Origin of the sequence: Streptomyces sp. NPDC026589 (assembly GCF_040638385.1) — a bacterium.
GTDB lineage: Bacteria > Actinomycetota > Actinomycetes > Streptomycetales > Streptomycetaceae > Streptomyces.
Genome location: NZ_JBEZYG010000024.1, coordinates 1 through 54734 on the forward strand (window position 1 = coordinate 1; position 54734 = coordinate 54734).

General features: G+C 70.7%; 53 protein-coding genes and 2 pseudogenes (1 of these 55 running past the window's edge). 26 read left to right on the plus strand and 29 right to left on the minus strand.

From position 1 onward, the window contains the following. Window positions 1-451: 451 nt before the first annotated feature. The 3 genes from AB0F29_RS32050 to AB0F29_RS32060 form a co-directional block, all read right to left on the minus strand. On the minus strand, window positions 452-2260 hold the full coding sequence (locus AB0F29_RS32050) for an ATP-binding protein (protein WP_361879495.1): 1809 nt from the start codon (window positions 2258-2260) through the stop codon (window positions 452-454). Window positions 2261-2636: 376 nt separating this feature from the next. Next, window positions 2637-3245: a hypothetical protein gene (locus AB0F29_RS32055; protein WP_361879497.1), complete on the minus strand. Its 609-nt coding sequence runs from the start codon at window positions 3243-3245 to the stop codon at window positions 2637-2639. A 229-nt stretch (window positions 3246-3474) separates the two neighbouring features. After that, complete coding sequence (locus AB0F29_RS32060) at window positions 3475-4839, minus strand: MFS transporter (RefSeq protein ID WP_361879500.1); 1365 nt, start codon at window positions 4837-4839, stop codon at window positions 3475-3477. A gap of 461 nt (window positions 4840-5300) precedes the next feature. Here AB0F29_RS32060 and AB0F29_RS32065 point away from each other — a divergent pair, with 461 nt between their 5' ends. Then, window positions 5301-6134, plus strand: coding sequence for a M23 family metallopeptidase (locus AB0F29_RS32065; protein WP_361879503.1), 834 nt, complete (start codon window positions 5301-5303; stop codon window positions 6132-6134). A gap of 15 nt (window positions 6135-6149) precedes the next feature. Here AB0F29_RS32065 and AB0F29_RS32070 read toward each other — a convergent pair whose 3' ends face one another. Beyond that, the gene (locus AB0F29_RS32070) at window positions 6150-6671 is read right to left on the minus strand and encodes a hypothetical protein (protein WP_361879506.1); all 522 of its coding nucleotides are present in this window, start codon (window positions 6669-6671) and stop codon (window positions 6150-6152) included. A gap of 43 nt (window positions 6672-6714) precedes the next feature. After that, window positions 6715-7137, minus strand: coding sequence for an ATP-binding protein (locus tag AB0F29_RS32075; protein WP_361879509.1), 423 nt, complete (start codon window positions 7135-7137; stop codon window positions 6715-6717). Between the two features lie 196 nt (window positions 7138-7333). On the opposite strand from AB0F29_RS32075, the gene AB0F29_RS32080 reads away from it, so the two are divergent. Then, window positions 7334-8188, plus strand: coding sequence for a helix-turn-helix transcriptional regulator (locus AB0F29_RS32080; protein WP_361879512.1), 855 nt, complete (start codon window positions 7334-7336; stop codon window positions 8186-8188). Next, the gene (locus AB0F29_RS32085; RefSeq protein ID WP_361879515.1) at window positions 8185-8409 is read left to right on the plus strand and encodes a DUF397 domain-containing protein; all 225 of its coding nucleotides are present in this window, start codon (window positions 8185-8187) and stop codon (window positions 8407-8409) included. Before AB0F29_RS32080 ends, AB0F29_RS32085 begins: the two co-directional genes overlap by 4 nt. Before the next feature lie 29 nt (window positions 8410-8438). On the opposite strand, the gene AB0F29_RS32090 is transcribed toward AB0F29_RS32085, so the two are convergent. The 6 genes and pseudogenes from AB0F29_RS32090 to AB0F29_RS32115 form a co-directional block, all read right to left on the minus strand. Further along, the gene (locus tag AB0F29_RS32090; protein WP_361879518.1) at window positions 8439-8822 is read right to left on the minus strand and encodes a DUF6087 family protein; all 384 of its coding nucleotides are present in this window, start codon (window positions 8820-8822) and stop codon (window positions 8439-8441) included. A 36-nt stretch (window positions 8823-8858) separates the two neighbouring features. Next, window positions 8859-10043 (minus strand): MFS transporter, encoded by a 1185-nt coding sequence (locus AB0F29_RS32095; RefSeq protein ID WP_361879521.1) that lies wholly within the window; start codon window positions 10041-10043, stop codon window positions 8859-8861. Beyond that, on the minus strand, window positions 10040-10327 hold the full coding sequence (locus tag AB0F29_RS32100) for a hypothetical protein (RefSeq protein WP_361879524.1): 288 nt from the start codon (window positions 10325-10327) through the stop codon (window positions 10040-10042). The genes AB0F29_RS32095 and AB0F29_RS32100 overlap by 4 nt, the downstream gene beginning before the upstream one ends. A gap of 390 nt (window positions 10328-10717) precedes the next feature. Continuing rightward, window positions 10718-10873: pseudogene (locus AB0F29_RS32105) on the minus strand (type II toxin-antitoxin system VapB family antitoxin); the annotation flags it as partial. Between the two features lie 13 nt (window positions 10874-10886). Further along, a complete protein-coding gene (locus AB0F29_RS32110; RefSeq protein WP_361879527.1) occupies window positions 10887-11747 on the minus strand; it encodes an aldo/keto reductase in 861 nt (286 codons plus the stop codon). 77 nt (window positions 11748-11824) lie between these two features. Beyond that, window positions 11825-12256, minus strand: a complete 432-nt coding sequence (locus AB0F29_RS32115) for a VOC family protein (RefSeq protein ID WP_361879530.1) — start codon at window positions 12254-12256, stop codon at window positions 11825-11827. 248 nt (window positions 12257-12504) lie between these two features. Here AB0F29_RS32115 and AB0F29_RS32120 point away from each other — a divergent pair, with 248 nt between their 5' ends. From AB0F29_RS32120 to AB0F29_RS32150, 7 genes are all read left to right on the plus strand, one after another. Further along, window positions 12505-13449, plus strand: a complete 945-nt coding sequence (locus tag AB0F29_RS32120; RefSeq protein ID WP_361879533.1) for a TIGR03619 family F420-dependent LLM class oxidoreductase — start codon at window positions 12505-12507, stop codon at window positions 13447-13449. An 11-nt stretch (window positions 13450-13460) separates the two neighbouring features. Continuing rightward, complete coding sequence (locus AB0F29_RS32125; protein WP_361879536.1) at window positions 13461-14258, plus strand: SDR family NAD(P)-dependent oxidoreductase; 798 nt, start codon at window positions 13461-13463, stop codon at window positions 14256-14258. Window positions 14259-14367: 109 nt separating this feature from the next. After that, window positions 14368-15492: an LLM class flavin-dependent oxidoreductase gene (locus tag AB0F29_RS32130; RefSeq protein WP_361879539.1), complete on the plus strand. Its 1125-nt coding sequence runs from the start codon at window positions 14368-14370 to the stop codon at window positions 15490-15492. Window positions 15493-15801: 309 nt separating this feature from the next. Then, window positions 15802-17541, plus strand: a complete 1740-nt coding sequence (locus tag AB0F29_RS32135) for a D-aminoacylase (protein ID WP_361879542.1) — start codon at window positions 15802-15804, stop codon at window positions 17539-17541. After that, window positions 17538-19004, plus strand: coding sequence for an aldehyde dehydrogenase family protein (locus AB0F29_RS32140; protein ID WP_361879545.1), 1467 nt, complete (start codon window positions 17538-17540; stop codon window positions 19002-19004). Before AB0F29_RS32135 ends, AB0F29_RS32140 begins: the two co-directional genes overlap by 4 nt. A 227-nt stretch (window positions 19005-19231) precedes the next feature. Next, complete coding sequence (locus AB0F29_RS32145) at window positions 19232-20818, plus strand: APC family permease (protein WP_361879548.1); 1587 nt, start codon at window positions 19232-19234, stop codon at window positions 20816-20818. A 36-nt stretch (window positions 20819-20854) separates the two neighbouring features. Then, complete coding sequence (locus AB0F29_RS32150; RefSeq protein WP_361879551.1) at window positions 20855-21220, plus strand: DUF6463 family protein; 366 nt, start codon at window positions 20855-20857, stop codon at window positions 21218-21220. Window positions 21221-21279: 59 nt separating this feature from the next. On the opposite strand, the gene AB0F29_RS32155 is transcribed toward AB0F29_RS32150, so the two are convergent. Then, window positions 21280-22008, minus strand: a complete 729-nt coding sequence (locus tag AB0F29_RS32155; RefSeq protein WP_361879553.1) for a siderophore-interacting protein — start codon at window positions 22006-22008, stop codon at window positions 21280-21282. Window positions 22009-22172: 164 nt separating this feature from the next. Beyond that, window positions 22173-22649: a sel1 repeat family protein gene (locus AB0F29_RS32160; RefSeq protein ID WP_361879556.1), complete on the minus strand. Its 477-nt coding sequence runs from the start codon at window positions 22647-22649 to the stop codon at window positions 22173-22175. A 120-nt stretch (window positions 22650-22769) separates the two neighbouring features. Here AB0F29_RS32160 and AB0F29_RS32165 point away from each other — a divergent pair, with 120 nt between their 5' ends. The 3 genes from AB0F29_RS32165 to AB0F29_RS32175 all read left to right on the plus strand — a co-directional run bounded on the left by AB0F29_RS32165 (window position 22770) and on the right by AB0F29_RS32175 (window position 29038). Next, a complete protein-coding gene (locus AB0F29_RS32165; RefSeq protein WP_361879559.1) occupies window positions 22770-23615 on the plus strand; it encodes an LLM class F420-dependent oxidoreductase in 846 nt (281 codons plus the stop codon). A gap of 246 nt (window positions 23616-23861) precedes the next feature. Next, a complete protein-coding gene (locus AB0F29_RS32170) occupies window positions 23862-25346 on the plus strand; it encodes a penicillin-binding protein 2 (RefSeq protein ID WP_361879562.1) in 1485 nt (494 codons plus the stop codon). Between the two features lie 209 nt (window positions 25347-25555). Beyond that, on the plus strand, window positions 25556-29038 hold the full coding sequence (locus AB0F29_RS32175; protein ID WP_361879565.1) for a hypothetical protein: 3483 nt from the start codon (window positions 25556-25558) through the stop codon (window positions 29036-29038). Between the two features lie 230 nt (window positions 29039-29268). On the opposite strand, the gene AB0F29_RS32180 is transcribed toward AB0F29_RS32175, so the two are convergent. Next, window positions 29269-29970, minus strand: coding sequence for an HAD family hydrolase (locus AB0F29_RS32180; RefSeq protein ID WP_361879810.1), 702 nt, complete (start codon window positions 29968-29970; stop codon window positions 29269-29271). A gap of 195 nt (window positions 29971-30165) precedes the next feature. Between AB0F29_RS32180 and AB0F29_RS32185 the strand changes: the two genes are divergently transcribed. Next, complete coding sequence (locus AB0F29_RS32185; RefSeq protein WP_361879568.1) at window positions 30166-32748, plus strand: bifunctional FO biosynthesis protein CofGH; 2583 nt, start codon at window positions 30166-30168, stop codon at window positions 32746-32748. A gap of 533 nt (window positions 32749-33281) precedes the next feature. Here the strand turns inward: AB0F29_RS32185 and AB0F29_RS32190 are convergent. The 4 genes from AB0F29_RS32190 to AB0F29_RS32205 are packed head-to-tail and all read right to left on the minus strand — an operon-like array spanning window position 33282 to window position 35850. Then, entirely contained in the window at window positions 33282-33833 is a 552-nt protein-coding gene (locus AB0F29_RS32190) for a hypothetical protein (protein ID WP_361879571.1), read from the minus strand. Then, window positions 33833-34792, minus strand: coding sequence for a hypothetical protein (locus tag AB0F29_RS32195; protein ID WP_361879574.1), 960 nt, complete (start codon window positions 34790-34792; stop codon window positions 33833-33835). Before AB0F29_RS32195 ends, AB0F29_RS32190 begins: the two co-directional genes overlap by 1 nt. Beyond that, entirely contained in the window at window positions 34755-35354 is a 600-nt protein-coding gene (locus AB0F29_RS32200) for a hypothetical protein (protein ID WP_361879577.1), read from the minus strand. Before AB0F29_RS32200 ends, AB0F29_RS32195 begins: the two co-directional genes overlap by 38 nt. 46 nt (window positions 35355-35400) lie before the next feature. Further along, window positions 35401-35850, minus strand: coding sequence for a hypothetical protein (locus AB0F29_RS32205; RefSeq protein WP_361879580.1), 450 nt, complete (start codon window positions 35848-35850; stop codon window positions 35401-35403). A gap of 227 nt (window positions 35851-36077) precedes the next feature. Between AB0F29_RS32205 and AB0F29_RS32210 the strand changes: the two genes are divergently transcribed. Beyond that, window positions 36078-36965: an NPP1 family protein gene (locus AB0F29_RS32210; RefSeq protein WP_361879583.1), complete on the plus strand. Its 888-nt coding sequence runs from the start codon at window positions 36078-36080 to the stop codon at window positions 36963-36965. Between the two features lie 48 nt (window positions 36966-37013). Here AB0F29_RS32210 and AB0F29_RS32215 read toward each other — a convergent pair whose 3' ends face one another. Further along, window positions 37014-38003 (minus strand): helix-turn-helix domain-containing protein, encoded by a 990-nt coding sequence (locus AB0F29_RS32215; protein ID WP_361879586.1) that lies wholly within the window; start codon window positions 38001-38003, stop codon window positions 37014-37016. A 136-nt stretch (window positions 38004-38139) separates the two neighbouring features. Here AB0F29_RS32215 and AB0F29_RS32220 point away from each other — a divergent pair, with 136 nt between their 5' ends. Both AB0F29_RS32220 and AB0F29_RS32225 read left to right on the plus strand, forming a co-directional pair. Continuing rightward, a complete protein-coding gene (locus AB0F29_RS32220) occupies window positions 38140-39024 on the plus strand; it encodes an NAD(P)-binding domain-containing protein (RefSeq protein WP_361879589.1) in 885 nt (294 codons plus the stop codon). Next, window positions 39021-39689, plus strand: coding sequence for a maleylpyruvate isomerase N-terminal domain-containing protein (locus AB0F29_RS32225; protein WP_361879592.1), 669 nt, complete (start codon window positions 39021-39023; stop codon window positions 39687-39689). The genes AB0F29_RS32220 and AB0F29_RS32225 overlap by 4 nt, the downstream gene beginning before the upstream one ends. Before the next feature lie 19 nt (window positions 39690-39708). On the opposite strand, the gene AB0F29_RS32230 is transcribed toward AB0F29_RS32225, so the two are convergent. Then, window positions 39709-40272 (minus strand): TetR family transcriptional regulator, encoded by a 564-nt coding sequence (locus AB0F29_RS32230; protein WP_361879595.1) that lies wholly within the window; start codon window positions 40270-40272, stop codon window positions 39709-39711. A 74-nt stretch (window positions 40273-40346) separates the two neighbouring features. On the opposite strand from AB0F29_RS32230, the gene AB0F29_RS32235 reads away from it, so the two are divergent. Further along, window positions 40347-40745 (plus strand): hypothetical protein, encoded by a 399-nt coding sequence (locus AB0F29_RS32235; RefSeq protein WP_361879598.1) that lies wholly within the window; start codon window positions 40347-40349, stop codon window positions 40743-40745. 34 nt (window positions 40746-40779) lie between these two features. Here AB0F29_RS32235 and AB0F29_RS32240 read toward each other — a convergent pair whose 3' ends face one another. From AB0F29_RS32240 to AB0F29_RS32255, 4 genes and pseudogenes are all read right to left on the minus strand, one after another. After that, entirely contained in the window at window positions 40780-41379 is a 600-nt protein-coding gene (locus tag AB0F29_RS32240) for a hypothetical protein (RefSeq protein WP_361879600.1), read from the minus strand. 134 nt (window positions 41380-41513) lie between these two features. Then, window positions 41514-41639 (minus strand): annotated as a pseudogene (locus tag AB0F29_RS32245) (DUF397 domain-containing protein); the annotation flags it as partial. Between the two features lie 186 nt (window positions 41640-41825). After that, window positions 41826-42677 (minus strand): helix-turn-helix transcriptional regulator, encoded by an 852-nt coding sequence (locus tag AB0F29_RS32250; RefSeq protein WP_361879603.1) that lies wholly within the window; start codon window positions 42675-42677, stop codon window positions 41826-41828. Window positions 42678-42689: 12 nt separating this feature from the next. After that, window positions 42690-43436: a DUF6879 family protein gene (locus tag AB0F29_RS32255; protein ID WP_361879606.1), complete on the minus strand. Its 747-nt coding sequence runs from the start codon at window positions 43434-43436 to the stop codon at window positions 42690-42692. Between the two features lie 170 nt (window positions 43437-43606). Here AB0F29_RS32255 and AB0F29_RS32260 point away from each other — a divergent pair, with 170 nt between their 5' ends. The 3 genes from AB0F29_RS32260 (at window position 43607) to AB0F29_RS32270 (ending at window position 44584) form a co-directional block, all read left to right on the plus strand. Further along, window positions 43607-43810 (plus strand): hypothetical protein, encoded by a 204-nt coding sequence (locus AB0F29_RS32260; protein ID WP_361879608.1) that lies wholly within the window; start codon window positions 43607-43609, stop codon window positions 43808-43810. After that, on the plus strand, window positions 43807-44052 hold the full coding sequence (locus tag AB0F29_RS32265; RefSeq protein ID WP_361879611.1) for a hypothetical protein: 246 nt from the start codon (window positions 43807-43809) through the stop codon (window positions 44050-44052). The genes AB0F29_RS32260 and AB0F29_RS32265 overlap by 4 nt, the downstream gene beginning before the upstream one ends. Window positions 44053-44359: 307 nt before the next feature. Continuing rightward, window positions 44360-44584, plus strand: coding sequence for a hypothetical protein (locus AB0F29_RS32270; RefSeq protein ID WP_361879614.1), 225 nt, complete (start codon window positions 44360-44362; stop codon window positions 44582-44584). 122 nt (window positions 44585-44706) lie between these two features. Here AB0F29_RS32270 and AB0F29_RS32275 read toward each other — a convergent pair whose 3' ends face one another. The 3 genes from AB0F29_RS32275 to AB0F29_RS32285 all read right to left on the minus strand — a co-directional run bounded on the left by AB0F29_RS32275 (window position 44707) and on the right by AB0F29_RS32285 (window position 46440). Continuing rightward, the gene (locus AB0F29_RS32275) at window positions 44707-45255 is read right to left on the minus strand and encodes a GNAT family N-acetyltransferase (RefSeq protein WP_361879617.1); all 549 of its coding nucleotides are present in this window, start codon (window positions 45253-45255) and stop codon (window positions 44707-44709) included. A 160-nt stretch (window positions 45256-45415) separates the two neighbouring features. Further along, a complete protein-coding gene (locus tag AB0F29_RS32280) occupies window positions 45416-45616 on the minus strand; it encodes a DUF397 domain-containing protein (protein WP_361879620.1) in 201 nt (66 codons plus the stop codon). Continuing rightward, the gene (locus tag AB0F29_RS32285; protein WP_361879623.1) at window positions 45613-46440 is read right to left on the minus strand and encodes a helix-turn-helix transcriptional regulator; all 828 of its coding nucleotides are present in this window, start codon (window positions 46438-46440) and stop codon (window positions 45613-45615) included. Before AB0F29_RS32285 ends, AB0F29_RS32280 begins: the two co-directional genes overlap by 4 nt. Window positions 46441-46589: 149 nt before the next feature. Between AB0F29_RS32285 and AB0F29_RS32290 the strand changes: the two genes are divergently transcribed. Further along, the gene (locus AB0F29_RS32290; protein ID WP_361879626.1) at window positions 46590-46886 is read left to right on the plus strand and encodes a sulfatase; all 297 of its coding nucleotides are present in this window, start codon (window positions 46590-46592) and stop codon (window positions 46884-46886) included. A 21-nt stretch (window positions 46887-46907) separates the two neighbouring features. Here the strand turns inward: AB0F29_RS32290 and AB0F29_RS32295 are convergent, their stop codons facing one another. Beyond that, entirely contained in the window at window positions 46908-48059 is a 1152-nt protein-coding gene (locus tag AB0F29_RS32295) for a helix-turn-helix transcriptional regulator (RefSeq protein ID WP_361879629.1), read from the minus strand. A gap of 125 nt (window positions 48060-48184) precedes the next feature. Between AB0F29_RS32295 and AB0F29_RS32300 the strand changes: the two genes are divergently transcribed. Next, a complete protein-coding gene (locus tag AB0F29_RS32300; RefSeq protein ID WP_361879632.1) occupies window positions 48185-49603 on the plus strand; it encodes an FAD-binding oxidoreductase in 1419 nt (472 codons plus the stop codon). Window positions 49604-49634: 31 nt separating this feature from the next. Next, window positions 49635-51011 (plus strand): MFS transporter, encoded by a 1377-nt coding sequence (locus AB0F29_RS32305; protein ID WP_361879635.1) that lies wholly within the window; start codon window positions 49635-49637, stop codon window positions 51009-51011. Window positions 51012-51036: 25 nt separating this feature from the next. Here AB0F29_RS32305 and AB0F29_RS32310 read toward each other — a convergent pair whose 3' ends face one another. Next, window positions 51037-51411, minus strand: coding sequence for a MerR family transcriptional regulator (locus tag AB0F29_RS32310; protein WP_361879638.1), 375 nt, complete (start codon window positions 51409-51411; stop codon window positions 51037-51039). A gap of 59 nt (window positions 51412-51470) precedes the next feature. Here AB0F29_RS32310 and AB0F29_RS32315 point away from each other — a divergent pair, with 59 nt between their 5' ends. Next, on the plus strand, window positions 51471-52268 hold the full coding sequence (locus AB0F29_RS32315) for an SDR family oxidoreductase (RefSeq protein ID WP_361879641.1): 798 nt from the start codon (window positions 51471-51473) through the stop codon (window positions 52266-52268). Window positions 52269-52496: 228 nt separating this feature from the next. After that, window positions 52497-54734, plus strand: the 5' portion of a protein-coding gene (locus AB0F29_RS32320) for a tetratricopeptide repeat protein (RefSeq protein ID WP_361879644.1). Its footprint extends 174 nt past the window's final position; 2238 of the gene's 2412 nt are visible here — the first part of the coding sequence; it begins with the start codon at window positions 52497-52499; its stop codon lies off the right edge, out of view.

The window sequence follows — 54734 nt, forward strand, 5'->3', positions numbered from 1 at the left end:
CGTGGACGAGTCGTCGGGCTCCGACTTCTGGTCCACCGCCGCGAGCAACACCCTCGGCGCACTGTTCCTGGCCGCCGCCAGCCACCGGCGGCCGACAACATTCTCCCGCAGGGCGCTGCACTCAGCCCGGCACTGTTGCACCCGTCATCAAGGCGAAGAACATTCCGCCAACGACGCCTTCATAGGAACCAGCAATCACTTGGCGACCAGCAACCTTCAGGGAAGTCACCATAGCCATCCCCCTCTCGCGCGTAGCCTGAGACCTTTCGTCACAGTCGGAGCGAGCAATGCGACGGCAGCCAAGTGCTACGAGTGCACACAGTCCCGAACCCAGCAGTGCTGGGCTCAGTGCAGAGCCGCGCCAGTATTGCATAACCGCCCGCCCGGTCTCGACTGCTCTTACGCCCGGACGTAAGAGTCTGTGCTTGTGCACTGCTGCGCGTGGGCGTGGTCATACTCGCCGCGCCTGCCAGCGTGCATTACGCGCCCGAGGCTTACCTACCAACACCACAAGATTCTTCTCGCGAAGAGCTTGCAGTGCCCCCCGTACTTGGACGGCATCGAAGCCCGTCTTCGATTCGATCTCGTGCCTTTGTAGATCTCCCTCGGAGAGGGATGCGAGGACCGCTCTCTGGAGATCGGTCAAATTCGGACGGCGGGCGTGGTCGGCTGGCTCCGCCTCGATCTCCTTAGCCTCTGCGGGCGCAGCCAGGACCACTGTTCCTTCGGCTAGGCTGCCAAACAAATCTTCCTCGGGGTCTGGGTGGTGCCCGGCCCCGAGCGCGTAAAAAGCAGAGCCCCGATTGCCGAACTGCTCAGCGATCCCCCTGTCGACGAGATCCTTTAGATCTCGGCTGGCAGCCCTGCTGTCGTGGACTCCGGTCGCGGCTCTGTATGAGCTGTTCGTTATCGTTTGGCCGTTGCGCATCATTACAAGCGCAGTCATCTGAGGTCTGGATAGTGGGCCTGCGCCCAGACTCCCCAGCCAGGCGAGTGCGTCATCATCGATCAAAGTGTGGTTAGGAAATTCTGCCATGAAGAAGGAGATATCGTCGATGAATCGAGGAGGCTCCATGCCTGCCTCAGTCAGCGAAATGCGAATCCGAGCAATTCCGCTACCTCGATTTTCGCAGACCATCCTGTTGTCGCTGTAGGGGGTATCTTCCAGGATCTTCAGCAGCGATTTGTTGCGTGAGGAGGAAACAGTTTCCGTGCCCAGGCTGTTTACCTCCACGGGGCCGTAGAGTCCACCTGGATTCCGGATCATAAGCCTATCCGGGTACATCTCTACCTGCACTTGCATGCCCCGGGAGAACTCGGAGTAGTCTCTGTGCACCAGCGCATTTACCAAGGCTTCGCGCAAGACTTCTTCCGGATACTCCCACTCGTCTGTGCGGTATAGTCCGGAAACGATACTTCGGCGTTTCATGTTGCGTTTGAGAATGCGAATGCATTCGCTCACCATCTGTGGGATGGGTCCGTCGATCGAACGGTTCTCCGTAAAGCGTTCACCTGATGGCCCTAGAACGCCGGCCTCAGGCGTTGGGTAGGCGACGAAGGTGATATCGAGCTGGGGCTCGAATTGCTGAGGGTAGAGCCCGAACGCAAGAAGCCCGGCCAGGGATGGAACCAACGTGTCCTCATGCTTAACAAGGACATTGAGCATTCGCAATGCTTCTTCGTCGCTGATCCTGGTGAAGATCTGAGATTTCGTTTCCCGTACACGACGCAAAAATCCACGAACTGTTTCTTCGTTGAGGTCGGCTAGTGTGGCTTCTGTAATTGGGCGTAGGTCCTGCCGTTGCTCACTGCGGTTTGAGAGGAGGACGGATACCTCATAATCCGTTAGCTTGCGGTCGCCATCGCTTACGCGGAGCCGGGATCCCGCCCAAGGGCCTCGATCCTTTTTGTGGCATGGGCGCTGGTCTCTCGGCGTAGGAGGGATCTGGCAGAGGATCACGTGGTGGCCGTCAATCTCTACGGTGGCCATCTCGGCGCGTACCGGCGGCTCCATCTCGCTGCATACTGCAGCGAGATGTGCCTCGATCTTTGAGGGCTCATTCACGCCGACAACAGTGAAGTTGGATTTTTCGTCTACGCCAAGGATGATTAGCCCGCCTTGCGCGTTCGCAAAAGCGCTCACGGTTTCCCACATAGAGGTCGGCAGGCCACCCTGCGAGCGCTTGACCTCGCAAGTGAAGTGATCCCCGCCGAAGCGGCGAAGCTTCGCTAGCAAGTCATGCAGCTCGTTCTCTGTCACTGACCCACCTCCTGGTTTGTGTGGTGGCCAAGGGTAGCCTCATGCAGGTCTCGCAACCCACATGAGGCTGTATTGACACTCATGAGGCTCGCATGTGCTCGCGCGACCTGCATGAGGTGAGGTTCGTAGAGATCGGCCAACACCCACCTCAGCTCTTCATCCCGGCCGCCCCGACCCACGAACGCTCGGCTCTCCCTGGGGAAGCGGTCGGGACGGGAGCCCCGATCAGCCACATGGACCGGCCACTCAAGAGTCGCCCTGGCCGTGAGGGATCGCAGCCGTTGATGTCAGGAGTGGATGTCAAAGGCCAGCTAGGAACGTTCCTAGCTGGCCTTTTCGTTCGGGGTACACCCGTGCATGGCTTCGGCGAGGGTAGTCAGGCCGCCCGGAGGACGTCACAGGAGCAGTGGCGGAATTGCAGGCCGAGCTCCCGGTCCACGGCCGCGCTCGAACGTGTGGCTGCGTCGGAGACCTTCTCCCAGGAGCCGTACTTCAGGTAGAGCTGGTCCGCCGTCGGGCCGAGCGGGTTCCCGTACTTCTTCTGGTTGCGCGCCTCCAGCTCCGCGACCTGCTCAGGGGTCATGCCGGCGCGGACGACGTCCTTGGCGTCATTGCGCATCTGGACCAGGGCGCGGGCGATGTCCTCCTCCGAGCGCCCCTCGGCGCGCATGGCGCACTCCGTGCGCTCCATGTCCTCAAGAAGGTCGTGATAGCGCATCCGCTGATCGCGGGCGACCTCGCGCTCCTGCGGCGTCTCGCTCCGGATCAGGCATACGACCGGTTCCGGACTGGTGCAGTCACCGTGATCCGGGGGCGCCTGCGAGACGGGCGCGACGATGACGGAACCGCACCCGGCGGACGACGCGCACGGGTGCGCGGTGAGCGTGGCGGCAGAGGCGGACTGAAGGGGAAGGAAGACGACTTGGGCGACCAGCAGCGTGGGAACCACACGGCGGGCCAGCGAACGCAAATTGTTCCGTGACATGCGCTCATGGTTCGGCACACCATCACGAGAGCGGTGCACGGCGAGGCCGTACCACCCCTGCGGGCGGCCGACTCCACTCGGCCGGGTGAAGTCCGCCGGGTGCAGCGGGAGCGAGCCCGGCGGCGCGCAAGACGGACCTTCGCGTCCTGCCGCCCAGCTCGGCCCGGCCCCACCCCGCGGGGCCGCGCCGCCCCGACAGCCGGGACGGCGCGACCAGGCAGGGTTCAGCTCACCCGGCCTGCTCCCGCAGGTCAGCCCCGGCCGCCGGAGCGGGCAGGGGCGCGGGCATGCGCCAGGCCACGACCGCACCCGTCACGAGCCCCACGCCCGCGAGCAGCGTCGCCACCACGAACGGGTCGAAGGAGTGCAAGGTGGGCGCGAAGCCGACGCCGACGCAGACCGCCACCCCGGCCGCGCCGCCCAGCTGGTCGGCGGCGCGCTGCACGCCCGAGGCGATTCCGGCGTCGTCCTCGGTGACGCCGGTGACCGCCACGTACTGGAGCCCGACGATGCCGAACCCCATGCCGGCCGAGATCAGCAGCATGGCCGGGACCAGTGCCGCCCCGCCCGCGGAGGAGACCGAGACGAGCGCGATCGCGGCCATCGCCGCCGCCGTGAACCCCATGCCGGCGAGCACGCACGCGCGAGCGCCCCAGTGGGCCAGCAGACGGGGCACCAGCATGGAGAACACGATCAGCGAGACCGCCAGGGGCAGCATCGTCAGCCCCGCGCCCAGCGGACCCACGCCCAGCCGGTCCTGAAGATAGAACGTGAACAACAGGAACGACGTCGACAGGGCCCCGCTCAGCAGCATCGTGGCCAGGTTGGCCGCGACCCGGGTGCGGTGGGCGAAGAAGCGCAGCGGCACCAGCGGGTTGCGCGAGCGCGCCTCGACCCGAACGAACCCGATCCCGGCCGCCACCGCCCCGGCCAGCGCCGCCGGGACCACCCACGGGGACGTTCCGGGCTCACCGGCCTCGACCACGCCGAACGTGAACAGCAGCGGGCAGGCGGTCAGCAGCAGCGCGCCGGGAAGGTCCAGCGCCCGCCGGTCCTCGGCCACCGGTCGGTCGCCGTCGACCAGGAAGACGGCCGCCAGCAGGACGACCAGGATGAACGGGACCGAGATCAGGAAGATCCACCGCCACCCCAGGTGAGCGGTGATGACGCCGGACAACACGAACCCGAGCACGAGCCCGCAGCTGGCCACCGCCGCCCACACGCTCAGGGCCCGCGACCGGCGCGGCCCCTCGGGGAACATCAGGATGATGGTGGCCATCGCGGCGGGCAGCGCGACGGCCTCCCCGGCGCCCTGCAACAGGCGCATGACCACCAGCAGGCCGAACGTGGGGGCCAGGCCCGCCAGCAGCGACGCGACGCCGAACAGGCCGGTGCCCAGCACCAGCACGCGCCGGCGCCCGAGCAGGTCGCCCAGCCGGCCGCCGAGCATCAGCATCCCGCCACCGGTGACCGTGTAGCCGACCACGACCCAGGTGAGGGAGTGCCCGTCGACGCCGAAGTCGGCGCCGATCGAGGGCAGGGCGATGTTGACCACGGTCACGTCGACCGCGATGAAGAACTGCAACATGGACATCGCGCACAGCACCAGCCATGCGCGCACGGGGGACGGGGACGGGCCGTGCCCGCGTGAGGACCCGCGTGAAGAGAGGATGCCTGAGAACATCAGGTGCTCCGTAGCTCAGAAGTGGCTCCGAGCAGCACGAAGAGGCCGCCGGGATCGATCACGAAGCGGCTGGACGCCCTGGAAGATGTGTGAGCAGACGCCCCGCCGCTAGCGGAGGGCCTTGGTCACTGCGGCGCAAGCGGCCGCGCACGAAGCTGCAGACATGTCATCGACGGTACCAGGAAGGGCCGGGGCGGCGCGTGAGAGCAGCCCCCGGGAGCTCCGGAAGTACCCGCGAGGTCTGTCCCTCCGCCGGAAGTTGCGGCACCCTGGTCTCCGATCAACTCGCGTAGACAGACAGGCACTTCGCGCCCCGAGCTCCGCACCTCGCACCCCACTGCCCGGTTGTCGACCCGGAGGTTTCCCCGCCCATGCGCTCGACCCGTACCAGTCTGCTTGCCCTGCTGGCGCTCCTCGGAGGCCTGCTCACGGTCACCGCCACCGCCGGCCCGGCCGCGGCCGCCCCCAACTTCAAGGCCCCTTACGGCTGCGGCCAGCAATGGACGTACAGCCATCACTCCGCCGAGGTCAGACAGGCTCTCGACTTCGTCCGCTCGGACGGCGGGGCCACCGCCGGCTCCCCGGTCCTCGCCTCGGCGGCCGGAACCGCCTACCGCTACTCCCAGCCGAGCGGTGCGGGCAACTACATCGCGATCGAGCACGGCGGCGGCTGGAAGACGTACTACTTCCACCTCGCCGCGTTCTCCGTCGCCAACGGGGCCCAGGTCGCCCAGGGCCGGCAGATCGGCACCACCGGCTCCACCGGGAACAGCTCCGGCGCCCACATCCACTACGAGCAGCTGTACAACGGCGTCGGCCAGAACATCGTGATCAACGGCCAGTCGCTCGCTCCGTATCCCGGCTCGTACTACAACAAGTACCTGACCAGTGACAACGGTTGCGGTGGCGGCGGAGGCGGAAAGTACTGGGTCGACACCTTCGCCAACGCCACCGGCTACGCCGCCGCGAACACGGCCGACGCCCAGGGTGTCCTGAACGCCGGCACGAACTACGTTTACTGCAAGGTGTGGGGAGCGCGGGTCGGCACGGCCACCCAGTTCAACCACTGGTGGCTGCGCACCGACCTGGACACGGTGTACGCGGGCAAGAACGGCCGCAACGCGTACGTCTCCGCGTATTACCTATCCCGCTGGGGCAACGACGAGGCCCGCGACAACAACGGGGCGGTGATCCCGAACTGTTGAGTGGACGGCCGCTCTTCAGAACCGCAGCGCGCTGATGAGGCGTCGCGCGGTCCGGGCGTCGATCGCGCCGAGCTCCAAGGTGTCAGGGGCATCCTCCCGTACGGAGACAGGGAGGGCGCCCCCGCCTGTGGCCTCCGGGAAGGCCTGGCCCAGCATCGCCCGTACGGTGTCGTGGTCCGGCCGTTCCATCGTCGGCCGCACCGCGCCCAGCAGCCGGGCCAGCCGTGCCGCGTCGTCGACGTGGATGGTACCGAGGGTGATGCGCCCCTGCCGGACCCGCAGCCCGGGGAGGCCGATCCGGTGCGCCTCGCAGATCTCCCGCAGGGAACGGGCGGCTTTGAGGGTGCGCTTGGTTCCGGTGCGGATCAGGCGGGCCAACTGCCGTGCGTCGGCGGGATCGAGGGTGCCGATGCGTACGCGGCCCGGCGCTTCCGCTTCGTGCTCCTCGGCGGCCCCCACGTTCAGCCCGGCCTCGCGGAGCGCGGCGCGCAGCTCGGCTACGGGAGAGGGCGGCGTGGGCGTGTACGTGTCGTTCATCCGTGGCTCCTGAGTGCTTCTCGGACGGTAGGAGGGGAGGGCGTCACGCGGCGTGGGCCGGGGGTGTGGCGCGGATGTCGGCCCAGACGTCCTTGCCGTCCCGCCGCATCACCGTGCCGCACTGCGCCGCGAGCGCGGCGATCAGGAGGACGCCGCGCCCGCTCTCCTCGCTCCACTCGGGTTCGCGACGCTCAGGCGGCTGGGTGTCGGAGTCGCTGACGGTGACCCGGACGCCGTCCGGCCTGCGCCGCAGGGTGATGGTGCAGAGCGGTGATCCGGTGTGCCGCATGACGTTGGTCAGCAGCTCGTGGGCGCAGAGCGTGGCGGCGTCGCTCAGGTCGCGCAGGTCCCAGAGGTCGAGGTGCGCGCTGACGATGCGCCGCATGATCGCGAGCGTCTCGGGGCGGGCGACGAGTTCCTGGCGGTAGTCGGGCGGGTCGGGTTCGGTGGCGGGGGTGACGACCATCGGTTCCTCCAGAACGAAGTGAGTGATGCGCCCCGTTGATCGACAGTTCGTGATCGGTCGGGTGCTTTCGGTAATGGAGAGGATGGTGTCGCGTGAAGCATCGCTTAGGCAAGTATTCCTCCGTGACTTCATTCGGGAGGGTGCAAATTTCCGAAGTGTGTTGTGCCTGCGGGAGCTTGGCCTCCAAGATGACGCCATGGCTCAGAGCGACATGCCCACGATGCGGAGCCGCCGACTCGGCGGTGAACTGCGACAGCTCCGACTGAACGCCGGTCTCAAGGTCCAGGACGCGGCAGAGGCCCTGGAGTGCGGGCAGCCGAAGATCAGCCAGATCGAGAACGGCAAGCGAGGCATCCGCCCGCTCGACCTGACGACCCTCCTCAATCTCTACGGAGTGGAGGATGGGCGGCAGCGAGCCAGCCTGAAGCGGCTGGCGAAGGAGATTCACAAGGTCGACTGGTGGAGCGGGCAGGGGCCCTTCCTCCACGACGTCCTGAAGGACTACCTGATGCTGGAGGCGGACTCGCAAGCGGTCCGCACGTTCGAACCGATGGTCATTCCGGGGTTGCTCCAGACCGAGGCGTACATGCGCCACCTGTACGAGGTCGCATCACCGGCCGACCAGGTGGAGTCCCTCGCCGAGACCCGCATGAAACGCAAGGAGTTGCTCGGCGACAGGCTCGGCTTCAGGCTCCGAGCCGTGATCGACGCCCCCGCACTGCACCGCATCGGCGGTGGGCCGGACCTGATTGCCGGGCAGCTGGCCCACCTGCTGGAAGCTGGTTCGTCGTCGAATGTCAGCATCCAGGTGTTGCCGCTGAATTCCGCCCTGCCGATGGAGCAGTACGCCCCGTTCACCGTCTTCGGGCTGCAGGCCGATCCGCCGGTGGAAGTGGTGTGGTTGGAGCACATCACCGGTGGTACGTTGCTGGAGCAGCGGCCCGATGTGCAGGCGTACATCAAGGCGTGGGACGAATTGACCGCTGCCGCTCTGTCGCCCACCGCATCCCGGCAGTACATTCGCGACCTCATCGAGGACACCAGATCATGATCGAGGAATCGGCTCCCCGAGTTTCGGAGACCGAGCTTGAACGTGCACGCTGGCACAAGAGCACGTACAGCGGGTCGAACAACGGCTGCGTCGAACACGCCGTTTTGGCCTCCGGTCGCCACGCAGTCCGCGACACGAAGGACCGCGCCCTCGGCGCGCACACTTTCACCCCCGCCCAGTGGCAGGCCTTCGTCGCCGCCGTGCAGAACAGGGCTCTCTAAAGAGGGCAGCGGGCCGGGACACCCCCGGATCATTCCCCCGGCCGGGGCTCACGGTGCCTGCCCCGGCCGGCCCTCAGTGGCTGGGGCCGTGGGGCTGTCACGGTCGGCGGTTCTGCTGCACGCGGGTGCAGGAGCCGCTGGGCCTCGGCGAGGTTGGCCGCAGGCCCGTGCGGCCCCCAGGCGTACCCGTTCCACCGCTGGATGGCGCGGGGCGCGTCCGGGGCGAGGTGGGATCCCTTGGGGCCATCGCCGGTCACGAGCGGCACGGCCGCTGGTTCGGGCAGCACTTGCAGATCTTGAGGCCCATGGATGTTCACGAGAAGTCTCAGCGGTTCGGGGACTTCGAGGAGGGCCGTCTGCTCGGTCTCGTCCGAGCTCCGGTCCCAGCGGAGCTTCGCGTCCCCTACGGGCACGGAACAGCCGTGCAGTGGAGCTGTTCGAGACCTCGGTCATGTTGCGCTCTCGCAGGCGGCTGTCCGTGCCGGTTCCGATGCCTGACGTGCCGGAGTGCGGGTCGCGATCCAGCTGGTGAGCGCCACGGCAAGAACAGCAGGAGCGAGCGCCCAGGCCGCGAGGTCGGCCGGGCCGGTGCCCGCGGTGAGCAACGCGCCGCCAAGGGCGGCCCCGACGGCGGAGCCCAGGTACATCGCGGCCATCTGGAACGCGATGATGGGCATAGCCCGCGCGGGCCGTTGCGCGGTGAGGGTCTGCTGCAGCGTCGGGACGCTCGCCCAGCCGGCCGCGCCCCAGACCGCAGCCGAGATCAGCCACACGATCGGCGAAGAGGAAAGCCACGCCGCGGCGAAGCTCAGCGCCAGCAGGGCGGGAAGAGCGACCAGCAGCGTCTTGGGGCCGTAGCGGTCGAGCGGCTTGCCGATCAGCGCGGAGCCGGTGACGCCGCCGATGCCCCAGGCCCAGACCAGGGCGAAGCCCAGGCTCCCGAGGCCTCGGTCCTCGGCCATGGGCAGCAGGTAGGTGTAAAGGCCCAGGCTCGCGACGCCCAGGAGGAAGGCGGCCACGATGCCGACGCTGGTCCGGCTCGATCTCAGCACCGTGAACGCGGACCCGCCCGCCGCTGCGTCGAGACGTGGGAGCGTCTTCGCGCGGAAGGCCAGCGCCGCCATGCTGACCACGCCGATGAGCACGACCAGGGCCATGGTCCAGCGCCACCCGGCACTCCGGCCGATGATCATCCCGACCGGCACGCCCGCGACCGTCCCGGTGGAGAGCCCGAAGGTCACCAGGGACATGGCGCGGCCCCGTTCGTGGTCGGCGACCATCGCAGCGGCAGTGGCGGTCGCGACGGCTGTGAGGATGCCCGCGCCCACGCCGGCCACCACGCGCGAGGCGAGGAAGACCTCGATGCCCGGCGCGACCGTGGTGAGGAGGTTGCCGAGGTTGAACAGCCCGAGCGCGATGAGCAGAGCCCGTGCCGTGCTGCCGCGGGTAAGCCTTCCCGACAGCAGCGGTCCGGCGATCGCGTAGGCGGCGGTAAACGTCGTGACGCCCAGGCCGATCATCGAAACCGTGCTCGTCAGCGAGTCGGCGATCCGGGGAAGGACGCCCGCGAGCACGTACGCGTCGATCCCCAGCGAGACGGCGGCGACGGTCAGGGGCCACACCTTGCGGATCACGCGTCGGCCTCCCCGCAGTCGTCGTCGGCGTTCTCGTAGCCGGTGAGCACTGTGCCGAGCAGGCCCGGAAAGCGTGCTTCCAGGTCATCCTCGCGCAGCCGGATCATGCACTTGCGGCCCTCGGCGCGCACGGAGACCACGCCGGACTCGCGCAACAGGCTCGTGTGGTGGGTCAGGGTCGAGCGCGGCAGGTCGGGGCCGAGGTCGATGCTGTCGGTCTCGCCCTGCTCGGCGAGCATCCGCACCATGTTCAGCCGCAGCGGCTCGCTGAGGGCGAAGAGCACGCGCGGGATCGCGATCTCTCCAGTGTCTGGGTGATGGTAGATCCGCGGGGACATGAGCCACCCTCAATTGTTCGAAAATAGTCGCACAATAATTGTGCGGGAATCTTCGCACGATTGAGTTGAGGTGGGCAAGCCGAGGCGGGCAGATCGAGCTGCTGGAGGTCGCTCGCGCATGTCAACGCGGACTGTCCTGGCCTGGTTTCATGCAGAAATGACCGGGTGGGCACCCGCTGCCAGAGGCGGCGGATGCCCACCCGATACCGCGGTCCGGGCGCGCCGGAACACCCCGTCAGGCATGGGGCACCAGGTGTACAGGGCCAGACGCTCTCGGAGCTCTGGCGCGGGAGGTGCGGGCGAGCGCCGATGTGTCGACGAGGTTGTCGGCGACGCTCACGCCGCGGGGCCCCCTCGATACCGGCGCTTGTCGAGGAGAACGTCCATGTCCAGTCCGCCCTCCTGAACGATGTCCTGCGGCTCGTGCAGGGCGCGCAGACGGCGGTGGCGCTGGACGACCTCGCGCAGCGCGGTGTTGATCGTCTCGCGCTTCTGGCGGTTGTGGTTACGTACCCTCTCCGACCTTGTCCAGCCGCGCCCGCAGCTCCGGCGTGAGCACGATGTCCTTCGCCGCCGTGTTCTCCTCCAGGTGGGCGATGCTGGTCGTGCCCGGGATCGGGAGTATCACCGGGGAGTGGTCCAGCAGCCAGGCAAGGCAGACCTGGGTGGCCGTGACGCCCAGTTCGGCGGCCACCGCTGCCACCTCCGCGTGGTCGCCCGCCTTGCCCCAGGCCACCGGGCGCCACGGCAGGAAGGCGATGTCCGCCGCCTCGCACGCCGCCAGGACCGGCTCGTGTTCGCGCTCGGTCAGGTTGTAGCCGTTCTGCACGCTCGCGATGTCGACGATCTCCCTGGCCTCCGCCAGCTCGGCGGCCGTTACCTCGGAGAGGCCGATCCGGCCCACCTTGCCCGCATCGCGCAGGTCCCGCAGGGCGCCGAGCTGGTCGGCGAGCGGGGTCTCCGGGTCGATGCGGTGGAGCTGGAGCAGCTCGATCCGGTCGACGCGGAGCCGGCGCAGGGCATGGTCCACCTGCGTGCGCAGGGACTCCGGGCGGCCGTCCGCGGCCCAGCCGTCCCCCTCGGCGGAGTGGACGACGCCGACCTTCGTCGTGATCAGGAGGTCGTCCGGGTAGGGATGGAGCGCCTCCGCCAGCAGCTCCTCGTTGGCCCCGAACCCGTACAGGTGGGCCGTGTCGATCAGGGTGATCCCCAGCTCGACGGCCCGGCGGGCCACGGCGATGGCCGCCTTGCGGTCCTCTGGCTGTTTGGTGGTCAGGCGCATCGCACCGAATCCCAGCCGCTCCACGGTCAGGTCTCCGCCGATGCGGAAGGTCGTCGTCGATGGCGTGTTCGGTGCGCTCGGCATGTTCGGCATGTTCCTGGAATCCCCTTGTTCGGATGGTCTCGACAACGTAACCGCCCGTGCCGTGCGGAAGGAGGGATTCAGGGTGTTCCCGGGCCCTGGAGGAGCTGGAGGTAGTTGCCCACCGGGTCCACGATCGTGGAGAAGTACCAGCCGCCCCCGGTGTCCTCGACCGGCCGCACCCAGGTCACCCCGAGCGTGTTGAGGTGCTTCTCGGCCGCCCGGATGTCGCGCACGGTGAGGTTGATCAGCTGTCGGCCCGGTTCGGCGGCCTTGTCCGCCACGTCGTCCCGTTCGTCGAACCCGATGATCGCCCCGGGGCCGACGATCAGGAAGTGCTCCGCCCAGCGGGCGCCCAGGGGTTCCAGTGCGGCGCGGTACCAGGCGATCAGGGCGGCGGAGTCGGTGCTGCCGATGATGACGCCGAGGCCTGTGATGCCCCCGGTGCCTGTGCCGGTGCCGGTGCCGGTGCTGTCGGTGGTGCCGCTGCTGTCGTCGGTGGAAGCCGTCATGGTCGTTCTCCTTGCTCTGTCGATCGTGCGTGCCGCGTGCCGGTGCCATGTGTCTACCGGGCCGCCGCAGGCCGGTCTGTCTGTCCTGCCTAACATTCCTGACCGCCGGCGGCCGTGAAACTCATCGGCACCCGCCTCCGACGCGCCCCGATGCACCCCCACCTCTTGTCTGATGAACCGTCAGGTATGACTATGGCGGCCGTCGCCCGGGGCGGGTTCCTTCCGGGCCGGAGGGGAAGGAGGCCGCCGTGCCGATACTGCCCGGCGGGCCGCTGCCGTACGGGATGCAGCTGCCGGTCCAGTCGCAGAGCGTCATCTACGCGGAACCCTGGGAGGCGGCGGCGACCCCCGCCGATCTCGTCCGCGTGGCCCGCGCCGCCGATCACGGTGGTTTCGCCTACATCGCCGGCTGCGATCACGTCGCCATCCCGCGGCGGCTGGCGGACGGCATGAGCGCCGTCTGGTACGACCCCGTCGCCACGCTCGCCTTTCTCGCCGGGGTCACCGGGCGCGTGCTGCTCATGAGCCATGTCGCCGTCGTCGGGCTGCGCCACCCGCTCGTCACCGCCAAGCAGTACGCCACCCTCGACCACCTCAGCGGCGGCCGGCTCATCCTCGGGGTCGGGGCCGGGCACGTACGGGAGGAGTTCGAGGCGGTCGGGGCGGACTTCGACGGGCGCGGGGGCCTGCTGGACGAGTCGATCGACGCGCTGCGGGCCGCGCTCGGGCCCGAGGAGTACCCGGAGTTCGCGGGGGAGCGGTTCTCGTTCAGTGGGCTCGGGCAGCTGCCCCGGCCGGTTCAGGAACGGGTGCCGATCTGGGTGGGCGGCTCCTCGCCGGCCGCCACCCGCCGGGCCGCCGTGCGCGGGGACGGGTGGCTGCCGCAGGGTGATGCCCGGGACCGGCTGCCCGCGCAGATCGCCCGGGTGCACTCCCTGCGGGAGGAGGCGGGGGTCGAGGCGCCGATCGTCGTCGGTGCGATCACCGAGCCGCTGTACGTGGGTGAGCCCGGGTGGTCCGTGGGGCGGCGGACGCTCACAGGGGAGCCGGAGGTTCTCGCGGAGTCGCTGCGGGAGTACGCGGCGATCGGCGTGCACCAGATCCAGGTGCGCTTCCGGAGCCGGAGCGTGGACGAACTGACCGATCAGATGGCGGCGTTCGGTGCGGACGTGGCCCCTCACCTCGGTACGTGAAGGAGACGGACATGGGCAAGCTGGACGGGCGGGTCGTCCTGGTCACCGGGGCGGCGCGCGGGCAGGGCGAGCAGGAGGCACGGCTCTTCGCGGCCGAGGGCGCGCGGGTCGTCGTCGCCGATGTGCTGGTCGAGCAAGGGGAGGCGTTGTCAAAGGAGTTGGGGGAGGAGTTCGGTGAGGGCGTCGCCCGGTTCGTGAAACTGGACGTCGGGAGCGAGGAGGACTGGGCCGCAGGCGTGGCCGCGGCCAAGGACGCCTTCGGGAAGATCGACGGGCTCGTCAACAACGCGGGCATCCTGCGCTTCAACGAGCTGGTCAACACCCCGCTGTCCGAGTTCGAGCAGGTGGTGCGGGTCAATATGACGGGCGCGTTCCTCGGGATACGCGCCGTCGCACCCGAGATCGAGGCCGCGGGCGGCGGGACGATCGTCAACACGTCCTCGTACACCGGTCTGACCGGCATGCCCCTGGTCGGCGCGTACGCCGCGACCAAGCACGCGGTGCTGGGGCTGACCAAGGTCGCCGCCATGGAGCTGGCGGGCAAGGGCATCCGGGTCAACGCCGTCTGCCCGGGGGCCGTCGACACCGCGATGAGCAACCCGGCGCTGCTGGACGCGGACGCCGACCTGCCGGCGTCGAGCGCGGCCCTGGACGCGTACTACCGCAAGCTCGTGCCGATGGGGCGGATCGGCCGGCCCGAGGAGGTCGCCGCGCTGGTCCTGTTCCTGACCGGTCCGGACTCCTCGTACGTCACCGGGCAGCCGTTCGTCGTGGACGGGGGGTGGCTGGCGGGGGTCAGCCCGTTCTGACGAAGCGTCAGCTATTGACGGGTCGCGGTGGCGGTGGAACAGTCGGTCGCATCACAATCTGACGGTGCGTCAGAAAAGCTGTCGGAAAACTTGAGGACGGTGAACCTCCGTGGAATTCGGGCTCTTTGTTCAGGGGTACGTGCCCGCCGCGCGTGCCAAGGTGGACCCCGAGGCAGAGCACAAGGCGCTGATCGAGGAGACCGAGTACGTCATCCAGGCGGACAAGTCCGGCTTCAAGTACGCCTGGGCCTCCGAGCACCACTTCCTGGAGGAGTACTCGCACCTCTCGGCCAACGACGTGTACCTCGGCTATCTCGCACACGCCACCGAGCGCATCCACCTCGGCTCCGGCATCTTCAACCCGCTCGCCCCCGTCAACCATCCGGTGAAGGTCGCCGAGAAGGTCGCGATGCTCGACCATCTCTCGGAGGGACGCTTCGAGTTCGGCACCGGGCGGGGTGCGGGCAGCCACGAGATCCTCGGGTTCATGCCGGGCATCACCGACATGAACCACACGAAGGAGCTGTGGGAGGAGACGATCGCCGAGTTCCCCAAGATGTGGCTCCAGGACGAGTACGTCGGCTTCCAGGGCAAGCACTGGTCCCTGCCGCCGCGCAAGATCCTGCCGAAGCCGTACGGGAAGTCCCACCCGGCCATGTGGTACGCGGCCGGGTCGCCCTCCTCGTACGCCATGGCGGGCAAGAAGGGGCTCGGCGTGCTGGGCTTCAGCGTGCAGAAGGTCTCCGACATGGAGTGGGTCGTCGAGTCCTACAAGAACGCGGTCAAGGACGCCGAGCCGGTGGGCGCGTTCGTCAACGACAACGTGATGGTGACCTCCACCGCGATCTGCGCCGAGACGCACGCCAAGGCCGTGGAGATCGCGGTCGGCGGTGGGCTCAACTACCTCCAGTCGCTGCTGTTCCGCTACCACGACACGTTCCCCCGGCCGGAGGGGATTCCGGAGTGGCCGCAGCTGCTGCCGGAGTACACCGAGGAGATCGTCGAGCTGCTCATCGCGGAGGAGCTGATGATCTGCGGGGACCCTGACGAGGTGCTGAAGCAGTGCCGGCGGTGGGATCGGGCGGGGGCGGACCAGTTGAGCTTCGGGCTGCCGATCGGGATCAGTCCCGAGGACACGATGAACACGATCCGGTTGATCGGGGAGCACGTGATTCCGCGGATCGATACGGATCCGGTGCATCGGACCTCGCGGTTCCGGGCCGCCACGGATTGAGGCCCACGTCGGGGCTCCGCCCCGAACCCCGCTCCTCAAGCGCCGGAGGGGCTGGAAAGACTCGCCTCAAACGCCGGCGGGGCTGGGTTTCGCCTGCCCCGGGCTTGACCGGCCAGGAGCCGGACGACCAAGCCTCTCCGGCGATTGAGGAGCGGGGGTGTGGGGGCGGGGCCCCCGCCGACAAGCCGGGCGGCGTCTTCCCGGACCGTCGCCCTGATGAGCCGGGGTGCGTACCGCGGCCGAAAGCGTGCGCACCCCGGCTGTCCCACGCACCCGGGCCGGAGAAGGAACCCCGAGAAGGGAACCGTCATGCTCGACCACCTCATCCGCCGTGCGACCGTCGTGGACGGCACCGGCGGGCCCGCGTACACCGCCGACGTCGGTATCCGGGGCGGCCGGATCGCCGTCGTCGCCGAGCCGGGGACGATCACCGAAGAGGCCGTCACCAGCGAGGACGCCGACGGGCTCGTCCTCGCCCCCGGCTTCGTCGACCCGCACACCCACTACGACGCCCAGCTCTTCTGGGACCCCTACGCCACCCCCTCCATGAACCACGGCGTCACCACCGTCGCGGGTGGCAACTGCGGGTTCACCCTCGCCCCGCTCCACCCCGACCGGCCCGAGGACGCCGACTACACCCGGCGGATGATGTCGAGGGTCGAAGGCATGGCGCTCGCCGCGCTGGAGGAAGGCGTCGACTGGAGCTGGTCCACCTTCCGCGAGTACCTCGACGCCCTCGAAGGGCGCATCGCCGTCAACGCCGGGTTCATGGTCGGGCACTGCGCCCTGCGCCGGCACGTCATGGGCGCGGACGCGGTCGGCGGGCAGCCCACGCCCGCGCAGCTGGACGCCATGCTCGCCCTGTTCCACGACGCGATGGACGCGGGAGCCTGGGGGCTCTCCACCACCCAGTCCTCCACCCACTCCGACGGCGACGGCGAGCCCGTCGCCTCCCGGCACGCCCGGCCCGAGGAGCTGCTCGCCCTGTCCCGAGCGGTCGGCGAGCACGAGGGGACGCAGCTGGAGGCGATCGTCGCCGGCTGCCTGGACCAGTTCTCCGACGAGGAGATCGACCTCTTCGTCGACATGACCGCCGCCGCCGGGCGCCCGCTCAACTGGAACGTCCTCACCATCGACGCCGCCGTCCCCGAACGCGTACCGCGCCAGCTGGTCCCCAGCGAACGTGCCCGCCGCGCCGGCGGGCGGATCGTCGCCCTCACCATGCCGATCCTCACCCCGATGAACATGTCGCTCGGCACCTTCTGCGCCCTCAACCTCATCCCCGGCTGGGGCGAGATCCTCGCCCTCCCCGTTCCCGAGCGCATCGAACGCCTCCGGGACGCCGGTACCCGCGCCGAGATGCTGCGCCGCGCCGACAGCAAGGAGGCCGGGGTCTTCCGCCGGCTCGCCAACTTCGGCCGGTACGTCATCGGGGACACCTACAGCGCCGCGAACGAGGGGCTCAGCGGGCGCGTCGTCAACGACATCGCCGCCGAGCGCGGTCAGGACGCCTTCCACTGCCTGGTCGAGATCTGCGCCGCCGACGACCTGCGTACGGTTCTGTGGCCGATGCCCACCGACAACGACCCGGACTCCTGGGCGCTGCGGCAGCGGACCTGGGAGCACGAGGACGTCCTGCTCGGCGGCTCCGACGCGGGCGCGCACCTGGACCGGATGTGCGGGGCCCCGTACACCACGCGCTTCCTCGGCGACTGTCTGCGGGGGCGCAAGCTCGTCCCGCTCACCGCCGCCGTCAAGATGCTCACCGACGACCCGGCGCGGCTCTTCGGGCTGCGTGAGCGCGGGCGGATCGAGGAGGGCTTCCACGCCGACCTCGTCCTCTTCGACCCCGAGCGGATCGACGCCGGGCCCGCCACCCTCGTCCACGACCTGCCCGGGGACAGCCCGCGCCTGGACTCCAAGGCCATCGGGATCGTCTCCGTACGCGTCAACGGGGTCGAGACCCTGCGCGACGACAAGGTGACGGGGGCGGTGCCGGGGACGGTGCTGCGCTCGGGCCGCGACACCCGGACGGTGAGTACGGCGTGAGCGGCAGCGGCCCCGGCAAGCTCTTCATCGGCGGGGAGTGGACCGAGCCCGCCGCCGGGCACTACGAGGTCATCGACCCGTCCACCGAGCAGGTCGTCGGCCTCGCGCCCGAGGCGAGCCGCGCCCAGGTGTACGAGGCCGCCGCGGCGGCGCGCGATGCCTTCGGGCCCTGGTCGCGGACCCGGCCCGAGGAGCGTGCCGCGATCCTCGACCGGGCCGCCGACCTCGTCCAGCGGGACTTCGCCGCCCACGCCGAGGTCGCGCGGGCGGAGAGCGGCGCCACCGCCTCCACCGCCCGGGGGATGCAGGTGGGGGTGGGCATCGCCCGCTTCCGGCGGTACGCGCGAGGGGCCCTGGAGCCCGTCGAGGAGGCCGTCGCACCCCAGATCAACGAGGCCGGGCCGATGGGGCGGGCCGGGGTCTTCGGGGCGCTGGCCGTCCGCCAGCCGGTCGGCGTGGTCACGTGCGTCACCTCGTACAACAACCCCTGGGCCAACCCGGCGGGCAAGATCGCGCCCGCGCTCGCGATGGGCAACACGGTCGTGGTGAAGCCCGCCCCGCAGGACCCGCTCTCCGTCTACCGGATGGCCGCCGCCCTCGCGGAGGCGGGTGTTCCGCCGGGCGTCGTGAACGTCGTCACCGGGTCGGGCGCGGAGGCCGGGGAGGCCGCGGTCGACGCCCCGGAGGTCGACATGGTCAGCTTCACCGGGTCCACCGCCGTGGGGCAGCGCATCGCGGAGGTGTGCGGGCGCGGGATGAAGCGGCAGCTGATGGAGCTGGGCGGCAAGGGGGCGGCGCTCGTCCTCGACGACGCCGACGTGGACGTGGCCGTCGCGGGCATCGGCACGACGTTCTCGTTCTACAGCGGACAGATCTGTACGGCTCCGACCCGCGTCCTGGTCCACCGGTCCCGGCAGGACGAGCTGATCGCCGCGCTCACCGCGTACGCGAACCGGCTCACCGTCGGCGACCCCCGCGACCGGGCCACCGTCGTGGGCCCGGTCATCTCCGCGGCCCACCGCGACCGGGTCGAGGCGTACGTGGAGCTGGGCCGGAAGGAGGGCGCGCGGGTCGTCACGGGCGGCGTCCGGCCCGGCCACCTGGACCGGGGCTTCTACGTGGCGCCCACGCTGCTGGCCGACTGCACCCCGGACATGCGGGTGGTCCGCGAGGAGATCTTCGGGCCGGTCGTGGTGGTCGTCCCCTTCGACGACGAGGAGGAGGCCGTCGCCCTGGCCAACGACAGTGACTACGGCCTCATCGACTACGTGTGGTCCGGGGACGTGGCCCGCGCCTTCCGGATCGCCCGCCGGCTGCGCGCGGGCGGGGTCGGCGTCAACACGGTCGGGCGGAACATGGAGGCCCCGTTCGGCGGGTTCAAGAAGAGCGGGGTGGGGCGGGACGTGGGCTCGTACGCGCTGCACGCCTACAGCGAGACACAGGCGATCGTCTGGCCCGGCTGAGGGCGCCTCCACGGGGCACGGGAAAATTTTGAATCAGCGCAAAGCGGACAGTGCTGCGATTACCGTACGTCCTCACGCCCGACTGCTCGGCATGTATTGCAAGGCTTCGCGGGGATGCAACCTTGAATTCATGAAGAGATCTGGGGGAGTTGGCTGATATATCCAAGGGTGAGACGTTGGAGTCTCACGCTCCGGATGTGGATATCGCAGCGCATAGCGTCCTCCTCATGACTCAGCTGGACGCGCGGCCAGGGGCCGGAGACACGGTACGGGGAAGTGCCCCGGCCGACGGTGGTGACGGCCGCGGTGGCGTGCGGGGCAAGGGGCTCGGCGGGAACTCCGTCGGCCTCATGGGCAGCGCCGTCATCGGCGTCTCCACCGTCGCCCCCGTCTACTGCCTGACCTCCACCCTCGGCTCCACCGCCGGAGAGGTCGGCGTGCAGATGCCCGCCGTCTTCCTGGCCGGGTTCCTGCCGATGCTGCTCGTGGCCTTCGCCTACCGGGAGCTGAACCGGGCGATGCCGGACTGCGGCACCTCCTTCACCTGGACGGTGAAGGCGTTCGGCCCCCGCGTCGGCTGGATGTGCGGCTGGGGGCTGGTGATCGCGACGATCATCGTGCTGTCCAACCTGGCGGGCGTCGCCACCTCGTACTTCTGGCTGCTCGCGGGGGAGATCACCGGCAGCGCGTCGGTCGCCGCCCTGGACGACAGCAAGCCGGTCCACATCCTCACCTGTCTGGTCCTCATCGCCGTCGCCACCGCCATCAGCTACCGGGGCATGACCGCCACCAAGGGCATCCAGTACGCCCTGGTCGGGCTCCAGTTGGCCGTCCTCGCCGTGTTCGTGACGATGGCTCTGAGCAAGGCGGGCAGCGGCGGGCCGGACTTCGCCTCCTCGCTCGACTTCTCCTGGTCCTGGCTGAACCCCTTCGCCGTCCAGTCCTTCGCGGCTTTCACCGCAGGGCTGTCCCTCTCGATCTTCATGTTCTGGGGCTGGGACGCCTGCCTGACCGCCAACGAGGAGACCACCGGCAGCGAGAAGACCCCCGGCCGCGCCGCCCTCATCGCGATGGTCGTCCTGGTCGGCTCCTACCTCGCCACCGGCATCGCCGCGCAGATGGCCGTCGGCTCCGGCACCTCCGGGCTCGGCCTCGCCAACCCGGACACCTCCGACAACGTCTTCGCCGCCCTCGCGGGGCCGGTGATGGGCCCCGGCCTCGGCGTCCTGCTCTTCCTCGCGGTCCTCGCCTCGGCCGCCGCCAGCCTCCAGACCACGTTCATCCCGGTCGCCCGCACGGTCCTCGCGATGTCCGCGTACGAGGCGATGCCGGCCTCGTACGCCAAGGTCCACCCCCGGTTCAAGACCCCCGGCCGGGCGACGGTCACGGCGGGCATCGGCACCGGCGTCTTCTACGCCGTGATGACCCTGGTCAGCGAGCACGTCCTGGTCGACACCATCTACGCGCTCGGCCTCATGATCTGCTTCTACTACGCGCTGACCGCCTTCGCCTGCGCCTGGTACTTCCGCGCCGAACTGACCCGCTCCGCCCGGGACCTGGTCTTCAAGGGCCTCTTCCCGCTGCTCGGCGGCACCCTGCTCGCCGCCGTCTTCGCCAAGACCCTCTACGACATGTGGGACCCGGCGTACGGCTCCGGGTCCTCGGTGTTCGGCGTCGGATCGGTGTTCGTCATCGGGGTGGGGCTGCTGCTCCTCGGCGTGGTGCTGATGGTCGCCATGGAGCGCCGCAGCCCGGCGTTCTTCCGGGGCGAGATCCTGACGAAGGAGACCCCGGCCCTCGTGGTCGAGGACTGATCCCGTCGGGCCGTGCGGGGCCCGTACGCTGAGGCCATGACGCGACGTTCGATGGGGCCCTGGCTCCAGGTGGTCGGTATCGCCCACGGCGCCATCGGCGCGGTGATCTACCGTGACGTGCTCGCCGAACTGGGGCGTGACGTGGTCGACTCCGTGCCCGACCGGGGCGACCGCGCCGCCGCCTTCTGGTTCATGGCCGCCGCCCCCACCCTGTGGCTGGGCGGCCGGCTGCTGCGCTCGGCGGAGGAGCACGACGACATCCCGGCCCAGCGCGCGGCGGGCATCGCCCTGGCCGCCGTCGGCGTGGTCGGCACGGTGGCCATGCCGAAGAGCGGGTTCCCGAGCCTGGTGGGGATCGGCGGCGTCCTGCTGCGCAGGTCGCTCCGGTCCGGGGGCGCGTAGGCGCGCGTGCGGCGGGTGCCGGAGCCCCCGGACCGCCCCGGCGCGGAAGCTGTCGGGCCCTACGGCCGCCAGTAACCCAGCGCGTTCACCCGGTCCTTGGGCAGGCCCAGCTCCTTGCGGAGGTACGCCGACAGGGTCCGGGTGGTCGCCGTGTCGCAGGCGACCCAGACGTACGCGTCCGTGGGGTCCTCGCCCAGCAGCTCCGGCAGGGCCGCCTTCACTTCGGAGACGAGATGCGCGCCCGCCTCCCGGCGCTCCACGTGGTGCAGGGTGTGGTGGGCCCCGTCGAGGCGGAACGGCAGCTTCCGGTCCTCCTCGTGCGCGGTCTCGAACCAGATCGTCGCCGGGGTCGACGGGACCGCGTCCAGGAGGGAGTTGATCGCCGGCAGCGCCGCCGCGTCACCGATCACGAAGAGCCGCGAGGGCGCCGGGCCGGGCAGGGTGAAGCCGGTGCCCTGGAGCGTGGCGTCGATCGTTTCGCCGACCCCGACGGTCTTCGCCCAGTCACAGGCGGGGCCCTGGTGCAGGGCGAACTCCAGACTGAACGTGCCCGTCTCCGGGTCGGGGTCGACCAGGGTGTAGGCGCGCTGATGGGGTTTGCCGTCCTTCTCGAACCACAGCCGTACCCACATCGTCGGGTGCGCCCCGCCCGTCGCGGCGAGCAGCCCGCCGTCGGTCACGTGCACCCGGCGGAAACGGTCCGTGACCTGTTCCGTGCCGGTCACGGTGAACGTGAAGTCACGCCCCCTGAACAGTTTGAGAACGACGCCTTCCCAGCCATGCCCCACGGTGTCTCCTGCCTCGCCCCGGCGCCGCGCGCCCGGCCCACTGCCCAAAAGGTCGCTTTAGGTTAGGCTAACCTAAATTTTGAGGGCTGGGGGGTGGCTGAAAACCACCGGATGCAGGGCGGACGACGGTACGTAGCGGACGCTTTCTGGACAGAACAGAACACCTAGGACGCCGGGCCCGCCCCGTCCGGGTGCAGCGCGCCGCCCGGCCGGAACAGCCGCTTGGCCACCGCGTGCCCGGCCTCCGCCGCCATCCGGAACCACGGCTCCGCCGCCGCCAGCCCCTCGCGGTGCTCGACCAGGCGGCCCAGCTCCCACATCGACTCCACGTCACCGGCCTTCACCGCCTGCCGCAGCAGCCGCTCGGCCGTGTCGGGGCGCCCCTCGGCCCGCGCGGTCAGGGCGAGCGCCCGCAGCCCCCGCACGGCACGGGCGTCCCCGGCCGCGGCCGCCGCCGCGAGCTTCGCCGGATCGACGGGGCGGCGCGAACGGCTCCGGAACAGCAGAAGGATCCCGAGCACCCACATGATCCAGCTCAGGCTGATCAGCGTGCCGTTGCCGGTGACGACCCCGGTCAGGCTCAGCGCGCCGCCCGCCGGCAACAGGAAGTACCCCAGCCCCGGCCCCAGTCCCGGCCCCATCGCAACTCCTCTCCGTCCGCTCCCGACGCACACGGACGACGGTCTCGGATTTCCTTGTCGTACGGCATACCTTGGCCCTTCGCACGTATGACGCGCTGACGGACGACGGAGGTGTTCTCGATGCGGATCTCCACAACGATCTTCCTCACCGACGAGACGGTGACCCCGGTCAGGCTCGCCTGCGAGCTGGAACAGCGGGGGTTCGGCGGGCTGTATCTGCCCGAGCACACGCACATCCCGGTGATCCGCAGCACGCCGTACCCGATGGGCGGGGAGCTGCCCCGGGAGTACGGCCGCACCCTGGACCCGTTCGTCGCCCTCGGCCAGGCCGCCGCCGTCACCGAGCGCCTCGCCCTGGGCACCGGCATCACCCTGGTCGCCCAGCACGACCCGATCGACCTGGCCAAACAGGCGGCCACCCTGGACCACCTCTCCGGCGGCCGGTTCACCCTCGGCGTCGGCTACGGCTGGAACGTCGAGGAGGCGGCCGACCACGGGGTCGAGTGGTCCACGCGCCGGGAGCTGGCGCGGGACCGGATGGCCCTGATGCGGGCCCTGTGGGCGGACGAGCCGACCGGGCACGAGGGCGCGTTCGGGTCGGTGCGGGCGAGCGAGGCGCACCCCAAGCCGGCCCAGCGGCCGCGCGGCCCGGTCAACGGCCCGCGCACCCTGATCGGCGGAGGGGCGGGCCCGAAGCTGTTCGCGCACATCGCGGAGTACGCGGACGGCTGGCTGCCCATCGGCGGCGGGGGCCTCACCGAGTCCCTGCCGAAGCTGCGGACGGCCTGGGAGGAGGCCGGGCGCGACCCGAAGGGCCTCCAGGTGGTGCCGTACGCGGTGCTGCCCGGCCCGGGAAAGCTCGCCCACTACGCGGAGCTGGGCATCGAGGAGGTCGTGCTCCAGCTGCCCCCGGCGGACGAGGCGGAGGTCCTGCGGACGCTGGACGACTACGCCGCGTATCTCTGACCGGCACGCGACTACGCCGCGTATCTCCGACGGCCGCGCGACTACGCCGCGTATCTCCGACGCCCCCGCGACTACGCCGGGTGCTTCCGGCGGTCACGCCGCGTGCCGCCGAGGAGGGGTGTCCGGGGCCGCCGGTGCAACCGGGCGCGCCCACAGGGCATCCTTGTTCATCGGGGAACGCATACGCGGGCCCGGTCGGCGGGCGCCCCGCCGTCCAGACCGGAGCCCGCCCGGGTGGGGAGTGGAATGAACAGGCCGTTGCGGCACATAGCCATCTTCTGCGGGCTGCTGGTGCTGGCCCTGCTGCTGCGGGCCAACTGGCTCCAGCACGTCGACCGCCAGGAGCTGGCCCAGCACGAGAACAACGCCCGCGTGCGGTTCGAACGGTTCGCCACCCCACGCGGCGACATCATCGTCGGCGGCAAGGCGATCACCGGATCGAAGGAGACCGAGAGCCGGGACTACGCGTTCCTCCGGACCAACAAGGACGGTGCGATGTACGCGCCCGTCACCGGATACGCCTCCCAGTCCCGGGGCACCTCGCTGCTGGAGCGGACCTACGACAGCGTCCTCAGCGGCCAGGACGACCGGTTCGCCTTCCGGCACGCCAAGGACATCCTGACGGGGCAGCCCCGGCGCGGCGGCGACGTGATCACCACGATCGACGCCAAGGCGCAGAAGGCGGCCTACAAGGGCCTCACCGACCTGGGCGCCCGGGGCGCGGTGGTCGCCCTGGACCCGCGCACCGGCAAGGTGCTGTCGCTGGTCTCCACGCCCTCGTACGACCCCGAGACCTTCGCCGGGATCTCGTTCAAGGAGAGCGACCGCTTCACGGCGCTGGAGAAGAAGAAGGGCAAGCCGCTGGCCAACCGCCCGCTGCGCGAGACCTACCCGCCCGGCTCCACCTTCAAGATCCTCACGGCCGCGGCGGCGCTGGAGCACGGCGTGGTCACGGACGTGGACGCCAAGACGGGCGCGGTCTCGCCGTATCCCCTCCCGCTCTCCACCAACAAGATCGGCAGCGAGGCGGGCGACGCGGTGTGCAACAAGGCGTCGATGAAGACCGCCATGCAGTACTCCTGCAACAACGTCTTCCTCGACGCGGCGTCCGAACTGGGCGAGGAGCGGATGCGGGAGACGGCGGAGAAGTTCGGCTTCAACGAGGACGTGTACGCGGAGGAGTTCGGCGACATGCTCGCCACGAAGAGCCTCTACCCGCAGAAGCTCGACAAGCCCGGCACGGCCCTCACCGGCATGGGCCAGGGCAGCCTCACCAGCACCCCGATGCAGATGGCGATGGTCACGGCGGCCCTCGCCAACGACGGCAAGCTGATGCAGCCCTACATCGTCGACGAGCTGCGCGGCCCGGACCTCTCCACGCTGGAGAAGAACGAGCCGATGGAGATGAGTCAGGCCGTCTCGTCCGAGACGGCGAAGAAGGTCCAGGAGATGATGGAGTACACCGCGAAGGAGGGCAGCGCCCAGCGCGCCCTGATCGACGGTGTGACGGTCGGCGGCAAGACGGGCACCGCCCAGCGCGGCGTGAACGTCCGCGACGAGGTCCCGTACGGCTGGTTCGTCAGCTACGGCAAGAAGGACGACGGGCGGTCGGTCGCGGTCGCCGTGTTCATCGACCCGACGGACATGGACATCTCCCGCTCCGACATCTCGGGCGGCCGGCTCGGCGCCCCGATCGCGAAGAGCGTGATGCAGGCGGTGCTGGGGGACTGAGACCCCCGGCCTCGCGTTCGGATCAGGCCGGACCGGGGACCGGCTCGGCGGCTCCGAATTGACATGTCGTCGGGTCGCTCAGCTGTGCGATCATCATGTGCCCGCCCCTTCACGGGGCGGGCACATTTCGCTGTGTTCAGAGGCCCGCCGAACGAGCTGTCCGCGGAGACCCGGAGCACATCCTTCACCGCTCCGGGGGGAACGGACCCATGCCACCACGTCTGTGTACGGCCGCGAGATCCGCGGCATACACCGCACTTCTGCTCACGCTCACCGTTCTGGTCACGCTGCTGGCCCCGGTGGGGGCGGCGCGGGCGAGCACCGCCACCGCCACGCCCGCCGCCCCGGCCGCCGCCGCCGAGGACTGCCCGTCCTTCGCGCTCTCCGCGTACGGCGAGGCCGCGCCCGAGGGGAACACGCTCACCCTCCCCGCCGAGGGGACCGCCTGCTTCACGTTCACCGTCGAGAAGCCGGGCCTGCACCGTCTCCTGGAGTCGGGCACCGGAAACGTGTACACCACGGTCTACGACGGTGAGGAGCGGGTCGACTGCCACGACCCGGAGTGGGGCGAGGGCTGGTGCCGTCTTGAGCGCACCGGCACGTACACGCTGCGGCTGGTCAACGACTGGGCGGACGCCAGCAAGGTCACCTTCGGCCTGGTCCCGATCGGCACGGACGAGGGCTGCGCCGCCCCGATCCCGACCGGTTGGGACAGCCCGCCCCTCGTGGCCCTGGCGGCCGGCCCGACGGCCGTGCAGTGCGTGCGGATCGAGGCGAAGCCGGGGGAGCGGCTCACCAACAGGATCACCACCACGAAGTACGGTCAGGGCCTCTCCTGGATCACCGACGAGACCGGTGCCCGTATCTGCCCGCACTTCAACGAGGACGACAGCGAGGGCTGCGTCCTCCCGGGCGACGGCCCCTACCGCGTCCTGTCCCACGTCAGGGAGGCGGAGGGCGGCTTCCCGGCCGAGTACACGCTGAAGGTCCGCCGCATCTCCGACCCGGCCGGCTGCGCCCGGGTCCCGGTCAACGCCTACAACTCCGCGCCCACCAGCGTGACTCCGGCCGCCGGCTGCAAGACGTTCACCGCGTCCCACGCCGGCCCCCACGAGGTCTACGCGGTCGACACCTCCCGTACCAAGCTCACGGTCTACGACCGCGCCGGCAAGACCGTCTGCACCACCTGGGACGGGTGCGATCTTCCGTCGGCCGGTGACTACACGGTCTACACCGACCAGGCCACCCTCATCCTCGACCGCGCGTCGGACGCCGGCTGCGTACCCGCGGGCATGGGCGTGCTCCGGTCCGATTTCGCCTCGGCGGGGGAGATCGACTGCGTCTCCCTGGACCTTCCCACCGGGGCCCGGGTGGCCGTGCTGAAGTCCCTCGGCGGGCCGGGCCCGCACCCCGATACGACGGTGTACGACGCCGGCGGCGCGTACCAGTGCGAGGGGTCCGCCCTCACGTCCGGGACCTGCGAACTGGACGGCAGGGCGCCCTTCCGGCTGCACGTCTCCACCGACGACGAAGCCCCGGCGACCGGCGCCTACGCCTTGGCGCTGCACCGCACCGACGTCGCCTCCGGCTGCCCGGCCTTCCCGGCCGGCGACTTCACCGCACAGAGCCCCGCCGCCCGGATCACCACCGGCGACGGAGTCTTCTCGCAGTGCCTGAGCATCCCCGCCGACGCGCACAGCGGGCGGGAGAACCTCCAGCTGCAGGCCGCGCCGGGGCAGACGCTGACCGCCGAGTTCACGGTGCTGGACGAGAAGGGCGTCCAGGCCTGCTCGGTCTACCCCTCGACCAGCACCTGGACCACCTGCGAGCTGAAGCCCGGCGCCGCGTACACCGTGCTGTTCACGGGCCGGGACAGCAAGACCACCTACACGCTGACCCGCAGGGACGTCACCGCCACCGCGAAGGGCTGCACGGCCAACCCGGCGGTCCGGGCCGGCGGACCCTCCTCGGGCGGCGCGATGGGGGCACCCGGTGAGCTGCGCTGCCGCCGGATCACGACCACCGACGCCGAGGACACCGTGCACGTCGATGTGCGCGACGCCCTGGGCTCCGCGAACGTGGTGGTGTACGGCGCGAACGGCGAGGCCCTGTGCAACCGGAACCAGGCGTGCGCGGTCACCGGTTCCACCAGCTACCAGGTCATGGTCACCGTGCGCGCCGGACTGAAGGCCGCGCCCGACTACCGGTTCGACGCCGTGCGCATCGCCACCGCGGCCGGCCCCGCCGAGGGATGCGTCGCGGTGCCCAACGTCAGTTACGGGTACGGCCCCGTCACCGGCACCCTCGACGAGGCGCACAGCACCTTCTGCGCGGCGCTGCCGACCGCCTACCGCGACCGCTTCGACATGAAGATCAGCGACACCGACGGCGCCGAGGCGACAGCGGTCCCCTCGCTGTACGACGCCAGCCTCAACAACGGCTGCATGAAGTACATCCCCACCGGCTACAAGTGCGCCGTCGACGAGCCCTACTCCAAGGACCCCGCCCCGAGCACCCTGGTCCTGTCGCTGCCGGAGACCGCCGCGAAGACCTCGTACTCGGCGGAGGCCGTCTGCTCCGGCATCCGCTGCGGCGCGGAGACGGTCACCATCGGGACGGTCGCCCCGACCACCGGCGCGGCCGGCGGCAAGGCGACGGTGACGCTCACGGGGACGGCGCTGCACAAGGACGACGTCGTCCGACTCGCCCTCGGCGGCAAGGTGGTGGAGTCGACGACCACCGCCGTCTCCGCCGACCGCAGGACGCTCACGGCGGTCCTCGACCTGACCGGCGCCGCGACCGGCGTCTGGAGCGTCTCCGTCATCACGCACAACGGCGTCGAGCACCCGCGGGGTTCGTTCACCGTCACGCCCGCGCGGCTCGCCTCCACTCAGCCCCCGGTGATCACCGGGGCGGCCAAGGTCGGCGCGACGCTGAGCGCGACCACCGGTTCCTGGACGGTGCCGCCGTCCTCGTACGCGTACCAGTGGAAGGCGGACGGTGCGGCGGTCTCCGGCGCGACGGCCGCCACGTACGCCGTGCCCGCGACGCTGCTCGGCAAGAAGATCACCGTCACCGTCACCGCCCGCCGCACCGGCCACCCGGACGCCCAGGGGACCTCGGCGGCCGTCACGGTCGCCAGGGGCGACGCCCCGAAGGCCACGGTCGCGCCGGTCGTCTCCGGCACCGCCAAGGTCGGTGCGACGGTCGGGGTCGGCCGCGGCGCCTGGACGCCGAAGCCCTCCGCGTGGGCCTACGAGTGGAAGGCGGACGGCGTGGCGATCTCCGGCGCGACGGCCACCACGTACGCGGTGCCGGCGTCGCTGCTCGGCAAGAAGATCACCGTCACCGTCACCGCCCGGCTGACGGGGCACGCCGACGGCAGTGCGACGAGCGCGGCGGTCACGGTCGCCAGGGGCGACGCCCCGAAGGCGACGATCGCGCCGGTGATCTCCGGCACGGTGAAGGTGGGTTCCACGCTCACCGTCGGCCGGGGCGCGTGGGCGCCGAAGCCCTCCGCGTGGGCCTACCAGTGGTACGCCAACGGCACGGCCATCTCCGGGGCCACCGCCGCCACACTGCCGCTCAAGGCGGCCCAGCGGGGCCGGACGATCACGGTGAAGGTCACCGCGCACCTCACCGGCCACGCCAGTGGGTCGGCGGTCAGCAAGGCGACGAAGGCCGTCGTCTAGGCGTACGGACCTCGTCTAGGCGTACTGACCTCCAGCGGCCTCCCACCGGGCTCCCGGTGGGAGGCCGCTGTCGTTCCCCGGCCGGCCACCGCGTGCACGTCGGCCCCGGGCCCGATCGGCGAGGGGCCTTTCGGGCCACCGCGCGCACGCCGGCCCCCGGGCCGATCGGCGAGGCGCCTTCGGGCCACCGCGCTCGCGCGGCCCCCGGGCCCGATCGGGGCGGCGCCCCTCTAACGCACCGCCCGCAGCGTCCTCGGCCGCTCCGCCCGCGGCTCCTCGTCCCCGGCCGGGTCCGTCGGGAGCGCCAGGCCCACCAGCTCCGTCAGCGCGTCGACGCGGAAGTCCGCCGTCTCCACCACGTCGGGGTGCTCCGCCCACCAGTGCCCGTACGGCCCCCGCCGCAGGTGCGCCGTCCGCAACCCCGCCGCAGCGGCCGGGAACAGGTCCTCCGCCGGGTGGTCGCCCACGTACAGCGTCGCCTCCGGGGCCGCGCCCGCCACCTCGGCCACCCGCGCGAAGAACTCCGGGTCCGGCTTCCGGGCGCCCCACTCGTCCGAGGTGACCACCAGGTCGACGGGCAGGTCCAGGCCCCGCAGCAGCTCCCCGGCCCGGACCGTGCCGTTCCCCGCCACCACGACCCGGATACCCGCGGCCCGCAGCTCGCCCAGCGCGGGCCGGACGTCCTGGTAGAGGTCCGACTCGTCGAGGTGCTCTCCGCGCCCGGCGGCGGCCCGCGCGCGGTAGGCCTCCTCGACGTCCATGCCGGGCCGCAGGACGCACAGCGCGTCCGTGGCCTCGCGGCCCTGGGCGACGGCCGCGCCCACCAGCGCACTGAGCGTGTGCGGTGGTACGCCGAGCCAGTTGGCCCAGGACGCCCAGTGCCGGTCGTCGCGTACGAGGGTTTCGCCGATGTCGAGGACGATCGTTTCCATCACCGTTCCGACACTAAGCGTGAGGGCACCGTCGGCGGGGTCTCATCCGGGTGAGTCGGCCCGCACGAGTGACCATGTGCACGACCGCGGGCATGACCACGAGCACCCCACAGGCGCGTAGCGATCGGCGATTCCGCGACAAACGACCCCAGAGGCCCTGGTCCGGTGCGCGCACCTCGCTCGTATGCTCGGTTCATGACCGATGCTCAGAGCGGACGCCCCACCTCCAACGCCATGCGGCGCGCACTCAAACGCGCCCGTGACGGTGTCGCCCTCGATGTCGCCGAGGCCGCCGTCCTGCTCCAGGCGCGCGGCGACGATCTGACGGACCTCGCGGCGTCCGCCGCCCGCGTCCGTGACGCGGGCCTGGAGGCGGCGGGCCGGGCGGGCGTGATCACGTACTCGCGCAAGGTCTTCATCCCGCTCACCCGCCTCTGCCGTGACAAGTGCCACTACTGCACCTTCGTCACCGTCCCCGGCAAGCTCCGCCGGGCCGGCCACGGCATGTTCCTGTCGCCCGACGAGGTGCTGGCCATCGCCCGCGAGGGTGCGGCGATGGGCTGCAAGGAGGCGCTGTTCACCCTGGGGGACCGCCCCGAGGACCGGTGGCCCGAGGCGCGGGAGTGGCTGGAGGCGGAGGGGTACGACGACACGCTCGCGTACGTACGGGCGATGGCGATCCGGGTCCTGGAGGAGACGGGCCTGCTGCCCCACCTCAACCCGGGCGTGCTGACCTGGACCGACCTCCAGCGCCTCAAGCCCGTGGCCCCCTCGATGGGGATGATGCTGGAGACGACGGCGACCCGCCTGTGGTCCGAGCCGGGCGGCCCGCACCACGGCTCCCCGGACAAGGAACCGGCCGTACGGCTCCGCGTACTCGAAGACGCGGGGCGCTCCAACGTCCCCTTCACCACCGGCGTCCTGATCGGGATCGGCGAGTCCTACGAGGAGCGCGCCGACTCCCTCTTCGCGCTGCGGAAGACGGCCCGCGCCTACCACGGCATCCAGGAAGTCATCGTGCAGAACTTCCGCGCCAAGCCGGACACGGCGATGCGCGGGATGCCCGACGCGGAGCTGGAGGAGCTGGCGGCCGCCATCGCGGTGGCCCGGCACATCCTCGGCCCGTCGGCCCGGATCCAGGCCCCGCCGAACCTGGTGGACGCCGAGTACGCGCTCCTCATCGGCGCGGGCATCGACGACTGGGGCGGGGTCTCACCGCTCACCCCCGACCACGTGAACCCCGAGCGCCCCTGGCCGCACATCGACGAACTGGCCGCGAAGACGGCGGAATCCGGCTTCACGCTCCGCGAACGCCTCACCATCTACCCCGAGTTCATCCAGCGCGGCGAGCCCTGGCTCGACCCCCGCCTCCTCCCGCACGTCCGCGCCCTGGCCGACCCGGAGACGGGCCTGGCCCGCGAGGACGCGAACCCGGTCGGCCTCCCGTGGCAGGAGCCGGACGAGGGGTTCACCTCCTCCGGCCGCACCGACCTCCACACCACCATCGACACCGAGGGCCGTACCGGCGACCGCCGCGACGACTTCGACGAGGTGTACGGGGACTGGGAGGCGCTCCGGGAGGCGGCGGCCCCCGGCATGGTCCCGTCCCGCATCGACGCCGACGTACGCCAGGCGCTGAGCCAGGCGGCCGACGACCCGACGAAGCTCACCGACGACCAGGCGCTCGCCCTGCTCCACGCGGACGGTCCGGCGCTGGACGAGCTGTGCCGGATCGCGGACGCGCTGCGCAAGGACGTGGTCGGCGACGAGGTCACGTACATCGTCACGCGGAACATCAACTTCACCAACGTCTGCTACACCGGCTGCCGCTTCTGCGCCTTCGCCCAGCGCCGCACGGACGCCGACGCCTACACACTCTCCCTGGACCAGGTCGCGGACCGGGCGGCGCAGGCGTGGGACGTGGGCGCGGTCGAGGTCTGCATGCAGGGCGGCATCCACCCGGACCTGCCCGGGACGGCGTACTTCGACATCGCGCGCGCGGTGAAGGAACGCGTGCCCGGCATGCACGTGCACGCGTTCTCGCCCATGGAGGTCGTCAACGGGGCCACCCGCACCGGCCTGTCGATCCGCGACTGGCTGACCGCCGCCAAGGAGGCCGGGCTCGACTCGATCCCCGGCACGGCGGCGGAGATCCTGGACGACGAGGTCCGCTGGGTCCTGACGAAGGGCAAACTGCCCACGGCCACCTGGCTGGAGGTCATCAAGACCGCCCACGAGGTGGGCCTGCGCTCGTCCTCGACGATGATGTACGGGCACGTCGACCAGCCCCGCCACTGGCTCGGCCACTTCCGTACCCTTGCTCGACTCCAGCAGGAGACCGGCGGCCTGACGGAGTTCGTGACGCTCCCCTTCATCCACACGAACGCCCCGGTCTACCTGGCCGGCATCGCCCGCCCGGGCCCGACGGACCGCGACAACAGGGCCGTCACCGCCATGGCGAGGCTCCTGCTCCACCCGCACATCACCAACATCCAGACGAGCTGGGTGAAGCTCGGCACGGAGGGCGCGGCGGAGATGCTCCGCTCGGGCGCGAACGACCTGGGCGGCACGCTGATGGAGGAGACCATCTCCCGGATGGCCGGGTCGAGTTACGGCTCGTACCGCTCGATCCAGGGCCTGGAGGCCATCGCGGAACTCGCGGGCCGCCCGTCCCGCCCCCGTACGACCCTGTACGGGGAGGTCCCGGCCGAACGCGTCGCGGCGGCCACCGCCTCGGACGGGCATCTGCCGGAGCTGCTGCCGGTGCTGCCGAGCTGAGGGCGGGCGGAGGGCGGTGCGGAGGCCGGTACGGGGCGGGGAGTGAGCCCGCCCCGTTGTCCCGTAGCTTCTCGCCGCCGGGCAGGAGTTCCGCGAGCCGGCCCTTGTCCACGTCCCGTCCGCAGGCCTTGCTCGGGACGGTGTACTCCTGTGCTTCGCCGCACGCCGCGACGCCTGCCAGGAGGAGGGCGGCGAGGGTCAGGTGAACGGCGGTGGTCCGCGTCTTTCCGTTCATCATGATCCCCCGTGGGTTTTGCGCACGGTGTGGTTGTGCCCGCCCGGTCGCGGGCGATACGTCCGCTGTCGGCGGGTGCCGGGTTACCCAGCCGCCGCATGCCGTCGGCGCTTACCTCGAACGGCTTGACGAACGGTTCGCCGACGTCGCCCCTCAGCCCCACCCGCTCCTCCCCGCCCACCTCGAACTCGCAGCGCGGTTGCTCGGGTTCGGAGAAGGTGTCCACAGAGCGCTGCTTCGCATGCGCCCCTCACTACGTCCTGCGGGCCTCCGACACAGCTTCTGCCGCCCCGGGCCTCTACGGGCGGCAGCCCTCCGCTTCCATGATGACGGGCAAGTGGGCTCGCAGGAGCTTTTCGAGGGCCTTTCGGCGTTCAGCTGTGTCCTTCGGGTGGTCCACCCCATCGATTTCCAGGATGTACTGGCTCTTCTCTCCGTTGTACGTGCACTTCTGTACGGCCATCGCTCCGTGGTCCGCGATGGTGGCACCGTCACCGATGCCCTCGGCCGGTGCCGGGCTGCCCAGCCGCCGCATACTCCGCTCCGTGGCCTTCAGAGGGTCGAAGTCGGCCTTGTCGATGTTGCCTCGTACGTAGAGGTGGAGATCGCCGTCCACGTACACCTGGCAGCGCGGTTGCTCCGGAGCGGAGATACCGTCGTCGACCTTCAGTGTGTCGCCTGCCGGGAGAAACGGGGCGACGAGGGCGGAGTCCACCTTCCTCCCGCACAGCTCCGGGACTTCGAACGTCTTCTGGGAGCTACACCCCACAGCCCCGGCCGCGACCGCGACCACCGCAAGCAGCGCGGCCCCGCGTGCGGGCATTGTGAGGTCCTTCTGCGTGGTTCGCATCATCCTCCCCCCTCCAAGCCCTTGACCCGGCTGTTCGCATCGTAGGCGGAACCGTTGATCTCGCCGGTGATGACGAAGCGGCTGCTGCCGTGGTCCGGCTTGGCCTCTATCCACGCGTCAGCGAGCGCTTGCAACTGCCGCTCTCTGCCGGCGAAGGTCTTTTCGTTGTCCTGCTGTTGGATGGCGTCGATCCGCTCCTGTTCCTGCTGTTGCCACTCGTAGGTCACCGCGTCGACGCCGCGCTGCGCGATGTCACCGACCCCCGGAACGAAGTTCACGATGCTGCCGAACCCGTGGTACATCCACTTCGCGTCCCATGAAGGGTCGTCCCTATCGGTCACCAGGGCCTGGTAGCGGGCCTGTTCCAGGAAGCCGACGGTGCCGCCCGCTCGCTGCAGGGTCTCCTTCGGGTCATCGGCGTTGTTCTCGCGGATGTCCCTGTAGATTTCCTGGTTCAGGCCCTCATTGAGCATTCCGTACGCGTTCTGGTCGCGGGAAACCTGCTTGGAGACTTCCAGCAACTGGTTCCTGTCCAGCAGTTTCGGGTCCTTGGGATCGTCCGCCAGCGCGCTGGCTGAGTGGTGAACCGTGTCGCCGTGGTTCGTCAGCACGATCGCCATGTCGTCCCGCATCTCGGCGGGGAAGTCGTCGCCCCGCTCCGCGAGGTACTTCAGCGAGCTGTCGAGCACCTGCCGGTGCTGACCGGTGTGCTCGGGGGGCCGCGCGGAGCTGTCGTTCGGGTCGACCCCGGTCGCCGCCGCGACGAGGGCGTCGCCGGTCGCTTCGTAGATCGCCTTCGGGCCCTTGTAGTCGTCCACCGACCCCCCGACCCCCATGGAGTCGGGCACGACGTCGTTCATGGGCAGGCGGTCCTTCAGCAAGTACTGTGCGTTGTCCTGGGGTTCGGTCGCGCTGAAGAAGTCAGTCGCCGCGTCGGGGTTGTGGGCCAGGGCCTTCATGAACTTCCCCGGTGTGCTCCTTCTCGTACTTGACGAGCGCGTTGCCGTAGTCGTTGAGGAACTCGCGCTCGTACTTCCCGTGGCGCATGAGGTTGCTCATGGCCTGGAAGCCGTGGACGCGGGTCTGGCTCCCGCCCTGGCCGCTGCCGACGTTCTCGCCGCCGAGCGCGACCACCCGGTCCTTCCAGGACTCCATGCCCTCGCTGTTGGAGTGCGACGCGGTGGCGAGCTTCTTGGCCGCACGGCTCACCGCGTCGGCCAAGTCGCTCTTGTGTTTCGTCAGTTTGCTGTGCGCGCCGCTCAGAATCGTGTGCACGCTCCGGGCGACGGTGACGACGTCGTCGAACTCCCGCGCCGTGACCGTGACGAAGTCCTTGGTCACGGCCGCGTTCTGCCCCTTCCAGTCGGCCGCTTTGGCCTTGCTGTCCAGGTCCGCCGCGCTGACCTCGCCATTGCCGCCGTCCGCGACCTTGACCAGCTTGCCGACCATCGCCTGCCAATCCGCGACCGCTTCCTGAAGCTTTCCCAGCCGCAGGTCGTTGAGGTCCTGGAAGGTGACCATGATGTGTGCCCCCGTTGTCCGACGTGCTCGTTACATGTAGTAGCCGCTACTTGTAGTAGTCGTTGATGCGCGACACGGACAGCTCGTCCCCGCCGATGGTGCGCAGGTCCGTCGCGATCTTGACCGAGTCCTTCGCGTGCTCGGCGCGGGAGTAGTCGAGATGGTTGGAGATGTGCGCGCACGCCTCCTTGAGCGTTCCCGCCTTCGTGTTCCAGGCGTCATGGAGTTCGGTGAGGGCCGAGCCCATGTCCAACCCGTCGTTGAACAGCTGGATGGACGCGTCGAAGGTGTTCTGCCGGGCGTGGTCGGACGCGGTGGAGAAGTGCTGCCGCAGGCTGTAGGCCGCGTTGCCGAGCGCGCCGAGCACGTTGTCGTGCACGACCAGGTCTCCGTCACCGCCGCCACCACCACTGCGCTCGGGGGCGACCTGGTTCAGCCGCATGGCCGCGTCCTGCTGCGCCCTTGCCTTCGCCTGCTCCCACTCGTCCCAAGCCATAGGTCCTCCGGGAAGCCGTACGTCGATTCTTCTTCTGCCCTGAGGCTGCCTGTTCCCCCACGTTATCTTCGCTTCCTGATCGTTTGCTGGGTGGGCGGCGGCTGAGTGTCGGCGGGCAGGTGGGAGGCGGTCTTTCGTTTCTTTCTGTCATGACCAGGGCAAGTTTTGCGGGAGTCGACCCCTGTCGCCACGTGCTGATGAGTCAGACGAGTCAGGAGCGAGAAATCATGCGAACTCCGCCGATGCCCGCAACGCCCGCCGGGAACCGCAGCGCCGACCCCCCGGGTGCGAGCATTCCGCTTCCCGTCCGCAACGTCTTCGCCGCCGGTACCGGTACAGCCCGCGAGCGCACCGCCCGCACCGCCGCCGTCCTCGCCGCCGCAGGCCTCCTCGTGCTGGGCGCCGCCTCCACGGCCCACGCCGACCCACCGGGGAACCTCCCCCAGAACGCGGGCAGTTACGAGCAGACGTTCTCGCCCGCCTTCGACTACGACGGCGACGGCTGCTACGCCACCCCTGCCATCGGCCCGGACGGCACCCTCGCGCCCGGTCTGAGGACGACCGGAGCGATCAACGGCAGCTGCCGGGACCGCTCGGACCTGGACAACTCCCAGACGTACGCCCGCTCGAAGTGCAACAACGGCTGGTGCGGCATCGTCTACGCGAGCTACTTCGAAAAGGACCAGGCTGTCCACGGCAGCGGACTCGGCGGGCACCGACACGACTTCGAGCATGTGATCTCCTGGGTCAACCAGGGTTCCGGCCAGGTGGATTACGTCTCGACCACGCAGCACAGCACGGTGAAGACCTATCCGCGCTCGCAGGTCCGGTTCGACGGTTCGCACCCCAAGGCCGTCTACCACAAGGACGGTCCGAGCACGCACTTCTTCCGCCTCGCCAACGGCAACGACGAGCCGCCCGAGAACCACTACGGCAACTGGCGCTACCACCCGGTCGTCGACTGGAACGGCTTCCCCAGCGCTGAGTTGCGCGACAGGCTCATGAACGCCGACTTCGGATCCGCGACCATCAAGGTCACCGACAGGGACGACCGCTTCCGTAATCTGCTCAACAACTCCAAGCCCGCCGGCATCCCCTTCGACCCCTGGGCCTGAAGCCGGCCCGGCCCCCCGGGTCCCGGCCCGGGCGGGCCCGGCCGTCCGTCACGCCGGGGGAAAGGCGCGGCGGTAGTCGCTCGGCGACACCCCGATCTGTTTGACGAAGTGGTGGCGGAGGTTGTTCGCGGTGCCGAGGCCGCTCAGCTCCCCGATCCTGGCGATCGGCAGGTCCGTCGACTCCAGCAGGCTCTGGGCTCGTCGCAGCCGCTGCTGGAGCAGCCACTGCAACGGGGTCACCCCGGTGGTCGCCTGGAGCCGCCGGTAGAGGGTGCGCGGGCTCATCGCGGCCCGCTGGGCCAGATCCTCCACCGTCAGCGGCTGGTCGAGGTGCGCCCGGGCCCAGTCCAGCACGGGCGCCAGGCCCCGGTCGTCGGTGGCGGGCATGGGCTGGTCGATGAACTGCGCCTGGCCGCCGGGACGGTGGGCCGGCACCACCATCCGGCGGGCCAGCTGGTTGGCCACGTGCGCGCCGAGGTCGCGGCGTACGAGGTGGAGGCAGAGGTCGAGTCCGGCGGTCAGCCCGGCGCTGGTGAGGACGTCGCCGTCGTCCACGTACAGGACCGAGTCGTCGACCCGCACCTTCGGGTAGCGGTCGGCCAGTTGAGCCGTGTGCATCCAATGGGCGGTGGCGCGCCGGCCGTCGAGGATGCCCGCCTCGGCGAGGGCGAAGGCGCCCGTGCACAGGGAGACCATGCGGGCGCCGGCGTCATGGGCGAGGCGGAGAGCCGTGATCAGCGCCGGGTCCAGCGGCCGGCCCTCGTCGACACAGGGGTCGGGCACCGAGGGCACGATGACCGTGTCCGCGCCGGCGAGGTCGGCGAGACCGTAACCGGTGTGCAGGGAGAGTCCGGCGCCGGTCGCGGAGGCGTCCGCGCCGGGCTCCCGCGTGGAGCACAGCCGCAGGTCGTACCAGGGGTCCGCCAGGTCGGGCTGCGGCTTCCCGAACACCGTGCAGGGGATGCTCAGTTCATACAGGTCCCAGGAGGGAAGGTGGATTTCCTCGGTCACGACCACGGCGACAGAACCAGCGCTCATGCGGTGCAGCGTATGGCAGGAATTTGGTGGCCGCCGTCACTGCTGTCACTTCTCCCGCCCTTCTCCTGCTGCGAGCGTGGTGCGTACGTGATCAACCGGCCCAGGCGTGGGCAGACGGACAGGGAGTTGTCGGAGCATGGGTACCGAGCGTTCGGCCGTGACGGTCATCGGGCTGGGGCAGATGGGATCGGCACTGGCCGCCACCCTGTTGGAGCGGGGGCACCCGACCACGGTGTGGAACCGCTCGGCGCACAAGGCGCGGGCGTTGGCCGAGCGAGGCGCCCGACTCGCCGCGACGCCCGAGGAGGCCGTCTCGGCGAGCCCGCTGATCATCGTGTGCGTACTGGACTACGACGCGCTGCACGCCACCCTCGACCCCATCGCGGGCGACCTGGCGGGCAAATCCCTGGTCAACCTCACCTCGGGGTCGCCCGAGCAGGCCCAGGAAGTCGCCGAGTGGGCCCGCTCGCACTCCGCCGACTACCTCGACGGCGCGATCATGACCACTCCGCCGGGGGTCGGCAGCCCCGAGATGATGTTCCTCTACAGCGGGTCGCGCACCGTCCTCGAAACCCACCGCCCGACCCTGGCGGCCCTGGGCGATCCTCTGCACCTGGGTACTGAGCCGGGTCTGGCCTCCCTCTACGACGCCGCGCTCCTCGGCCTGATGTGGTCCACCATGACCGGCTGGCTGCACGGCACCGCCCTGGTCGGCGCGGAGAAGATCGAGGCCACGGCCTTCACCCCGGTCGCGATCCGTTGGCTGAGCGCCGTGACCGGGTTCCTCACCACCTACGCCGCCCAGGTCGACGCCGGCCGCTACCCGGGTGACGACGCCACCGTCGACGTACAGATCGCGACCATCGATCACCTCCTGCACGCCGCGGCGGCCCGGGGTCTCGACAACGCCCTGCCCGAACTCCTCAAGGTCACCATGGAGCGCGCCCGGGACGCGGGCCACGGCTCCGACAGCTACGCGAGCGTCATCGAGGTCCTGAGGAAGAGGACGGGCGGCGCATGACGATGACCCGAACGGCCGTCACACCTCCTGCTCCGGCCCCGGCGGAGTCTCCGGACCCGATCGAGCCTCCGGACCCGATGGCTCGTGCTCCGCGCTGGGCGGACCTGCTCGCGACCGCCACCGACGACAGCCTGGCCGCCCTGGGGGAGGCGGCCGGGCGGGACTGGTCGCGCCCCGCCCACGGCCTCGACTGGACGTGCCGCCAGACCCTGGACCATCTCGCCCTCGGCCTGACCGGTTACGCGGGCCTGCTCATCGCCCGTCCCACCGACCGCTACATCACGCTCTTCGCCTCCCTCGACCCCGAGGCCCCCCTCGCCGACTGCCTGGACGGCCTCCGCATCGCGTCGGCCCTCGCCGGCTCCACCATCCGCGACACGGCGCCGGACGTACGGGCCTGGCACCCCTGGGGTCACTCCGACGCCATCGGCTTCGCCGCCATGGCGATGACCGAACTGACCCTCCACACCTACGACATCACCCGCGCCCTGGGCATCCCCTGGTCCCCGCCCGACCCCACCAGCGCCGCCGTGCTGGCCCGCCTCTTCCCCACCGCGCCCTCGGGACACCTTTCGTCCGACACGCTGCTGTGGTGCACGGGCCGGGCCGCGCTCCCCGGGCTGCCCCGGCGCGCGGAGTGGCAGTGGGACGGCACCGTGCGCTGACAGCGGGCCGTGGGTGAGGTCATGGGCGCGGGCGGCGCTCCTCGTCGTGGCGGGGGAGGCCACGCAGCAGCGTGCCGAGGTAGAGGGCGAACGGCGGCTCGGCCGGGGCGTCGCCCGCTGCTGCCAGCCACCGGACCACGGCGAGGCCGAACAGGGCCCAGTTCTGCTCGGCCTGCCGGGTGTCCGCGCCGCCCGCGCGGAACGCGGCGACGGCCTTGCCGCGCAGCCGCTCGAAGGACGCGAGGTGGTGGCGGTGCGGGCGGGCCACATGTACGGCGTATCCGGGTACCGCCAGGAACTCGTCGTGCATCGCCCACGCCAGCCGCTCCAGCCAGTCGAGCCAGGTCCCGGCCTCGGGCTCGTCCTCGGGGAGCACCCGGCCGACCATGACCTCACTGACGAGATCCAGCACGCCGTCGCGATCGGGCACCCACCGGTACAGCGACGAGTGCGAGACCCCGAGCCTCGTCGCGAGCTCCCGCATGGTGAGCGTCTCCACGTCCCCTTGCAGGGCGGCTTCGGCGATCCGCTCCCGGCTCAGCCGCGGCGGCCGACCGGGCCCGTTCTTTCCGGTGCTGTTCATCGGGGCAAGCGTACGCAGTGGGGGATGGGGGCCAATTAGTGACCATTGGTCGCTAATGCTGGTAGCGTCGGCTGATGGACATTCACGGAACAGCACCGGAGCCACGGGAGATCGACACCTCGGGGCTGCCCATGGACCAGGCGCAAGCGCTCGTCCTCGACGAACTGCGTGCCCTCACGGAGCGTGCCGAGCCGTTCGCGGCGATCCTCCTGATGCCCGCACCGCCGGACGGGCGCACTCCCGTGACGTCGCCGTCCGGTAGGTCCACCGCCGACCGCGTCCGCACGCTGAAGCTGATCCGGCCCGGCCTCGCGGCGCACTGCCGGGGCCTCGCCTTCGTGGCGCCGGCGGACATCCCGGCGGAGCGCGCGGCATCGATGCACAGCGGCGAGCAGCTGTGGGGCTGCCCGACGATGGCCACGCAGGACGTGACGGCCGCCCGCGCCTGGGCCGGGGCGCGGGTCGGGGGCTGACGAGGACGGCTCGGACCCGGAGTGGCCTGGGGGCTCAGCCCAGGGTGGTTTGGAAGTAGGACGTTTCCCGGTAGCCGGCGTCCGGAGGGCTGACCTCGACCGTGACCGGGGTGCCCTTCCGGGCCGGCTTCAAGCGAATCGGGACGGTGCGCTCGTCGCCCTCGGGGACGGGCGGGACGAGGGCGGCGGCGGACTTCTCCGAGTTCAGCCGGGTCAGGCTGTAGACGCTGGCGTCGTCGTCGTCGGATTCGCCGGCCCGGACGACGAGGAGCGGGGGAAGCGAGTCGCCGTTGAGGCGCAGTTCCTCGTCCGTGCCGTTCTTGAAGGTCACGGTGAGGCTGTAGGTGCCGTCGCCATGGGGCTCGGGGCGGTTGATGGTGACCCACAGGCCGTCCTCGTACCGGGCCGTCATGCCAGGGCCGAGCGGTTGGGACACGCTGCCCGAGAGGCCGGGCTGCTCCATCTGACCGTCGCCGTCGAGGCTCTTCTCGAAATCCGCGACGGCAGCCGCTCCCAGCATGATCAGCACGAAGAAGACGATCACCGCGATCGAGCAGCCGTAGAACCCCCGCGAGCTGCCGACGGGTGAGGAGTCCGTGGCTGACGTGTCTGCTGCGGTCGCTTCCGTGTCCATGCGCGCCACGCTAGGCAGCGGCCGGGACGGGATCATGAGCGCCGGTACTCAAGGGGCGGCTGAGTAGGCGCGAGGACCCGCGCCCCAACCCGGGAGGGCTGGGGCGCGGGCCCTGCGGTGTACGGCGGCGAGGGTCAGCGCTCGGCCGCGAACTCCACGAAGGCCGCCCAGGCGGGGGCGGCGATGAGCAGTGCGGGGCCGGCGGGGGCCTTGCTGTCACGTACGGGGACGAGGCCGGGGTAGCCGTCGGCCACCTCCATGCGGTGAGGAATCTCGATACGGGAAGTGACGGCCGGCGAGGACCGGATATCTCAACATGACGCCCGGCCGTCCGCGGCTCGGGCTTGCGGCGACGGCATACCCAGTGGCGGGCTTCCGTGTGGTCTCCCTCAAGCACAGCTCCACCGAGCCCAAAGTGCTTTGACTGTGACGCGCCCACAACGCCATCAACGCGGGTTCAGCGCGCACCTGGCCGAGTTGATGACGTTGTGGGCGTCGGCTCCGTACACGGCCGACTCGCGGAGGGTGCGCCAGACCTTCGAGTACAGGGCGACGTTGTCGGCGTCGTCCAACCACATCTCGGCGTGCCAGTCCTCGGCCACCACCAGGCGGTCATCAAGGACCCAGAACCCGTTGGCGGGTACGATCTTGACGGAGGCCGTGAACGGGATGACACCCATCTCCACCGTGTCCATGCCGATCATTCCGGTGAGGCGGTCCAGCTGGGCGACCAGAACCGAGGGCGGGCAGATCAGCGAGCGCAACGCGGCCTCCCACATCAGCACGTGCAGCTTGCGACCGGGCCGGTACAGCCACTCTTGCCGCTGCGCCCTGGAGCGCACGGCGGCTTCAATGTCGCTGGCTCCGCCCAGCAGCTCCGAATAGCGTTGGATGACGTGGCGGGCGTACTCCGGGGTCTGCAACAGGCCCGGGATCACCGACTCTTCCCAGATCCACATCTGTGAGGTGCGGTCGACCTCTGTACTCAAGCCCTCGTGCAACGGCTTGAAGCCGTTCGCCAGCGCCCTGCGCCATGACCTGATGTGGGACTCGAACCCGGCCAGCCGGGCGGCAAGCTCGGTGTATGCGCCCGGCTGCTCGGTCGCGTCGGCCCACGCCTTCAGGTCCTCGGGCGTGGCCGTCTGCCGGCCGTTCTCCAGTTTGCTGACCTTGGAGCCCTGCCAGCCGATCCGCTGGGCGAGCTGCTGACCGGTGAGCCGACCACCAGGGCACGAGAACCGCAGTTCGCGCAGTCGCGCGCCCAGCGCTGCCCGTGCCTGCTGGTAGTCGGTGCTCACCGGTCACGCCCGCTATTCGGTCGCGGCCACCTGCGCCGCGAACTGGTTGTACGGGGCAGCGTGGTGCATGGCCGCGTCGCGGACGATGGCGTATCGAACGACCTCGGCCGGCTCCGTGATCAGCTCGATGTCGAGCATGTTGTCCTGGTCATCGAAGTTCAGCAGGGCGACGATGCGTGAGTCGAAGATCCAGAAGTCTTCGGCGGGCAGGTCGGCCGCATCCTCGCGCCACAGGTAGCGCATGTCCTCGCCGACCGCCGCGTTGTGCCGGGCGTAGTCGAGCAGGAACCGCTGCTCGGTAGTCATCGGGCGGTCGGCGAGGCGGACACGACCTACGCGCTTGCCTGCCTCCGTCTGGGCCTTGATGTTGACGAACCAGGGCTCGTCGGGGTCGCAGGGCGAGGACCCAGTGGCCAGGAACTCTTGGAAGTCGGGGTCCTCCCGGTCAGAGGCGTAACCGCGCCTCGTCTCCAGTCGCCATGCTGTGTGCTTGAAGGTCTCGAAGAGACGCCGGAAGGTGGCCCGGTCGACGAGCTCCGGCACCCGCTCCATCTCCTTCGGTGCCCAGTTCACGAGCAGTTCGCGCGACACGACCACCGCCGCATCATCCGGCCCGAAGTGCTGGAGCTGCGCGAGGTCTCCGGGGTCGGTCACGGGCGCACCTTGCACGATGACCTCGCCGGTGCCCTCGTCCGTGTGCAGGGCGGGGCAACCGTCGACCTTGCTGTCTGTTCCGGTGAATCGCAACTGACGAGCCATGGACGCTCTCCCTTCCAGGGGTGTTGATCAGCAGCATGGCCGGAGCCTCAGCCCGGTACTACGGGGTCAAGCAGGGCCTATGAGCAAACAGCAGCAATACTCGTGCCCGTCGAGCAAATGCGAGAAAACAGCGTATCGCCAGCCAGCCGACCACTTCTAGCGTCCGGCTCATGGCAACTAAGGAACAGCAGGACGTCGACCCCTTCGTGGCGACGGAATCCCTTCGGGCAGCGCTGGCCGAAGTCGGGATCGTGCTCCCGTCCCTGCGGGTGGACCTCGCATCCCCCGAGCTACGGCTCGTTGAACTGGGGCGGGTGCGCGCCGATGTGGCAGCCCGCCTCGCCGAAGCACTTCAGCGAGGGGGCCGCGAGTGACCCAGGATGGGCAGCCGGCAACGACCCTCAACCACGGGAAGCTGCCATGGCCGCGCGAGACGCTCGTGATGGACACGGTCTCGGAACGCACGGGCCTGCTGGTGGGTGTGATTGAGGAGCGCTGCAAGTCGAACGGCAAGCTGCACAAGCGTCAGGCATTCATGCGACCCCCGGGCGGTGGCCAGGAGTGGGACGTGCCCCTGGATCGCATCAAGCCGGTGACCGAGGCCTACAAGGCTTAGCTACTCCCCCGGGCTGTAACGTCCCGCACGAGGTCCTCCCATCCGAGGTCGGCGGCCACCCGCAGCGCGTCCTTGGCCACCACCGTGGCACGTTCGTTCGACGCACTTGGTGGCCGCCGACCCCGGCTTGAATGATCAGCGTTTTGAGCTTGGCGTCGCGCCCCGCCGCGAACCTGTTCTGGATCGTCGCGACACACCCGGTGACCTTGACCTGCCATACCTTGTCGCCGCTGACGTCCTCGACACGGCGCCGGACGTACGGGCCCGGCATCCCTGGGGTCACTCCGAACCCATCGGCTTCGCCGCCATGGCGATCACCGAACTGACCCTCCACACCTACGACATCACCCGCGCCCTCGGTGTCCCCTGGTCCCCGCCCGACGCCACGGCCACCACCGTCCTGGCCCGCCTCTTCCCCGGCGCGCCTACCGGGCACCGCCCGTCCGGCACGCTGCTGTGGTGCACGGGCCGCGCCACGCTCCCCGGGGTGCCCCGGCGTGTGGAGTGGCAGTGGGACGGCACCGTGCGCTGACATGTGCCGACCTGCGCATGCGTGCGCGGCAGCCGGTGCAGCGCGGCGATGCCCTCGGCCTCGAACAGGCCGGTGGCCGAGAGTCCGCCGGGCGTGTTCAGCCGAGCAGCGAGCCCGGGTCTTCAGCCACGGGCAGTTGACAGCCGTACGGTGCTGAACAGCGTGGTCCCGTGAACCGCGTCCACTTCCTTCCGCCCGGTCTCGGTGAACCCGACCTTGGCCAGCACGCGGCGAGAAGCGGTGTTCCAGTCCCAGACCGTGGCCCACAGGCGCTCGTGCCCGGACGCTCTCGCCCATTCCAGAACCGCAGACGAGGCCTCGGTCGCATATCCCTGACGCCATACCCGGCGCAGCAGCTCGAAGGCCAATTCCGGTTCCCCTGCAGACCCTCGCCCGGTGTCTACGAGCCCGCAGTAGCCGATGACATCACGAGAGGCCTTCCGCTCGATCGCCAGCAAGCCGATCGACCACAGCTCGTTGGTGCGGATCGAATTCTCAAGCTCCGCGACCGTGGGGTGCCCGTCCGCGTCGATTCGGCGATGCGGCGGCACTCGTGGATCACGTTCGGTCCACAGCTCACGCTGGACGACAGCCTCAGCGACCCGCCAAGGTCTGAGCAACAGGCGACTTGTCTCCAGTACAACCTCGCTGCCCGGCGCGCCAACGGTCATGTCATAAACCATCTCACGGGCGAACGCGCCGTCGTGCTACGTGGCGCATGGTCCTGCCGACCGTGGACACTCTCTCGCAGAGGGCGGTTGAGTAGGCGCGAGGGCCCGTGCCTCTGCCCCTGAGGGCTGGGGCACGGGCCCTGCGGCGTACGGCGGCGGGTCAGCGCTCGGCCGCGAACTCCACGAAGGCCGCCCACGCGGGAGCGGCGACGAGGAGTACGGGGCCGGTGGGGGCCTTGCTGTCGCGTACGGGGATCAGGCCGGGATAGCCGTCGGCCACCTCGATGCAGTTGTTCAAGCCCCCGTCGCTGAAGCTCGACTTGCGCCAGATCGCGATGGAGAGGTCGGGCGTGCGCTTCATGATCCTCGGAACTCCTTCAGGACGCCCCTGATGAAAGCAGTGGACTCGGGCGGGGGCAGCGACCGATCCCGTGCTCGATCGTAGGACAGTCGGGCGCGCGTGACATCCGCCGGATCCTCCCTCAACTCGGAGCATTGATTGCCTTCCGTGTAGGCAACGGCGCTGCCGTCCTCCTGCCACATGAGCGTCAGGGAACCGTTCATCAGGTGATGCGCCCCGGCTGTGAACGGCAGCACCTGAAGGGCGACCGTGGGCAGTTCCGCGATCTCGATCAGGTGCTCCAACTGGGCTTCCCACACCTTCGCGTCACCTACCGGGCGGCGCAACCCGTATTCGTCCATGATGATGCGGACGGTCGGGGCCGGGGTGCGGTGGAGCAACTGCTGACGGCCCAGGCGTGCTATGACCTGCTCCTCGACGGATTCCGCCTCGCTCCCCGTTTCCTGGTCGCCGGACAACAGCGCACGTGCCACATCCTCGGTCTGGAGCAGCCCCGGGATTCCCGGAGTGAACAGGTGGATGATGCACGCCGTGAGCTCCAGCCTCACGACCTCCTTGTACTTGTCCTTGAAGACCTCCCGCCGCGCCACCTTCCACAGCTCGACCAGCAGCCCGCCCGTGTCGTAGAACCGGTCCAGGTCCTCCATCACTGCCAGTTTCGAGAGCCGTTTGCCCGCCTCAAGGCGTGACAGGTAGCTCTTGTCGTACCGGCTCTTCTCGGCGAGCTGGCCGAGCGACAGCCCCGCCTTCTGCCGTAAGTACCGCAGGGCGCTCCCCAGTGCCGCGCGCCCCGACTCCGCTTCCGCTTCCGCGACTTCGGTCATCCCTGACTCCCCGAGCCCCTCGCCGTTGTCCTGTTCACAGGCAATCGCGTGCCTCTGTCGAGCGTAGGGCGATGGCCGTGACGATGGGGACACGAACAGTGATCGCCACTCGTCAGGGTCACACTCATCCCCACACGCTGAGGAACGACATGAACGACACCTCGCAGCTCCGCCTCCTCCCCTGGAGGTCCGCCGAAGGCAAGCCCTGCTACCTGAGCACCGGCAATCCGAACAGCAGGCTCTCCCGGCTCGCCGACGACATGGAGGAGGAGCAGATCGAGTGCGGCAACGTCGTACTGGAAGGGGCGCAGGAGGTGCTGGCGGACCGGGCGGCCGGCGAGGTCGCCGTACGGTTCGCGCTGACGCAGGCCGTCCTGTCCCTGCGGGATGTGCTGCTCGTCGCGCACAGCCGGGGGCAGCGGCTGCCGGACGCCGGTGACCGATGACAGACGCGGGGCCGTCCGTCGTCAGTCGGTACGGACCCGGGTCATGCTCTTCTCGGCCAGGGGCGCGTAGTGCTCGGTGAACAGCTTGCCCACCAGTTCGCCGCGGCTGGAGACCCCGGCCTTCTCGAAGACCGCCTTGATGTGGTCCCGGACGGTGTGCGGGGAGAGGTGCAGCTGTGCGGCGATCTCGCCGGTCGGGAGGCCGCGGGCGATGTACTGGGTGACCTCGGCCTCCCGGTCGGTGAGCTCGTACGCGTCCACGATCAGGGGCACGATCTCCGAGGTCTTCGCTGGCTCGATCACCACGGCGGAGGCACCTGGTACGCCGTCCGCCTCCCGCAGGCGGGAGGCGTGGCAGACCAGCCAGCGGCCGGCCCGGTTCCGTACCCGTACCCGGGCGCGGGTCTGTCCGCGGTCCCGTTCCTCGGCCACGGCGCGGGCCTTCATCGCGGTCGCCTGGATGAAGGACGGCACCTGGACGCCCTGGGGCGAGGGAACGGTGGGGCCCTCGGGGAGCGTGTCGAGGTAGGCGAGGGCGTCGTCGTTGAACGACAGCAGAGTGCCGGTCGCGTCGAAGAGGAGGAGCCCGGGGCCGTGCGGGCCGTCCGGCTGCGGCTGCGGGTCGGGCTCGGCGAACGAGCGCAGCTGCTTGGCGAGCGGAGTGATGACGGAGGCGATCAGCTGGGTCTCGGCGTCGTCGAAGGCCGGACGTCCCTCAGCCCGGAACAGGCTGATGTGGCCCTGGGGATGGCCCCCCACGCGCAGGACCGCTCGTAATTCGTCGTGGAATCCCCGTGGGCGCATGAAGGTCTCGTAGAGCGTGCTGCGCGCGGGCAGGTCACCGGTCGTCTGCCGGAGCCCGGCGACCGGCACGGGGGCCCGCGCCAGGTCGCGGAAGAGGTTGACGTTCTCGGTGAAGAGCTCGGACTCCCAGTAGACGGCGCAGCCGCCCCCGTCCAGGTTCTCCGCGCGGATCGGTGCGGTCATCATGCCGGTCACCGGGTCGGTGACGCGCCATACCGCCGCGTCGTACGGCATGAGCCGGCGCAGGTGGGCCGAGGCCTCCGCGAACAGGCTGAGCGCGTCGGTTGCCTTGGCGGTCCGGGAAAGCAGTTCCGCCCGGCCGACCGAGGTACGGGAGGCCGAGGTGCGGGAGATCGTCGAACCGGTCATCCCATGAATGTGCCAGTTCTGCCGGACCCTTCCAACCCCTCAAGCAGGGGATGGAAGGGGCCCTCCCGGCCGAGAACACTCCTCCTCATCCGCCGACGCTCGGCGCGACGAGGAAGGACGTGATCGTGGTCGGACTACCCGAACTACCCGAACTGCCCGAACGACCCGGATTACCCGAACTGCCCGGACGTTCGGGAATCGCCGTGAGCTCCCTGGACGGGCTCGTCGCCCGGCTCAAGGGTGAGGTCTTCACCCCCGAGGACGCGGGGTACGCACGGGAACTCGCGGGCTTCAACCGCATCGCGCGGCACCGGCCCGACGTGGTTGTCGTCGCCCTGTCGGCCGAGGACGTGTCCGCCGCAGTGTCCTTCGCCGCCCGGGAGGGGCTCCCCGTCGCCGTCCAGGCGACCGGCCACGGCATCGCGGCGCCCGCGTCCGGCGGGGTCCTCATCGCCACCCGCCGGATGAACGCGGTCGCCGTCGACCCCCTCACCCGTACGGCCTACGTGGAGGCCGGGTCCCAGTGGCATCAGGTGATCTCCGCCGCCGCACCGCACGGGCTCGCCCCTCTCAACGGGTCGTCCCCGCTGGTCGGCGTCGTGGGATACACGCTGGGCGGTGGACTCGGGCCGCTGGGGCGGCAGTTCGGGTTCGCCGCCGACCACGTGACCCGCATCGAGGTCGTCACCGCCGACGGACGCGTCCGGCAGGTCACCCGCGACCGGCACCCGGACCTGTTCTGGGCGCTGCGCGGCGGCAAGGGGAACTTCGGCATCGTCACCGGGCTGTGGTTCGGCCTGATGCCGGTGCGTCGGCTCTACGGCGGCGGGATCTACTTCCCCGGTGAGCAGGCGGCACAGGTCCTGCACGCCTGGCGGCAGTGGACCGCGACCGTGCCCGAGGCGATGACCTCCTCCATGGCGCTGCTGCGGCTGCCGGACGTGCCGGACGTGCCGGAGTCCCTCCGGGGGACGTTCGCCGCGCATGTGCGGATCGCCTTCACCGGCCCCTCCGGGGAGGGGGAGCGGCTCGTCCGTCCGCTGCGCGCGTGCGGTACGCCGTTGGCGGCCTCGGTCGCCGAGATGCCGTACGCGGCGGTGGCCGGCATCCATCAGGATCCGACGCATCCGCTGCCGTACCACGAACGCAACATCATCTTGCGGGAGTTGGGACGCGATGCCGCCGAGGCGCTGCTACGGGTGGCCGGGGCCGGCTCGTCGTGCGGCGACCTGATGGTGGAGGTGCGTCACCTCGGCGGCGCGCTCTCCCGGTCGGCCGAGGTGCCCAACGCGGTGGGCGTCCGCGAGGGCGCGTACACGCTGTCCACTCTCTCTCCGCCCGGCTCGCCGGACGTGGTTCTGGGGCCGATGGGGCCGTGGAGCACGGGCCGCCGCTATCTGAACTTCCTCGCGGGGGCGGACACGGCCGACTCGGTGGCGGAGTGCTTCGACCCGGAGAGCCTCAGCCGACTGGCCCGGGTGAAGGCCGCGGTCGACCCCGGCAACCTCTTCCGGCTCAACCACAACATCGTGCCCCGCCCGTGAACGAGTCGGCCGTCATCCTTTGGAGTCCACCATGACCACGCACGAGGCCGCGTCGTCCGCGGCGACCGGCACCTCCTCCTCCTCCTCGGGGGCACGCCCGGACGGGCTGCGTTACGGGGCGTTGTTCGGCCCGGTCGTCTTCGGTGTCACCGCCGCCGGGGTCGCCCTGCCCGACGTGGCGTCCTCCCTGAACACCTCCTCCACCGCCACCGCCTGGGTACTGACCGCCCACGCGCTCGCCCTCGGCGTCGGCACCGCGCTCTTCGGCCGCCTCGCCGACACCCGTGGCGTGCGCGCCGCCCTGTTGCTCGGCTCACTGGCCCTCGCGGTCGGCGCCGTCATCTGCCTCGTCGCGACCGACCTCGGCGCCCTGGTGGCCGGGCGCTTCGTCCAGGCCGCCGGCTCCGGTGCCATGGCGGCCTGTGCCATGGCGCTCACCGCCTCGGTGCCGCCGGACCGGCGGCCCCGGGTCTTCGCCGCATTCGGGGCGACGATGGCGGTCTTCTCCGCCGGCGCCACCTTGGCGGGCGGTGTCTTCACCGAGTGGGTGACCTGGCGCGTCGCCCTGGTCCTGCCCGCGCTCTCCCTGCTCATCGTTCCGCTGTGCCTGGCCGGGGCGCCGGCGCGCAAGAACTCCGGCCGCTCGATGGACCTGCCGGGCGCCGCTCTGCTGACGCTCGCCGCCATGTCGTTCCTCGTGCTGATCCAATCCTCCGCGCTCGCGCTGAGGACCCCGCTGGTGATCGCCACCGCCGTCCTACTGGTCCTGTCGGCCGCCGGGCTGACCTGGCGTACGCGCGGCAGCGAGACCTCCTTCGTGCCGCGCGCGCTCGTCACCGACCGCGTCTTCCTGAAGGCCGCCGTCATCGGCATCGGCGTGTACGGCGGCCTGTTCGCCGCGATGTACGCCGTACCGCAGCTCCTCGTCCGCGACCACGGCTGGAGCGTCCTGTCCGCCGGCGTCTGGCTGCTGCCCGGCGCGGTCGTCGGCGCGGTGCTCTCCAGGCTGGCCGGCCGGCTCACCGCGGGCGACCACGGCAACCGGCTCCTCGCCGCGGTCTCGCTCGCCTTCGCCGCGGCCCTCGCCGGCGCGCTGACCGGCTCCGGCGTGCTGCTGCTGATCCTCGGCGCCTCGCTCGGCTTCTCCGCGTTCTCCGTCACCCAGGTCTTCACCACCGCGCTGATGTCGGGACACATCGAACCGGCCCGGCGCGGCGGTGCGATGGGGCTGCTCAACCTCACGTTCTTCGTCGGCGGCGGCGTCGGCAGCGCCACCGCGGGCGCGCTGGCGAAGTCGATGTCGCTCTCCACGGCGCTCGGCGTGGTGGCGTTCTTCCCGCTGGTCGCCGCGGTGGTCGCCTTCGCCCCGGCCGGGCGCACGGGCTCCCGGCCGTCCGGGCACGGGTGACTCGGTCGGTGACCCAGGCGGTGACTCAGGCGCGTCGGCCGCCGGTGATCGCCTCGCCCGCGTGGATGATCGAGCCGAGCATGGTGTGGGCGGCCTGGAGCTGTTCGATGGAACGGCCCATGCGCTCGCGTTCATGCTTGAGGTCCTGGGCCATCTCCTCGCAGGTCGGAGCCAGGATGGCGCCCTCCTCGGCCATGCAGGGCAGCACTTCCCGGATCAGGTCGGTGTTCAGCCCGGCCGCGAGCAGGATCCGGATCCGGCGTACGGCGGCGACGTCGGGCTCGCTGAACTCGCGGTAGCCGCTGGTCCGTCGCCGCGGTCGCAGCAACCCCTGCTGCTCGTAGTACCGCAGGCTCCTGGTGCTGATACCGGTGCGCTTCGACAGCTCGCCGATGAACATGTGACTCCCGGCACAGAAGATTGACTCTGACGTCAATGTCAAGGTCTAGCTTCACCGGCATGACAACGAACCGCAAGACCCAGCACCGTCCCACCATCGACCCGCAGGCCCTGGCCGGCCGGAAGGCGGTCGTCACCGGCGGCACCATCGGCATGGGCCGCGCCATCGTCCGGGCGCTGACCGACCGCGGCGCCGAAGTGATGTACACCGGGCGCAGCGACCGGCGGCTCGCCGAGGCGCAGGCGGCGCTCGGCACCCCGCTGGCGCACCCGGTGCGCTCCGACGTCACCGACACCGGGGCCATCGACGCCCTCCGCGACCAGGTCGCCGACCGCCTCGGAAACATCGACCTTCTGTTCGTGAATCAGGGCATCGCCGAGTTCCAGACGCTCGAAGAGGTCACGGAGGAGTCGTGGGACCGCATCTTCGACGTGAACGCCAAGGGGGCCTTCTTCACCGTCCAGCGGCTGGCGCCGCTGATGGCCGAGGGCGGTTCGATCGTGTGCACCACCGTCTCCAACGACCAGATATTCCCCGGCCTCAGCGCCTACTCCGCGGCGAAGGAAGCCGTCGCCGCCTTCTCGAAGGTGCTCGCCGCCGAGCTGCTCCCCCGGGGGATCCGCGTCAACGCGATCGCCCCCGGCTTCATCCTCACCCCCACCATGGGCGTCGCCGGACTGACCGAGGAGCAGCGCGCCGAGTTCGTCGAACAGGGCAACGCCTCCACGCCGATGGGCCGGGGCGGCACCGTCGAAGAGGTCGCCGCCGCCGCGTTGTACCTGGCGGTCGAGGCCACCTTCACCACCGGAGTGGAACTGACCGTGGACGGCGGGTTCGGCCAGGGCCTCGGCGTCTGACGGACCCGGGCCGACAGGTGCCGGGGTCACGGGCGGCAGGCCGGGGCCACCCGGTTCCCGATCGCCCGGCCCCCGGCTCCTGGACCGCCGGCTCCTGGCTGCCCGGCTCCCGGCCCGGTGGCCCCCGGCTCGCCCGGCTCCCGGCCCCCCGGCCCGCCCGGCCCCCGGCCCGCCCGGCCCCCGGCCCGCCCGGCCCCCGGACGGCCGGGCCGCTGACAGACTGGCCCCATGCCTCCGCCCAGCCCCCGCCGCCTCTCCCTCCAGCAGATCGTCGAAGGGCAGCGCCGCGCCGCCTTCGTCGGACGGCAGGCCGAACTCGGCCTGTACCGAGCCAACTTCGCGCTGCCGCCCGAGGACCCCCGGCACCGGTTCGTCTTCCATGTGCGGGGCAACGCCGGGGTCGGCAAGACCTCGCTCGTACGGGAATGGCGGGAGGTGGCAGGGGAGTTCGGGGCACTCGCGGCATCGGTCGACGAGAGCGCCGACTCCGTGCCCGACGTACTCGCCGACTTCGCCACGCAGTTCGCCGAGCAGGGATACCCGCTCAAGGCGCTGGACCGGCTGCTCGCCACCTACCGCCGTGCGCGCCACGACGCGGCCGGCCGGCTCGCCGCGGACAACGGGACGCCGGACGGGGCCCCTTCCCCCGGGGCGCTCGCCGCCGCGCAGGCCGGGCTGATCGCGGCCGGGGCGATACCCGTCGTCGGGGCGCTCGCCGGGGGCATCGACCCGGCGGTCGTGGCGCGGGGCGCGGGCGGGCTGCGGGCGGTCTTCGGGGGCCGGGCCCGGCAGCAGGAGGAGGCGCTGCTGCTCGCGGAACCGGTACGGGTCCTCACCCCGGTCTTCGTCGCCGAGCTGGACCGGGTCGCGGACACCGTGCCCTGGATCGCCCTCTTCCTGGACACCTACGAGCGCACCGCACCCCAGTTGGACCGGTGGCTGGCGGACCTGCTGACCCCCGGCCGGTACGGCGACCTGCCCGCCAACCTCGTCCTCACCCTGGCCGGCCAGCGCCGCCTCGACCCCGTGCACTGGGGCGACCGGAACAGGCTGGTCGCCGACGTACCGCTCGGCCCGTTCACGGAGGCCGAGTCGCGCCAACTCCTGCACGGGCGCGGGGTGGTGACGGAGTCCGTCGTACGGGAGGTGCTGCGGCTCTCCGGCGGGCTGCCCGTCCTGGTCTCCACGCTCGCCGCCAACCCCGGGGCCGCCGGAGAGGCGAACGCCACCGCCGTCGAACGTTTCCTGGCGGGGGAGAGCGACCCGGCCCGCCGGGCGGCGGCGCTCGCCTGCGCGCTGCCGCGCCGGTTCGACGAGGACCTGGTCGCCGTCGCCGTGGCCGCACCGCGGAACGGGGCGCACGCCGTGCCCGATCTCTACGACTGGCTGCACGAGCTGCCGTTCGTCGCCGAGCGGCACTCCGGCCACTCCCGGTACCACGCCGTCGTCCGGGCCCCGATGCTCCGCCTCCAGCGCACCGGGTCGCCGCGACGGTGGAAGGCGGCGCACGACCGGCTGGCCGACGCCTTCGTCGCCCGGCGGGACGCGGCGGCCGAGGGCATCGACCCGGAGCGCCTCTGGGCCGAGCAACCCTGGCGCCGGGCGGCCCTGGACGTGCTCTACCACCGGCTCTGCGCCCGCCCCCGCACCGCGCTGCCCGAGGCCCTGCGCGCCGGGATCGAGCTGTGCGGGCAGGCCCCCTCCCGCGCCCGCCACTGGGCCCGGACCCTCGCGGAGGCGGGCGAGGACGCCGACAGTGCCGCACTGCGCGACTGGGGCCGGGACCTGCTGGCCGCCATAACGGACCACGGGCCCCGGCCCACCGCAGCCCTCGGCCTCCTGCTGACCCGGGCCGAGCTGACCGACACGGACCGGGCCGCCGCCCTCGTGGTGCGCGCCTGGCACCGCTTCCGCGTCGGGGAGCTCGACGCCGCGCTGTCCGACCACGGGCGGGCGATCGCCGTGGACCCGCGCAGCGAACGCGCCCACCAGGGCCGGGCGGTGATCCTGCGCTCGCTCGGCCGCTACGAGGAGGCCCTCGCCGATCTGGACCGGGCCGAGGAGATCGCGCCCTCCTGGGCCTGGGCGGTGCGCGAGCGGGGGGAGACCTACCGGCGGATGGGCCGCCTGGAGGAGGCCCTGACCGTCCTGGACCGGGCGCACGCCCTCGACCCGTCCGACGCCGTGCCGCTGGGCAGCCGGGGCCTGGTCCGCCATGCGCTGGGCCGGCACGAGGAGGCGCTCGACGACTTCGACCGGGCGCTCGCGCTGTGGCCGGAGTACGCCTGGGCGCTGGTGAGGCGGGCCCGGGTCCGTACCGTCCTGGGCGACCCGGTGGGCGCCCTCGCCGACCTGGACCGGGCCGAGGAGCTGTCCCCCGGCCGGGCCGGAACGGAGGGGGAGCGGGGCGAGGTGTACCGGGCGACGGGCCGGCCCGAGGAGGCCGTCGCCTGCTACGGCCGGGCC

Coding starts and splice junctions, on each gene's coding strand:
- AB0F29_RS32110 (WP_361879527.1), bottom strand. CDS start 11,747: ATGCCGAGCGCACCGAACACGCCATCGACGACGACCTTCCGCATCGGC.
- AB0F29_RS32135 (WP_361879542.1), top strand. CDS start 15,802: ATGCTCGACCACCTCATCCGCCGTGCGACCGTCGTGGACGGCACCGGC.
- AB0F29_RS32075 (WP_361879509.1), bottom strand. CDS start 7,137: ATGGTCGTCACCCCCGCCACCGAACCCGACCCGCCCGACTACCGCCAG.
- AB0F29_RS32280 (WP_361879620.1), bottom strand. CDS start 45,616: ATGAAGCGCACGCCCGACCTCTCCATCGCGATCTGGCGCAAGTCGAGC.
- AB0F29_RS32240 (WP_361879600.1), bottom strand. CDS start 41,379: ATGGACACGGAAGCGACCGCAGCAGACACGTCAGCCACGGACTCCTCA.
- AB0F29_RS32070 (WP_361879506.1), bottom strand. CDS start 6,671: ATGAACGACACGTACACGCCCACGCCGCCCTCTCCCGTAGCCGAGCTG.
- AB0F29_RS32230 (WP_361879595.1), bottom strand. CDS start 40,272: ATGAACAGCACCGGAAAGAACGGGCCCGGTCGGCCGCCGCGGCTGAGC.
- AB0F29_RS32220 (WP_361879589.1), top strand. CDS start 38,140: ATGGGTACCGAGCGTTCGGCCGTGACGGTCATCGGGCTGGGGCAGATG.
- AB0F29_RS32260 (WP_361879608.1), top strand. CDS start 43,607: ATGGCAACTAAGGAACAGCAGGACGTCGACCCCTTCGTGGCGACGGAA.
- AB0F29_RS32290 (WP_361879626.1), top strand. CDS start 46,590: ATGAACGACACCTCGCAGCTCCGCCTCCTCCCCTGGAGGTCCGCCGAA.
- AB0F29_RS32185 (WP_361879568.1), top strand. CDS start 30,166: ATGACCGATGCTCAGAGCGGACGCCCCACCTCCAACGCCATGCGGCGC.
- AB0F29_RS32165 (WP_361879559.1), top strand. CDS start 22,770: ATGCGGATCTCCACAACGATCTTCCTCACCGACGAGACGGTGACCCCG.
- AB0F29_RS32055 (WP_361879497.1), bottom strand. CDS start 3,245: ATGTCACGGAACAATTTGCGTTCGCTGGCCCGCCGTGTGGTTCCCACG.
- AB0F29_RS32150 (WP_361879551.1), top strand. CDS start 20,855: ATGACGCGACGTTCGATGGGGCCCTGGCTCCAGGTGGTCGGTATCGCC.
- AB0F29_RS32295 (WP_361879629.1), bottom strand. CDS start 48,059: ATGACCGGTTCGACGATCTCCCGCACCTCGGCCTCCCGTACCTCGGTC.
- AB0F29_RS32190 (WP_361879571.1), bottom strand. CDS start 33,833: ATGCGAACCACGCAGAAGGACCTCACAATGCCCGCACGCGGGGCCGCG.
- AB0F29_RS32180 (WP_361879810.1), bottom strand. CDS start 29,970: ATGGAAACGATCGTCCTCGACATCGGCGAAACCCTCGTACGCGACGAC.
- AB0F29_RS32200 (WP_361879577.1), bottom strand. CDS start 35,354: ATGGTCACCTTCCAGGACCTCAACGACCTGCGGCTGGGAAAGCTTCAG.
- AB0F29_RS32085 (WP_361879515.1), top strand. CDS start 8,185: ATGATCGAGGAATCGGCTCCCCGAGTTTCGGAGACCGAGCTTGAACGT.
- AB0F29_RS32125 (WP_361879536.1), top strand. CDS start 13,461: ATGGGCAAGCTGGACGGGCGGGTCGTCCTGGTCACCGGGGCGGCGCGC.
- AB0F29_RS32060 (WP_361879500.1), bottom strand. CDS start 4,839: ATGTCCATGTTGCAGTTCTTCATCGCGGTCGACGTGACCGTGGTCAAC.
- AB0F29_RS32210 (WP_361879583.1), top strand. CDS start 36,078: ATGCGAACTCCGCCGATGCCCGCAACGCCCGCCGGGAACCGCAGCGCC.
- AB0F29_RS32225 (WP_361879592.1), top strand. CDS start 39,021: ATGACGATGACCCGAACGGCCGTCACACCTCCTGCTCCGGCCCCGGCG.
- AB0F29_RS32270 (WP_361879614.1), top strand. CDS start 44,360: ATGGCGATCACCGAACTGACCCTCCACACCTACGACATCACCCGCGCC.
- AB0F29_RS32305 (WP_361879635.1), top strand. CDS start 49,635: ATGACCACGCACGAGGCCGCGTCGTCCGCGGCGACCGGCACCTCCTCC.
- AB0F29_RS32080 (WP_361879512.1), top strand. CDS start 7,334: ATGGCTCAGAGCGACATGCCCACGATGCGGAGCCGCCGACTCGGCGGT.
- AB0F29_RS32255 (WP_361879606.1), bottom strand. CDS start 43,436: ATGGCTCGTCAGTTGCGATTCACCGGAACAGACAGCAAGGTCGACGGT.
- AB0F29_RS32170 (WP_361879562.1), top strand. CDS start 23,862: ATGAACAGGCCGTTGCGGCACATAGCCATCTTCTGCGGGCTGCTGGTG.
- AB0F29_RS32115 (WP_361879530.1), bottom strand. CDS start 12,256: ATGACGGCTTCCACCGACGACAGCAGCGGCACCACCGACAGCACCGGC.
- AB0F29_RS32160 (WP_361879556.1), bottom strand. CDS start 22,649: ATGGGGCCGGGACTGGGGCCGGGGCTGGGGTACTTCCTGTTGCCGGCG.
- AB0F29_RS32205 (WP_361879580.1), bottom strand. CDS start 35,850: ATGGCTTGGGACGAGTGGGAGCAGGCGAAGGCAAGGGCGCAGCAGGAC.
- AB0F29_RS32145 (WP_361879548.1), top strand. CDS start 19,232: ATGACTCAGCTGGACGCGCGGCCAGGGGCCGGAGACACGGTACGGGGA.
- AB0F29_RS32065 (WP_361879503.1), top strand. CDS start 5,301: ATGCGCTCGACCCGTACCAGTCTGCTTGCCCTGCTGGCGCTCCTCGGA.
- AB0F29_RS32175 (WP_361879565.1), top strand. CDS start 25,556: ATGCCACCACGTCTGTGTACGGCCGCGAGATCCGCGGCATACACCGCA.
- AB0F29_RS32310 (WP_361879638.1), bottom strand. CDS start 51,411: ATGTTCATCGGCGAGCTGTCGAAGCGCACCGGTATCAGCACCAGGAGC.
- AB0F29_RS32215 (WP_361879586.1), bottom strand. CDS start 38,003: ATGAGCGCTGGTTCTGTCGCCGTGGTCGTGACCGAGGAAATCCACCTT.
- AB0F29_RS32275 (WP_361879617.1), bottom strand. CDS start 45,255: ATGACCGTTGGCGCGCCGGGCAGCGAGGTTGTACTGGAGACAAGTCGC.
- AB0F29_RS32315 (WP_361879641.1), top strand. CDS start 51,471: ATGACAACGAACCGCAAGACCCAGCACCGTCCCACCATCGACCCGCAG.
- AB0F29_RS32285 (WP_361879623.1), bottom strand. CDS start 46,440: ATGACCGAAGTCGCGGAAGCGGAAGCGGAGTCGGGGCGCGCGGCACTG.
- AB0F29_RS32235 (WP_361879598.1), top strand. CDS start 40,347: ATGGACATTCACGGAACAGCACCGGAGCCACGGGAGATCGACACCTCG.
- AB0F29_RS32195 (WP_361879574.1), bottom strand. CDS start 34,792: ATGAAGGCCCTGGCCCACAACCCCGACGCGGCGACTGACTTCTTCAGC.